53 protein-coding genes, 1 tRNA gene and 1 riboswitch (2 of these 55 running past the window's edge) are annotated in these 56,452 nt (G+C 56.4%); of the genes, 23 read left to right on the top strand and 31 right to left on the bottom strand.

From position 1 onward, the window contains the following. The 4 genes from pstA to phoB all read left to right on the top strand — a co-directional run. A protein-coding gene (gene pstA / locus FS804_RS07710) for a phosphate ABC transporter permease PstA (protein ID WP_144575979.1) crosses the window boundary here: on the top strand, positions 1–392 show its end. It extends 931 nt beyond the left edge of the window; only the last 392 of its 1,323 coding nucleotides appear in the window; its start codon lies beyond the left edge, outside the window; the stop codon is at positions 390–392. A 14-nt stretch (positions 393–406) separates the two neighbouring features. Further along, positions 407–1,222 (top strand): phosphate ABC transporter ATP-binding protein PstB, encoded by an 816-nt coding sequence (pstB, locus tag FS804_RS07705; protein ID WP_063949634.1) that lies wholly within the window; start codon positions 407–409, stop codon positions 1,220–1,222. A gap of 125 nt (positions 1,223–1,347) precedes the next feature. Continuing rightward, a complete protein-coding gene (phoU, locus tag FS804_RS07700) occupies positions 1,348–2,043 on the top strand; it encodes a phosphate signaling complex protein PhoU (protein WP_063949818.1) in 696 nt (231 codons plus the stop codon). A gap of 31 nt (positions 2,044–2,074) precedes the next feature. Next, positions 2,075–2,758, top strand: a complete 684-nt coding sequence (phoB, locus tag FS804_RS07695) for a phosphate regulon transcriptional regulator PhoB (protein ID WP_063949635.1) — start codon at positions 2,075–2,077, stop codon at positions 2,756–2,758. Between the two features lie 178 nt (positions 2,759–2,936). Here phoB and FS804_RS07690 read toward each other — a convergent pair whose 3' ends face one another. Beyond that, complete coding sequence (locus FS804_RS07690) at positions 2,937–3,470, bottom strand: GcrA family cell cycle regulator (protein ID WP_063949636.1); 534 nt, start codon at positions 3,468–3,470, stop codon at positions 2,937–2,939. A 431-nt stretch (positions 3,471–3,901) separates the two neighbouring features. Between FS804_RS07690 and FS804_RS07685 the strand changes: the two genes are divergently transcribed. From FS804_RS07685 to FS804_RS07675, 3 genes are all read left to right on the top strand, one after another. Beyond that, positions 3,902–5,101: an aspartate aminotransferase family protein gene (locus FS804_RS07685; protein ID WP_144575977.1), complete on the top strand. Its 1,200-nt coding sequence runs from the start codon at positions 3,902–3,904 to the stop codon at positions 5,099–5,101. 57 nt (positions 5,102–5,158) lie between these two features. Further along, positions 5,159–6,076 carry an ornithine carbamoyltransferase gene (argF, locus tag FS804_RS07680; RefSeq protein ID WP_144575975.1) on the top strand — a complete coding sequence of 306 codons (918 nt, stop codon included), beginning with the start codon at positions 5,159–5,161 and terminating at the stop codon, positions 6,074–6,076. Positions 6,077–6,312: 236 nt separating this feature from the next. After that, positions 6,313–7,302 (top strand): Hsp33 family molecular chaperone, encoded by a 990-nt coding sequence (locus tag FS804_RS07675; protein WP_063949638.1) that lies wholly within the window; start codon positions 6,313–6,315, stop codon positions 7,300–7,302. Positions 7,303–7,512: 210 nt separating this feature from the next. Here FS804_RS07675 and apaG read toward each other — a convergent pair whose 3' ends face one another. Both apaG and FS804_RS07665 read right to left on the bottom strand, forming a co-directional pair. Next, the gene (gene apaG, locus FS804_RS07670; RefSeq protein ID WP_063949639.1) at positions 7,513–7,905 is read right to left on the bottom strand and encodes a Co2+/Mg2+ efflux protein ApaG; all 393 of its coding nucleotides are present in this window, start codon (positions 7,903–7,905) and stop codon (positions 7,513–7,515) included. 225 nt (positions 7,906–8,130) lie between these two features. Further along, on the bottom strand, positions 8,131–9,315 hold the full coding sequence (locus FS804_RS07665; RefSeq protein ID WP_144575972.1) for an O-succinylhomoserine sulfhydrylase: 1,185 nt from the start codon (positions 9,313–9,315) through the stop codon (positions 8,131–8,133). A gap of 43 nt (positions 9,316–9,358) precedes the next feature. Next, positions 9,359–9,437: riboswitch (SAM riboswitch) on the bottom strand. 72 nt (positions 9,438–9,509) lie between these two features. On the opposite strand from FS804_RS07665, the gene FS804_RS07660 reads away from it, so the two are divergent. The 4 genes from FS804_RS07660 (at position 9,510) to FS804_RS07645 (ending at position 13,338) form a co-directional block, all read left to right on the top strand. Beyond that, positions 9,510–10,607 (top strand): 2'-deoxycytidine 5'-triphosphate deaminase, encoded by a 1,098-nt coding sequence (locus tag FS804_RS07660; protein WP_144575970.1) that lies wholly within the window; start codon positions 9,510–9,512, stop codon positions 10,605–10,607. Positions 10,608–10,661: 54 nt separating this feature from the next. Continuing rightward, positions 10,662–10,735, top strand: a tRNA-Gly gene (locus tag FS804_RS07655). 163 nt (positions 10,736–10,898) lie between these two features. Next, positions 10,899–12,113: an integrase arm-type DNA-binding domain-containing protein gene (locus tag FS804_RS07650; RefSeq protein WP_144575968.1), complete on the top strand. Its 1,215-nt coding sequence runs from the start codon at positions 10,899–10,901 to the stop codon at positions 12,111–12,113. A gap of 40 nt (positions 12,114–12,153) precedes the next feature. Then, positions 12,154–13,338: an MBL fold metallo-hydrolase gene (locus FS804_RS07645; RefSeq protein WP_144575966.1), complete on the top strand. Its 1,185-nt coding sequence runs from the start codon at positions 12,154–12,156 to the stop codon at positions 13,336–13,338. A gap of 24 nt (positions 13,339–13,362) precedes the next feature. Here the strand turns inward: FS804_RS07645 and FS804_RS07640 are convergent, their stop codons facing one another. The 13 genes from FS804_RS07640 to FS804_RS07580 form a co-directional block, all read right to left on the bottom strand. Beyond that, a complete protein-coding gene (locus FS804_RS07640; protein ID WP_144575964.1) occupies positions 13,363–13,947 on the bottom strand; it encodes a hypothetical protein in 585 nt (194 codons plus the stop codon). A 16-nt stretch (positions 13,948–13,963) separates the two neighbouring features. Beyond that, positions 13,964–15,013, bottom strand: coding sequence for a hypothetical protein (locus FS804_RS07635; RefSeq protein WP_144575962.1), 1,050 nt, complete (start codon positions 15,011–15,013; stop codon positions 13,964–13,966). Next, positions 15,010–15,756, bottom strand: a complete 747-nt coding sequence (locus FS804_RS07630; protein ID WP_144575960.1) for a hypothetical protein — start codon at positions 15,754–15,756, stop codon at positions 15,010–15,012. Before FS804_RS07630 ends, FS804_RS07635 begins: the two co-directional genes overlap by 4 nt. Beyond that, entirely contained in the window at positions 15,756–18,323 is a 2,568-nt protein-coding gene (locus FS804_RS07625) for an N-6 DNA methylase (RefSeq protein ID WP_144575958.1), read from the bottom strand. The genes FS804_RS07630 and FS804_RS07625 overlap by 1 nt, the downstream gene beginning before the upstream one ends. Positions 18,324–18,335: 12 nt before the next feature. Beyond that, positions 18,336–20,882: a DEAD/DEAH box helicase family protein gene (locus tag FS804_RS07620; RefSeq protein WP_144575956.1), complete on the bottom strand. Its 2,547-nt coding sequence runs from the start codon at positions 20,880–20,882 to the stop codon at positions 18,336–18,338. Between the two features lie 81 nt (positions 20,883–20,963). Further along, a complete protein-coding gene (locus FS804_RS07615) occupies positions 20,964–21,515 on the bottom strand; it encodes a recombinase family protein (RefSeq protein WP_144575954.1) in 552 nt (183 codons plus the stop codon). Between the two features lie 294 nt (positions 21,516–21,809). Further along, positions 21,810–23,450, bottom strand: a complete 1,641-nt coding sequence (locus tag FS804_RS07610) for a response regulator receiver domain (protein ID WP_144575952.1) — start codon at positions 23,448–23,450, stop codon at positions 21,810–21,812. Further along, the gene (locus tag FS804_RS07605) at positions 23,451–26,435 is read right to left on the bottom strand and encodes an ATP-binding protein (RefSeq protein ID WP_186376697.1); all 2,985 of its coding nucleotides are present in this window, start codon (positions 26,433–26,435) and stop codon (positions 23,451–23,453) included. Next, on the bottom strand, positions 26,422–26,862 hold the full coding sequence (locus tag FS804_RS07600) for a hypothetical protein (protein WP_144575948.1): 441 nt from the start codon (positions 26,860–26,862) through the stop codon (positions 26,422–26,424). The genes FS804_RS07605 and FS804_RS07600 overlap by 14 nt, the downstream gene beginning before the upstream one ends. Positions 26,863–26,864: 2 nt before the next feature. After that, complete coding sequence (locus FS804_RS07595; protein WP_144575946.1) at positions 26,865–27,899, bottom strand: DNA cytosine methyltransferase; 1,035 nt, start codon at positions 27,897–27,899, stop codon at positions 26,865–26,867. 296 nt (positions 27,900–28,195) lie between these two features. Then, positions 28,196–29,629: a hypothetical protein gene (locus FS804_RS07590; RefSeq protein ID WP_144575944.1), complete on the bottom strand. Its 1,434-nt coding sequence runs from the start codon at positions 29,627–29,629 to the stop codon at positions 28,196–28,198. Beyond that, positions 29,626–30,171: a DUF805 domain-containing protein gene (locus tag FS804_RS07585; protein ID WP_144575942.1), complete on the bottom strand. Its 546-nt coding sequence runs from the start codon at positions 30,169–30,171 to the stop codon at positions 29,626–29,628. The genes FS804_RS07590 and FS804_RS07585 overlap by 4 nt, the downstream gene beginning before the upstream one ends. A 47-nt stretch (positions 30,172–30,218) precedes the next feature. Further along, complete coding sequence (locus FS804_RS07580; RefSeq protein WP_144575940.1) at positions 30,219–30,569, bottom strand: hypothetical protein; 351 nt, start codon at positions 30,567–30,569, stop codon at positions 30,219–30,221. A gap of 103 nt (positions 30,570–30,672) precedes the next feature. Between FS804_RS07580 and FS804_RS07575 the strand changes: the two genes are divergently transcribed. Beyond that, on the top strand, positions 30,673–30,939 hold the full coding sequence (locus FS804_RS07575; protein ID WP_080810696.1) for a helix-turn-helix domain-containing protein: 267 nt from the start codon (positions 30,673–30,675) through the stop codon (positions 30,937–30,939). A gap of 24 nt (positions 30,940–30,963) precedes the next feature. On the opposite strand, the gene FS804_RS07570 is transcribed toward FS804_RS07575, so the two are convergent. From FS804_RS07570 to FS804_RS07555, 4 genes are all read right to left on the bottom strand, one after another. Continuing rightward, on the bottom strand, positions 30,964–31,329 hold the full coding sequence (locus FS804_RS07570) for a DUF3768 domain-containing protein (protein ID WP_144576365.1): 366 nt from the start codon (positions 31,327–31,329) through the stop codon (positions 30,964–30,966). Positions 31,330–31,334: 5 nt separating this feature from the next. Beyond that, positions 31,335–31,940 (bottom strand): hypothetical protein, encoded by a 606-nt coding sequence (locus FS804_RS07565; RefSeq protein ID WP_144575938.1) that lies wholly within the window; start codon positions 31,938–31,940, stop codon positions 31,335–31,337. Between the two features lie 168 nt (positions 31,941–32,108). Next, complete coding sequence (locus tag FS804_RS07560; protein WP_144575936.1) at positions 32,109–32,993, bottom strand: hypothetical protein; 885 nt, start codon at positions 32,991–32,993, stop codon at positions 32,109–32,111. Next, the gene (locus FS804_RS07555) at positions 32,984–33,892 is read right to left on the bottom strand and encodes a glycoside hydrolase family 75 protein (protein WP_144575935.1); all 909 of its coding nucleotides are present in this window, start codon (positions 33,890–33,892) and stop codon (positions 32,984–32,986) included. The genes FS804_RS07560 and FS804_RS07555 overlap by 10 nt, the downstream gene beginning before the upstream one ends. Positions 33,893–34,045: 153 nt before the next feature. Between FS804_RS07555 and FS804_RS07550 the strand changes: the two genes are divergently transcribed. Further along, positions 34,046–34,810, top strand: a complete 765-nt coding sequence (locus FS804_RS07550; protein ID WP_144575933.1) for a hypothetical protein — start codon at positions 34,046–34,048, stop codon at positions 34,808–34,810. Between the two features lie 182 nt (positions 34,811–34,992). Here FS804_RS07550 and FS804_RS07545 read toward each other — a convergent pair whose 3' ends face one another. From FS804_RS07545 to FS804_RS07530, 4 genes are all read right to left on the bottom strand, one after another. After that, the gene (locus FS804_RS07545; RefSeq protein WP_186376696.1) at positions 34,993–36,822 is read right to left on the bottom strand and encodes a DUF927 domain-containing protein; all 1,830 of its coding nucleotides are present in this window, start codon (positions 36,820–36,822) and stop codon (positions 34,993–34,995) included. Then, entirely contained in the window at positions 36,819–37,664 is an 846-nt protein-coding gene (locus FS804_RS24915) for a hypothetical protein (RefSeq protein WP_186376695.1), read from the bottom strand. The genes FS804_RS07545 and FS804_RS24915 overlap by 4 nt, the downstream gene beginning before the upstream one ends. A gap of 549 nt (positions 37,665–38,213) precedes the next feature. Next, entirely contained in the window at positions 38,214–39,209 is a 996-nt protein-coding gene (locus tag FS804_RS07535) for a hypothetical protein (RefSeq protein ID WP_144575927.1), read from the bottom strand. A gap of 272 nt (positions 39,210–39,481) precedes the next feature. Further along, the gene (locus FS804_RS07530) at positions 39,482–41,416 is read right to left on the bottom strand and encodes a glycosyltransferase (protein ID WP_144575925.1); all 1,935 of its coding nucleotides are present in this window, start codon (positions 41,414–41,416) and stop codon (positions 39,482–39,484) included. A gap of 169 nt (positions 41,417–41,585) precedes the next feature. On the opposite strand from FS804_RS07530, the gene FS804_RS07525 reads away from it, so the two are divergent. Continuing rightward, positions 41,586–42,347: a transporter substrate-binding domain-containing protein gene (locus tag FS804_RS07525; RefSeq protein WP_063949642.1), complete on the top strand. Its 762-nt coding sequence runs from the start codon at positions 41,586–41,588 to the stop codon at positions 42,345–42,347. Positions 42,348–42,380: 33 nt separating this feature from the next. Here FS804_RS07525 and uppX read toward each other — a convergent pair whose 3' ends face one another. Then, entirely contained in the window at positions 42,381–43,685 is a 1,305-nt protein-coding gene (uppX, locus tag FS804_RS07520) for a Wzx-type polysaccharide biosynthesis protein UppX (RefSeq protein ID WP_186376694.1), read from the bottom strand. 264 nt (positions 43,686–43,949) lie between these two features. On the opposite strand from uppX, the gene uppY reads away from it, so the two are divergent. Beyond that, positions 43,950–45,245, top strand: coding sequence for a Wzy-type polysaccharide biosynthesis protein UppY (uppY, locus tag FS804_RS07515; RefSeq protein WP_144575923.1), 1,296 nt, complete (start codon positions 43,950–43,952; stop codon positions 45,243–45,245). Positions 45,246–45,268: 23 nt separating this feature from the next. Beyond that, positions 45,269–46,021 carry a polysaccharide deacetylase family protein gene (locus tag FS804_RS07510; RefSeq protein ID WP_144575921.1) on the top strand — a complete coding sequence of 251 codons (753 nt, stop codon included), beginning with the start codon at positions 45,269–45,271 and terminating at the stop codon, positions 46,019–46,021. 67 nt (positions 46,022–46,088) lie between these two features. Here FS804_RS07510 and FS804_RS07505 read toward each other — a convergent pair whose 3' ends face one another. Further along, positions 46,089–46,739 carry a helix-turn-helix transcriptional regulator gene (locus FS804_RS07505; protein ID WP_063949821.1) on the bottom strand — a complete coding sequence of 217 codons (651 nt, stop codon included), beginning with the start codon at positions 46,737–46,739 and terminating at the stop codon, positions 46,089–46,091. A gap of 111 nt (positions 46,740–46,850) precedes the next feature. Next, the gene (locus tag FS804_RS07500) at positions 46,851–47,501 is read right to left on the bottom strand and encodes a response regulator transcription factor (RefSeq protein WP_144575919.1); all 651 of its coding nucleotides are present in this window, start codon (positions 47,499–47,501) and stop codon (positions 46,851–46,853) included. A gap of 254 nt (positions 47,502–47,755) precedes the next feature. Here FS804_RS07500 and FS804_RS07495 point away from each other — a divergent pair, with 254 nt between their 5' ends. After that, complete coding sequence (locus FS804_RS07495) at positions 47,756–48,109, top strand: DUF952 domain-containing protein (RefSeq protein WP_144575917.1); 354 nt, start codon at positions 47,756–47,758, stop codon at positions 48,107–48,109. Beyond that, a complete protein-coding gene (locus tag FS804_RS07490; RefSeq protein WP_144575915.1) occupies positions 48,109–49,200 on the top strand; it encodes a quinone-dependent dihydroorotate dehydrogenase in 1,092 nt (363 codons plus the stop codon). Before FS804_RS07495 ends, FS804_RS07490 begins: the two co-directional genes overlap by 1 nt. A gap of 22 nt (positions 49,201–49,222) precedes the next feature. Here the strand turns inward: FS804_RS07490 and FS804_RS07485 are convergent, their stop codons facing one another. Beyond that, positions 49,223–49,720: a CAP domain-containing protein gene (locus tag FS804_RS07485; protein WP_063949649.1), complete on the bottom strand. Its 498-nt coding sequence runs from the start codon at positions 49,718–49,720 to the stop codon at positions 49,223–49,225. Position 49,721: 1 nt separating this feature from the next. Further along, the gene (locus tag FS804_RS07480; protein ID WP_004439806.1) at positions 49,722–49,988 is read right to left on the bottom strand and encodes a DUF6460 domain-containing protein; all 267 of its coding nucleotides are present in this window, start codon (positions 49,986–49,988) and stop codon (positions 49,722–49,724) included. 168 nt (positions 49,989–50,156) lie between these two features. Between FS804_RS07480 and FS804_RS07475 the strand changes: the two genes are divergently transcribed. From FS804_RS07475 to FS804_RS07465, 3 genes are all read left to right on the top strand, one after another. Further along, positions 50,157–51,098 (top strand): class I SAM-dependent methyltransferase, encoded by a 942-nt coding sequence (locus FS804_RS07475; RefSeq protein ID WP_186376693.1) that lies wholly within the window; start codon positions 50,157–50,159, stop codon positions 51,096–51,098. Between the two features lie 134 nt (positions 51,099–51,232). Next, positions 51,233–51,844 (top strand): YitT family protein, encoded by a 612-nt coding sequence (locus FS804_RS07470; RefSeq protein WP_063949651.1) that lies wholly within the window; start codon positions 51,233–51,235, stop codon positions 51,842–51,844. Positions 51,845–51,914: 70 nt separating this feature from the next. Beyond that, positions 51,915–52,556 (top strand): YitT family protein, encoded by a 642-nt coding sequence (locus FS804_RS07465; protein WP_063949652.1) that lies wholly within the window; start codon positions 51,915–51,917, stop codon positions 52,554–52,556. 25 nt (positions 52,557–52,581) lie between these two features. Here FS804_RS07465 and FS804_RS07460 read toward each other — a convergent pair whose 3' ends face one another. Continuing rightward, positions 52,582–53,043, bottom strand: coding sequence for a carboxymuconolactone decarboxylase family protein (locus tag FS804_RS07460; protein WP_144575913.1), 462 nt, complete (start codon positions 53,041–53,043; stop codon positions 52,582–52,584). Positions 53,044–53,150: 107 nt separating this feature from the next. After that, the gene (locus FS804_RS07455) at positions 53,151–53,654 is read right to left on the bottom strand and encodes an Rrf2 family transcriptional regulator (RefSeq protein ID WP_063949654.1); all 504 of its coding nucleotides are present in this window, start codon (positions 53,652–53,654) and stop codon (positions 53,151–53,153) included. A 45-nt stretch (positions 53,655–53,699) separates the two neighbouring features. Here FS804_RS07455 and FS804_RS07450 point away from each other — a divergent pair, with 45 nt between their 5' ends. Then, on the top strand, positions 53,700–56,291 hold the full coding sequence (locus FS804_RS07450) for a ligase-associated DNA damage response DEXH box helicase (RefSeq protein WP_246665855.1): 2,592 nt from the start codon (positions 53,700–53,702) through the stop codon (positions 56,289–56,291). 46 nt (positions 56,292–56,337) lie between these two features. Then, positions 56,338–56,452, top strand: the 5' end (the start) of a protein-coding gene (pdeM, locus tag FS804_RS07445) for a ligase-associated DNA damage response endonuclease PdeM (RefSeq protein WP_144575909.1). The gene runs 614 nt beyond the window's last position; 115 of the gene's 729 nt are visible here — the first part of the coding sequence; the start codon lies at positions 56,338–56,340; its stop codon lies beyond the right edge, outside the window.

Genomic DNA, 56,452 nt, shown 5'->3' with positions numbered 1-56,452 from the left:
TCGCGACCCGCGCCGCCCTGAAAGCCGTGCCGCCCTCGATCCGTGCAGCGGCGCTCGGTCTCGGTGCCTCCAAGATGCAGACGATCTTCCACCACGTGCTGCCGCTTGCCATGCCCGGCATCCTGACCGGCACGATCATCGGCCTGGCGCATGCGCTGGGCGAAACGGCGCCGCTGCTCCTCATCGGCATGGTGGCATTCGTCGCGAACTATCCGACAACGCCGATGGATCCGTCCACGGCCCTGCCGGTGCAGATTTACATGTGGGCGAATGAGGCAGAGCGCGCCTTTGTCGAACGGACATCCGGCGCTATCATCATCCTGCTTTTGTTCCTCATCGTCATGAATGTGGGCGCAATCCTGTTGCGTCGCCGCTTCGAACGGCGCTGGTAAAGGGAGATTGAGCAATGAACATGTTGTCGGAAGCAGCAGTTGAAAAGGCGCTGGACAAGAAAATGAATGAAGTCTCATACAAGATGATCGGTAAGGACGTATCGGTTTATTACGGCGAAAAGCGCGCGCTTTACGATGTGAACCTCAACGTCCGGGAAAACACCGTGACCGCGCTGATCGGCCCCTCGGGCTGCGGCAAATCCACGTTCCTGCGCACCCTGAACCGTATGAACGACACGATCGACGGCTGCCGCGTCACCGGCAAGATCACGCTTGATACCGACGATATCTACGACCAGGCGATCGATGTGGTGGAACTGCGCGCCCGCGTCGGTATGGTGTTCCAGAAGCCGAACCCCTTCCCGAAGTCGATCTACGAAAACATTTCCTACGGCCCGCGGATCCACGGGCTCGCCCGCAACAAGGCGGATATGGACCAGATCGTTGAGCAGAGCCTCCAGCGAGCCGGTCTCTGGAACGAGGTGAAGGACCGTTTGCATGAGTCCGGCACGGGCCTTTCCGGCGGTCAGCAGCAGCGCCTTTGCATCGCCCGTGCGATCGCCGTCAGCCCGGAAGTGATCCTGATGGACGAGCCCTGCTCGGCGCTGGACCCGATTGCCACCGCGAAGGTCGAGGAACTGATCCACGAGCTGCGGACAAACTACACCATCGTCATCGTCACGCACTCCATGCAGCAGGCGGCGCGTGTTTCCCAGCGCACGGCCATGTTCCACCTTGGTCATCTTGTTGAGGAAAACGAAACCGACAAGATGTTCACCAATCCGGATGATCAGCGCACGCAGGATTACATCATGGGCCGCTTCGGCTGATACAGGCCGGCGCTTCAAAGAAACCGAACAAGACTGGTGCCGCTGCCGTGTCCCGCTCCGGGCACGGCCTGCAGGCCAAGCCGGAGGACTAGACCGTGAACCAGACAACGACCCATTCGCATATCATGTCCGCCTATGATGAGGAGTTGAAATTCCTCACACGCCGTATTTCGGAAATGGGTGGCCTTGCCGAACAGATGTGTGCCGACGCCGTGCGGGCGCTCGTGAACTCGGATGCCGCGCTGGCGCAGAAAGTCATTTCTGACGACACCATCCTCGATCACGCCGAGCGTGAGATCGGCGACAAGGCAATCGTCACCATCGCCAAGCGCCAGCCGATGGCGGCAGACCTTCGTGAAATCATCGGCACGCTGCGTATTGCAGCCGATCTCGAGCGTGTGGGCGATCTTGGCAAGAACACGGCCAAGCGCGTGATTGCGGTTGCCGGCACCGGCGTGCCGCGCAAGCTTGCCCGTGGTCTCGAACACCTGTCGGAACTGGCGCTGGTGCAGCTCAAGGAAGTCCTCGACGTCTATTCGACCCGCTCCGCCGAGAAGGCCAATGCCATCCGCGAGCGCGATGAGGAAATCGATGCCATGTACACCTCGCTCTTCCGCGAGCTTCTGACCTACATGATGGAAGACCCGCGCAATATAACGACCTGCACGCATCTTCTGTTCTGCGCCAAGAACATCGAGCGCATCGGCGACCATGCCACCAATATCGCCGAGACAATCTATTACATGACCACCGGCAGCCAGCCGGAGGGCGAGCGTCCGAAGGACGACAGTTCCAACACGCTCGGTTCGGTGACCGAGTAAGAGACAGGCAAAGCCTTGCGGAGTTCAGCATATGGTGCCCAAGATTGCAGTTGTGGAAGATGAGGAAGCGCTCAGCGTCCTTCTTCGTTACAATCTCGAGGCTGAGGGATACGATGTCGACACGATACCCCGTGGTGACGAGGCGGAAATCAGGCTTCAGGAACGTACCCCCGATCTTCTCATTCTAGACTGGATGCTGCCTGGTGTGTCCGGTATCGAGCTTTGCCGTCGGCTCAGAATGCGGCCGGAAACGGAACGCCTGCCCATCATCATGCTGACGGCTCGCGGCGAGGAAAGCGAACGTGTTCGTGGCCTCGCAACGGGTGCGGACGATTATGTCGTCAAGCCGTTCTCCACGCCGGAACTCATGGCCCGCGTCAAGGCCATGCTCCGCCGGGCCCGCCCCGAGGTTCTGTCTTCGGTGCTGAAATGCGGGGATATCGAACTGGATCGCGAGACGCATCGCGTTCACCGCAAAAGCCGTGAAGTGCGTCTCGGTCCGACGGAGTTTCGCCTTCTGGAATTCCTGATGACCTCTCCGGGCAGGGTGTTCTCCCGTTCGCAATTGCTCGATGGTGTCTGGGGCCATGATATCTACGTCGATGAGCGTACCGTCGACGTGCATGTCGGACGCCTGCGTAAGGCGCTTAATTTTTCGCACATGCAGGATGTCATCCGCACGGTGCGCGGCGCCGGCTATTCCATGGAAGCCTGAGCGGACGCCATCCGACTGGCGCGTTCCATCAAGGTAATTTTCCGCGAAAACAAAAGGCCCGAAACCGGATTGGTGTCGGGCCTTTTGTTGTGGTTGATCCCGATCCGCTCTGGTTTTGGCACAAAAAAACGGGCCCGAAGGCCCGTAGTTTTTGAGTGTCGAATGCGTGCCGCAACACTCAAGCCTTACGGCGCTCGCTTACCGGCTGATAGGCGAGTTTCGCATGGAACTTGCAATAGGGCGAAGATTCCAGCGCTTCACAGCCGCAGAAATGGAAATCGTCTTTCAAGGGGTCGCCGACCGGCCATTTGCAGGTGCGCTCGGTCAGTTCCGTCAGCGTCAGACGACGGGAGATTGGCGTGACGACGTTTCTGGAAGGAACGTAATCGAGAACTTCCGCGGTCTCGATGCCGACCTCTTCCTGAAGGGCGGTCGCGGCGTTGGAACGCGTCAGGATCCGTGCCGGTGCAGCGTTGACGCGGCCAGCAAAATTCGCCGCGCGAGGGGCAGGGGCAGCAGTCCGCTTGGGCGCTGTGCGCGCCGAAGTGACAGGACCGCCAGCCTTGACGCGACCCGGCAGGTTGAGACGGTGGACCTTGCCAATGACGGCGTTGCGGCTGACGCCGCCCAGCTGCGCTGCTATCTGGCTGGCGCTAAGTCCCTCGGACCACAATTTCTTGAGCTTTTCGACCCGTTCGTCTGTCCAGTTCATGCCGCTTCTCCGCTTTTCGCGTGTATTTTTGGCAGAATCCCTCTCCGTCTCGCGGGTGTGCCGCGAGTGTGGTTTCTGCCTGATTTTTGGTGACTAGTTCCGCCGCATTGCAGTCTAGTAATTAGCGATTAACCTAGTGCCACGCAGACTCCGTGGCAAGAGTCGCGGGAATCATCTCGAATCGATTTTGCGGTTTTCCCCAACTTGCTGGCGAGTTGAGTCAGAAAGGCAACACCTTGGGTCTGGCGCCCAGCCACCTACTAGGGCTTGAGAACCCTAGGGAATACGGACTTTTGTTGACATCGGCAAGCGAAGTGACAATAGTGCCCCTGCCGCCGCGAGGCGGCATTTTTGATTTTCAGGCAAGGGATAACCCTAAGAGCCTATTGACAACCGTCTTACAGCGCATTTGCGCAAGGAGTGATACAGCCATGGCCGAAGCCGCCGCGCCATTGTTCGATACATTTGCAAGAGCCCCCCTGCGTTTTGAGCGAGGCGAGGGCGTCTGGCTGTACACGGAAAGCGGCGAGCGATATCTCGATTTTGCGGCTGGCGTGGCTGTGAATTCGCTGGGCCATGCCCATCCGCACCTTGTGGAGGCGATCAAGACGCAGGCCGAAAAGGTCTGGCACGTCTCCAACCTCTATGAAGTGCCGGGCCAGGAAAAGCTTGCCAAGCGTCTGACGGAAGCAACCTTCGCCGACAAGGTTTTCTTCACCAATTCCGGCGCGGAAGCGCTGGAATGCGCGATCAAGACCGCACGCCGTTACCATTATTCCAAGGGCCATCCTGAGAAGTTTCGCATCATCACCTTTGAAGGCGCCTTCCATGGCCGGACGCTGGCGACCATTGCCGCTGGTGGCCAGCAGAAATATCTCGAAGGTTTCGGCCCCAAGGTTGAAGGTTTCGATCAGGTTCCCTTCGGTGACGTCGATGCGCTGAAGGCCGCCATCACGGCCGAAACAGCAGCGCTGCTGATCGAGCCGATTCAGGGCGAGGGCGGCATCCGCGCGCCGGCGAAGGAATTCCTGCAACTGCTGCGCTCGCTCTGTGACGAGCATGGCATGCTGCTGATCTTCGATGAGGTTCAGACCGGCGTCGGACGTACGGGTAAGCTTTTCGCCTATGAGCACACCGGCGTCGCGCCCGATATCATGGCGGTTGCCAAGGGTATCGGCGGCGGGTTCCCGCTTGGCGCCTGCCTCGCAACGGCCGAAGCTGCTTCCGGCATGACGGCGGGTGTGCACGGCACGACCTATGGCGGCAATCCGCTGGCGATGGCCGTCGGCAATGCGGTCCTTGATGTTGTTCTTGCTGACGGCTTTCTGGACAATGTTCGTGATGTCGCGCTTGTGTTCCGCCAGGGGCTTGCCTCATTGAAGGATCGTTACCCCGACGTGATCGAGGAAATTCGCGGCGAGGGCCTGCTTCTCGGCATCAAGGCGAGGATCCCCTCGGGTGAATTGCTCCAGGCCATGCGTGCGGAACATCTGCTTGGTGTACCGGCGGGTGACAATGTCATCCGTCTCCTGCCGCCGCTCGTCACCACGGCGGAAGAGGCCCGTGAGGGTCTGGCGCGCGTGGAAGCGGCCGCCGCATCCCTGACCGCAAAACAGGCGAAAATCGCCTGAGAAAACACTAAAGGGCGGGCCTCTTTGCCGGGGTTCGCGAGCATGGGACAGTTTGAAATGGCTTCACCTAAACATTTTCTCGACCTGTCGGCCGTCGGCTCGCAGGACCTGCGGGCGATTCTCGATGATGCCCGGGCACGCAAGGCGGCGACCAAGGCCGGCACAGCGGAAAAGCCGCTTGCCGGTAAGATGCTGGCGATGATCTTCGAAAAGCCGTCCACCCGCACCCGCGTCTCTTTCGATGTCGGCATGCGCCAGCTTGGCGGCGAAACGCTTTTCCTTTCTGGCACGGAGATGCAGCTCGGGCGGGCCGAAACGATCGGCGATACGGCCAAGGTCCTGTCGCGTTATGTCGACGCCATCATGATCCGTACAACGGATCATTCGCGTCTGCTTGAGCTTGCCGAACACGCAACCGTGCCTGTCATCAACGCCCTGACTGATGACACGCACCCCTGCCAGATCATGGCTGACATCATGACCTTCGAGGAACATCGTGGGCCGATAAAAGGCAAGACCGTTGCCTGGACGGGCGACGGCAACAATGTCCTGCATTCCTTCGTCGAAGGTTCGGCTCGGTTCGGGTATCGCATGACGATGGCGGTTCCCATGGGTTCCGAACCGCATGATAAGTTCCTGAACTGGGCCCGCAACAACGGCGGCGAGATCGCACTGTATCATGATGCGGAAAAGGCCGTCGCTGGCGCCGATTGCGTGGTGACCGACACCTGGGTTTCCATGAACCAGGAACACAAGGCGCGCGGCCACAACATCTTCCAGCCCTATCAGGTCAACGAAGCGCTGATGGCCAAGGCTGAAAAGGACGCCCTGTTCATGCATTGCCTTCCGGCCCATCGCGGTGAAGAGGTGACGGATGCGGTGATCGACGGCCCGCAATCGGTCGTCTTCGACGAGGCGGAAAACCGCCTCCACGCGCAGAAATCAATCATCGCCTGGTGCATGGGCGTCATCTGAAGATACCACCCGTTTGCTGAACGTCGGACGGGTGCTTGAAACTCTCGGCAGCGATTACCATCTGTTGGACTTCGAAGAGGCTCGTCGGTTTTCTGGCGGGCCTTCATCACGATTTGCACGTTTTTCCCCGGGAGCGGTTTCTCTTCGCGGGTCTCTGTGCGACAAGCAAAAAAGCACATTTTGAAAGCCGGACTTTTGGACGGTAGCGGCGCCGCGGCTGCGCCAAGGAGTATGACATGGCAGATGTAACGGTTGAACTGGACGATCTCGATTTTGCTGGCGACGACAAGGTTGTACCCTTTCAGGTCGAAGGTCTGGATGTGCGCGGCCGCGCGGTTCAGGTTGGGCCATTGCTGAACGCCATTCTCGAGCGGCATGACTATCCGGCCGCAGTCGCCCGGCTGCTCGCGGAAGCGACTGTTCTGACGGCGCTGATCGGCACCTCGCTTAAATTTTCCGGAAAGCTCACGCTTCAGACCAAGGGCGATGGTCCGGTCGACCTTCTAGTTGCTGATTTCACCGCGCCGGAAAGCATGCGCGCTTACGCCCGTTTCGATGAAGAGCGTCTCGCAGCGGCGATTGCCGAGGGCGCCACCTCGCCGGAGCAATTGCTCGGAACCGGTATTCTCGCTTTCACGATCGATCAGGGCGCGGGCATGCAGCCGTATCAGGGCATCGTGCCACTTGATGGCTCATCGCTGGAAGACATTGCCGGGGTATATTTCCGCCAGTCGGAACAGCTTCCCACTCGCGTCCGTCTCGGCGTCGCCGAGTTCTTCGACCGTGATGGCGCCGGCAAGCCGCGCCACGGCTGGCGTGCGGGCGGCGTTATCGCGCAGTTCCTGCCACAGGCGCCCGAGCGGCTACGCATGCGTGATCTGCATGGCGGCGATGGGGATGAAGGCGGCCATGAGGTGCAGGAGGATGATGCCTGGACGGAAGCGGTTACATTGCTGAACACGGTTGATACCGACGAACTGACCGATCCGCAGGTGCCGGTGGAACGCCTTCTTTTCCGGCTTTTCCATGAGAGCGGTGTACGCATCTATGACCCGCAGGCGGTTTTCGATCGTTGCAGTTGCTCGCGCGACAAGATCAAGGGCGTTCTGTCAGGCTTTACCGCCGAAGAAATCAAGGCGAGCGAGGAAGATGGGGCCATCGCCGTTACCTGCGAGTTCTGCTCCACGACCTACCGCTATGATGTCAGCGAATTTGAAAACGTCTGACGAGGATAGCCGTGCCCTCGCACACCCTGATCCCGGCCTCGAGCCGGGATTCAGCATGATTAAGGCTTTGATTGCGTAAGACTCTTTCACGGTGCAGACGGGCCGTGGCTGGCTGCCGCTCTAGTCCGGCATGACGAAGATAGATTTTTTATCTTACCGACACTCTGAACAACGCTTTTAACGCGCGGGTTTCGCGTTCCTGCGATTTCATCAATTCAAAACCCGCATCAGGCCCGGCGAATCCAGCGAGAAGGCTGGTATCGTGACATTGAACACCTCGCCGTTTTCCGTTTCCATTTCATAATGGCCGAACATCAGGCCCGAAGGCGTATCCAGCGGACAGCCGGAAGAATATTCATAGCTGTCGCCAGGTTTGAGATGTGGTTTCTCGCCCACGACTCCAGGACCATAGACCTCGTCCACCTGGCCGTTCTGATCGGTAATGTGCCAGTAACGATTGACGAGAGTGACCGGAATGTCGGAGTTGTTCGCAATCACGACCTTGTAGCCCCAGACATAACGATCGTCATCCGGGTCGGATTGGTCTTCGAGATAATACGGGTCAACCGTCACCTCGATGTCCCTTGTCAGAGCACGATACATACGCACCACACCTCGAAATTATGCCTGCCGCCGCATTCTACACTATAGGCTCTGGCTATCGTCAAGGAAATGAATGACTTGACGGGCAGGGGGCGTCTCCTGTTGCGCTGTTTTTTACATTAGGGATAACGGTAAAGGTAAATATTAGTTTCCCGGCGCGGCCTTCTCGGGCGTCAGAAGCCATGGCCGGACATCAGCCAGGCCATGGCTTAAGTTATTTCAGCTTCAGACCGAAACCGCCGCAAGACCCTTTGCCAGATCTTCCAGCAGATCGTCCGTGTCCTCGATACCGCAGGAAAGGCGCAATGTGCCGCCGGAGATGCCGAGTTCCGCCCGTGCCTCGTCTGTGAGGTTCTTGTGCGTCGTCGTGCCGGGGTGGGTAATGAGGCTCTTGGCGTCGCCCAGATTGTTGGAAATCTTCACGATCTCAAGCGCGTTCTGCAGCTTGAAGGCCGCCTCCTTGCCGCCCTTCAGCTCGAAAGCCACCAGCGTCGAACCGCCGGACATCTGGCGCGCAATGATATCCGCCTGTGGGTGGTCGGCGCGGCCGGGATAGATGACCCTGGCGACCTTGCCGCTGTCTGCCAGAAAATCCGCGATCTTCGAGGCATTGGCCGTCTGCTGCTTTACGCGCAGCGGCAGCGTTTCAATACCCTTCAGCAGCGTCCAGGCATTGAACGGCGACATGGCGGGACCCGTATGGCGGAAATAATCCTGCAGCTCTTCTTCGATCCATTTCTTGTCGGAAAGGATCACGCCGCCGAGGCAGCGTCCCTGGCCGTCAATATGTTTGGTGGCAGAATAAACAACGATATGAGCGCCGAGTTCGAGCGGTTTCTGGAAAAGCGGTGTGGCGAAGACATTGTCGACCACCACTTTCGCGTCAATCTGGTTGGCGAGCTTCGCCACGCCGGCAATATCCACCACTTCGAGCGTCGGATTGGTCGGGCTTTCGAGGAAAAACAGCTTCGTATTCGGCTGGATTGCCTTTTCCCAGTTGCCGAGATCACGGCCATCAATGAGCGTGCATTCGATGCCATATTTCGGCGCCAGCGTTTCAACCACCCAGCGGCAGGAACCGAAAAGCGCACGGGCAGCAACAATGTGGTCGCCGGCGCGCAGCTGGCACATGATCGCCGCGGTAACGGCGGCCATGCCTGAAGCCAGCGCACGGGCGTCTTCAGCACCTTCCAGCAGGCACATGCGCTTCTCGAACATGTCATTGGTGGGGCTGGCGTAACGGGCGTAGATAAATCCATCCGTCTCGCCCTTGAAGCGCGCTTCGGCGGCTTCGGAGTTTTCGTAGACGAAGCCCTGGGTCAGATAGATCGCTTCCGACGTTTCACCATAAGGGGAGCGTAGCGTACCACCGTGAACGAGCTGGGTTGCCGGGCGCCATTTATTGCTCATGTGATCACCTTCAAAACAAAAAAACCGGCCGCAAAAGCAGACCGGTTCCTAGCACCCGGTCTTTTTAGCCACTTGTTTAACGTGGCTGCAAGCCGACCGGCCAAATCACCACGGGATAACTTGCCTTACTGCCGTTACCGGCTTGCGTCAATGCCTTCCTTTTGGTTTTGTCGCCGTAAAAAGGAATGATGACCATGATGAGAACCACGGGCATTTTGGCGGATGGCGCAATACGCGCGCTGTTTGCGGGCGGCAAGCTGAAGAGTGAGGCCGATCTCGACGCGGATCAGGTGCAGCCCGCCAGCCTCGATCTCAGGCTCGGCTCGAAAGCTTACCGCGTGCGCGCCAGCTTCATGCCCGGCCCCGGTACCCGGGTCATCGACAAGCTCAATCGTCTGAGCCTGCACGAGGTCGATTTAAGCCAGGGCGCGGTGCTGGAAACCGGCTGTGTCTATATCGTGCCGCTGATGGAGAGCCTGGCGTTGCCGGCCGACATGTCCGCCTCTGCCAATCCCAAAAGCTCAACCGGCCGTCTCGATATCTTCACCCGCGTGATGACCGACAACGCGCAGGAATTCGACAAGATACCGGCGGGTTATGCCGGCCCGCTCTATCTCGAAATCAGCCCGCGCACGTTTCCGATCGTCGTGCGCCGCGGCTCACGCCTGTCACAGATCCGCTTCCGCATCGGCCATTCGCTGCTCAACGAAGCCGAATTGCTGACGCTGCACGAAACGGAAATGCTGGTCGCCAGCGACACGCCGAACGTGACCGGCGGCGGCATCGCACTTTCGATCGACCTCAAGGGTTTCGGCGACAACGGCCTGATCGGTTATCGCGGCAAACATCATACGGCGGTGGTGGATGTCGACATGAAGGCCCAGCACGATGTCCTCGATTTCTGGGAGCCACTTTACGCCCGTGGCCGCGCCGAGCTTATTCTCGATCCGGACGAATTCTATATTCTTGTCTCGCGCGAAGCTGTCCACGTTCCGCCGCTTTACGCCGCCGAAATGACGCCCTTCGACCCGCTGGTGGGCGAATTCCGCGTGCATTACGCCGGCTTCTTCGATCCCGGCTTTGGCCATGCGCAGGCAGGCGGCACCGGCAGCCGCGCTGTGCTTGAAGTGCGCAGCCATGAAGTGCCCTTCATTCTGGAGCATGGCCAGATCGTCGGACGCCTGGTCTACGAACACATGTTGGAAAAGCCTGATGGTCTCTACGGCACCGGCCTTGGCTCCAACTATCAGGCACAGGGCCTGAAGCTCTCGAAACATTTTCGCGCTGAGTGACCGAACCGGCGGGTGCTTGACACCTGCCGCGAACTATCCGATGTCTTAGGCGGTGCGGGTGTAGCTCAATGGTAGAGCAGCAGCTTCCCAAGCTGAATACGAGGGTTCGATTCCCTTCACCCGCTCCAGCGACTTTTCCAACAAGATCAATGACGTCCAAGAAGCGCTGATTTTTCGGCGTTTTTGCGTCGCGCGCGCGTAAGGTCGTGCAACGGTATGCAGTGACATCCAGCAATTTTGTCGGTAAAAATCACGGTATTCATCAACGTGGCGGGAAGCCGATACCGTAAAATGGCACTGACAGACATTCAGGTTAAGAACGCCAAAGCCGACAACAAGCCGCGCAAGCTATCAGATGAGAAGGGGCTTTATCTCTACCTATCGGTTGCCGGCGGCAAGTCTTGGCGCTTCGACTACGATTTTTTCGGAAAGCGGAAAACACTGACGATTGGGGCGTACCCGACAGTGGGGCTGGCGGACGCCCGTCGATTGCGCGATGAGGCGAAGAAGAAGCTCTCTGAGGGCCTGGACCCGTCGTTGGCCAAGAAGCGTGATCAGCTTTCTGCCAAGGCCGCTGCCGGAAACACCTTCGGCGTCATCGCGGATGAGTTCATTGAAAAGCTGAAACGTGACAAGCGTGCAGAGCCGACTATCACGAAAAACAAATGGATGTTGAAGGATCTCGCGGCAAAGCTTGGACCTTATCCGGTCACCCAGATTACCGCGCGTGATGTCCTTGCGGTGTTGACCACTATCGAAAAGAGCGGTCGTGTGGAGAGCGCACTGGCTACTCGCGCTGCCATCGGCCGCGTGTTTCGCTACGCCATCGCGACAGCGAGGGCCGAGAACGACCCGACGTCGGCACTACGCGGGGCTCTCCAGCGGCATGTACCTGTCAACCATGCGGCCTTGACGACGAAGGCTGAGATGGGTGGCCTGATGCGGGCGATTTACGGCTACGAGGGCTGGCCATCATTAGTGGCTGCATTGAAGATACAAGCCCTGTGTTTTGCTCGCCCCGGTGAGACGCGCTCGATGGAATGGACTGAACTCGATTTTGATAACGCCGTATGGACCATACCCGCGCAGAAAACCAAAATGCGCAGAGAGCATCATGTGCCGCTTTCGACACAAGCAGTAGAAGTCCTCTCGGAGATGAAGGAGCTGTTTGGCGATAAGCCCTATGTCTTTCCTTCAATGATGTCCGGCAAGAAGATTCTATCCGAGAATTCCATGAATTCAGCTCTGCGGCGAATGGGGGTGACTGAGGCCCAGCATACCGCGCATGGCTTTCGTTCTTCCGCCAGCAGCATATTGAATGAGTCTGGAGAGTTCAGCATCGATGCTATTGAAGCTCAGCTTGCGCATCTCGATACGCGGGCGGTCAGACGAATCTACAATCGGGCGACGTATTGGGATGAGCGAGTGAAAATGTTGCAGTGGTGGGCTGATACGCTTGATGAAATGCGGTTGAATGGACAAGCCAAATTGTCTTCAGTTCTCTAAGAGTTTTCGTTAGATAGGGCTTAACGATAGGAAGACGCGAATGAAGACCGTAGCAACTCTCGTACAGCATCCAGTAGGCCAAGGCGGCATGATGAGCGGGAGACTTAAGGTTCCAGGCGGCGTATATCGTTGGATTTACGATTGTGGATCCGATCAACGGACGTCTCTTGACCGAGAGATCGCTGTGGTTTCATCTCAGGGCCCTGTGGATTGCTTATTCATTTCGCATCTTGACAATGACCATGTCGAGGGTGTCGACCGGCTGTTATCTACAACTACTGTCGGCGAAGTCGTGATTCCCTATCTTGATAACGTTGATAAAATCGTTGCAGCAGCTCATGCGATGACAACGTCGTCGGCCACAGGAAACTACCTGACATTGCTTTCCGACGTAGAAGGATGGTTTAGGCAACGGGGCGTCGAACGTTTGATTGTGATCGGCTCAGGCGACGATAGCGCCGACCCCAGCGTGCCTGAGCCTCCTCTGGCTCCGGTAGACGACGGTATCCGCGAAGGACCGCTCGTAGGAAAATGGTTTTCACCGCATCAATCGATAACAAATAAAAGTTCCATGACCACACGTCATCTTAATGGAGCCAGCCAAGCCGTGTCGTCGAGAAACGGCTTACTCAACTGGATCTTCTCGCCGTATGCGCATCGCCCCTCGCCTATCCAGAAGGGGCTATTCAAAAAGGCGTTGTATGCAGAGTTCGGCTCGTCTTACCACTCATCCAAGTTCCTCCTTGGAGTGTTGGAAGATCGTTCTAGAAGGCACAAACTTCGTTCATGCTACGAGGAGATATGGTCCAATCACAATCTGGTCTCGATGTCGCTTTACGCGGGCCCGCTAACGAAACGTGCTTCGGAGCGATTTGATGTTCGGTCTCCTTATTCATTCTCGCGTCTGGAAGCAGCTGGGTGGTTATTGACCGGAGACATGCATCTGAACGTTAACCGAAGGCGGGAAAGATTTTTTTCATTTTACGAGTGGCTGGCACCGAACGTAGGTGTTTTCTCTCTTCCTCATCACGGATCGGACCTCAATTTTGATGCCTCGGTAATATCGAAATTTCCGAACGCTTATAAATATATTGCTGCATACGGTCGTAACTGTTACGGACATCCGGGACCAATTACGAAACGGATGGTCACTGGAGCTGGGCGGCATTTTGTTCCAGTGACAGAAAGCCCCCGAACGGAGTTGCGTTGGGAATACTCACTGTGAGGATGTCGGCTATTTCTGTTGCGTTCAATCGGCGTCGCGAACCACCCCCTTGGAATTTAGTAGGGCGTGTTTACCCAAAAACTTTATGAGGACGGTCTCGATCTTTAGGCATAGATCAGGATCTGCGACAGCCAGGAATGAGCCCCGAACCACGAGAGGCGGCTTGAACCAAAAGCGGGTCTGATGATCTTTAACACGAACGCGAACGTTTTTGCTCGATTTGCCGACGTACACTGGGCGATCGGTGATATCGTAAAAGACATATACTCCGCTTGCTTGTGGAACCGTTTCGAGGTCGTCGGGGGTGAAATCAGTCCACTCCAACCCGGGAATAGGCATAGCCTGGCTTGCGATTTCCGCCTCGACCGCTGGAGGAATTAATTCGTCGAGGGCTGCGGCTAGCTTATCTCGCGTCTCTTTTCGCGGGGAAACCGTATTTCCCTTCACGATATTCCAGATGCCCGCATATGTGATGCCTGTTTTCTCGGCTAGAACTCCGATAGAGAGCCCTTTCTTCTCGATCTCGGCCCGGAGCCACTCCCCGAAGGCTGAGTGTTCTGATTCCTGCACAAGGAGATCGGCGGGTGAATTATTCTCTATGTAGCTCATATCATTCGTCCAATACTTAATCGCTGCTGTTCTCTTTGAACTCAGAAACTAGAAAGTCTACAGTCGCCTGGTCGCGCAGCTTGCAGACGATATTCTGGTTGGCAAAAGCGCCTTTGAACCACTTAGCCTGTGATGGCTCGACCGTTTTGCGCCAATCGACGCCAACGGCATATTCCGCCCGCTCAGCTGATTCGCCGATCCGCTTCATTCGAGGTTCGGCGAGAGGCTGTTCGAAGAGCAGGCCATTTGGTGTCATAAACTCAGAGGCGAGCTGGGCTTCGCCGGTAACCGCCCCATAACCGATGTAGCCCTTGCCCTTGTCGTAAACGAATATCTCGTCGCCAACCGCGAGCTGCTCAAGGCGCTTGGTGTAGAATTCGCCACCGCCAGCACTCACGAAGCCGTAGCGCTTCATGTCTGTCCACGACCGGTGTTCTCCGAGACCGGCATTGACGAAGTAGTAGCCGGACCACGGTGGGCGCACTTTGCGCTCGTAACGCTCCTCCACCTCTTCCTGATCTAGCAGGAAATCCGTTGTCAGCCATTCCTGACCGTTTGCCTCGAAGACTTTGAAAAACACGGTGTTGATGGCAACGCCATGCTCTTCTGACAAATATTCGACGATCCGCCGGGACGCAGGGTCGAGTTCGCTGGCCACGATCAGCATGGAGTGGCTGCCGTTGAGCTGTTCGGGAATGGCTTCTCCGAATTTCTCTCGGAAGGCAGTCACCAGACGCGTCTGGAGATACCGTTCGGCTCGCTCGTATATCTGGGGCGTCGTCAGCGTGCGAACCCAGGAGGCGTAATCCAGCACCTGTGCCACGATTTCGCGCGGCGTGCGGTCCTTCTTCAGTTCGATGATGATTAGAGCCCCTGAGGCATCCAGCGCCAGCAGATCGATGAATTTGCCGTGGTCCGTCGGCACTTGCCGACCGATGACCATGGCGTTCAGGCCGAGCAGCGATGGATCTGCCGCGACCCAATCCTCAATGAGGCTTTCCTTCAGCAAGGCACGGCGCGTGGCAGGTTTCAATTTACCATCGACGATGGAGTAGAGCGAGCTCATGCGGCATCCTCCATGTCTTCTGGTGGAAAGAGTTCCAGCAATTTGGCGTGCGACGCCTGAATTTCGTCGAAGTGCGCCTCTCCAGCCAACGCTGAAACGTCAAAGCCGGAGCAAGTAGCAATATCAGCGGACGACATATAATTCGCATGAACCAGGTTCGCAGCAATCTCGTCTGCTGGATCCGTATACTCGCGCTCTTCTACATCGGAGCTTGATATCAAAAATCGCCGATAGAGCTCGAAAATAACCGGCTCCATATGCGTTTCAATGTTGCGGACTTCCCTCATCATGTCAGCGATTTCGGCGTCAATCGCCGCGCGATCGTTAAAGAACACAGTTCCTGTCGGGTGTGCGATCTTGTTCCGGCGTTTTACGAACTTAGCGAACTCTCCAACCTGCTGATTGGAGCAACCAATCAGCTTGAGAAACCGGAAAATCTGACTTTCCTTTAGGCGGTCGTAAAACTTGAATGGACTTTCGCAATCCATCAGACTGCCTTCCTCGTCCGAACGAAATCCAACCATAGCCATTGCGAATTGCTCCGGGCGGGCTAGCCTGATCTGCCAAATCGAGAAGCTTACAAAGCTCATGTAGAGCAAATGAAAGGCGAGACTCGCAAACTCGAAACGTTCAGTCTCGTAGTTCGTCTGAAAGGCGGACCATAGAAAATCGAGATATGACTGCTCACTGGCATTAGCGAATGATTGGGGCAAATAGCTCCCGAGTTCGAGCGCCTCATCCATCAGGTAATCCCCTCTGCCTTGGCCTCTCCCCATACACGAGCAATTGCAGCTTCGATCTTTTTCTCGAAGCGGGCGATTAGATCGCGGTTGCCATTGACGAGGGCCTGCTCGGCTTCCAGCTCAGACACGATAGCTTTCTGGACGTCTATCGGTGGGAGGGCTATCTTTGTGCCGAACAATTGGTCACGGTTTATTTTCGGTATGCTCGCGCGCTCATAGTATCCGCGAATTGAGTTCTGGAACTGCTCTCCCAGAAGCGTTTTTTCCATGAAAGAAATATCAGCAACTGCTTCTTTGACGGCGAGCGGATACATGTCAGAGCTGCAATAGGCGTCCGCCTCGATTACCGTCAGCTTATTGAGATAGGGCCGGATTTTGCTGTAAAGTAGCCGCTTTCCGTTGAACTCGTAGACCGGACCATTCACACGCTGCGCTTCCGCAGTCTCAATCTTCAAGAGACGCCCAGTGTTTGCCTCAAAGCTGTCTGCGCCAAAGTACGGTTTGGACAAATCTACCTCGCTAGTAATCTTCCCCCCCATGACGCATACGTCACCGATCGGCATCGTAGGCCACTCCGGATCAACAGCGATGTGAGGGCGGTAGTTGTGAAGGACAGCGCGTGCACCGTCGATGACGCGCTGATAGCCCTCCACCTCTGTCACAATCTCGCGCTGCATCTCAAGTGGCGGGAGGGGAATTTCCAATTCGCAAAACTTGCTCTTCGAGATTTCCGCAAATGTACCACCCGTTGCCCAACTTTGCATCGTCGGCACAAGCTTCGTGACGGCCAAAGCGAGATACTCTGGTAGTACCCGTGCTTCGTCCGCAATGACGATGTTTTTGAAGCCTTGGTTTGTAGCCAGCGGAACGCGGTTAATTGCAATTCGTCCGATGGTCGCGCGAGACGAGACCAGCACAGAGTTTACTGGTAGGATCTTGGCAGATGAGCCTTTCAGGCCTGCCTCACTAATGGTTCGGACGGTCCCCGTAATTTCAGTAATGAAATTTGAGGCGGGTAGGTCGACCAGCGTCGCCCATGGAATCCCCCCGTCCCAATACTCCGGAACGCCGGATTTGGGGGTGCCTCCACTTTCGACCTTGAAAAGGGCTCCATCGCCAAGCGGAACCATCGGGAAACCGGATTTTCCGACTTCTCGTGACAAATACCGCTCGGCGCTTAATGTGATTGATCCTTCTGCCAACAACTCTTTTCGCTCCACTGCAAAGCCAACGTTGCTTTCCAGCTCCTTACCACCACCTACTCGCGCAGCCATCAGCCAAGCCGCAAGCTCGGTCTTCACCTGCGCAAGTTGCGACCCCTTCACCGCCTTACGCTGCGCGCCCAGCGCAAAACCATCATTTTCGATCTTGAAGAACGCGACGTGCTGACTGGCCTTGGCCACCGCGCGGTCAAGCATCAGGATCGAGGTCTTCACGCCGGAATAGGGGTTGAAGACGCCTGCGGGCAGTGAGATGACAGCGGCAAGGTGATTCTCGACCAGCATCCTACGCAGGGCCACATAGGCGCTTTGGCTTTGGAAGATGATACCCTCGGGCACGACGACGGCGGCGCGGCCGTTCGGCGTCAGGTGTTCGGCGATATAATCGACAAACAATACTTCGCTGCGCTTGGATTGCACCTGGAAGCGGGTGTGCGGCTTAATCCCGCCTTTTGGCGACATAAAGGGCGGGTTAGCGAGAATGACGTCGGCCGTCTCTGTCCACTTGTCTTCGCTGGTGAGCGTATCATATTCCTCGACTTTCGGATCTGCAAAGCCATGCAGGTAGAGGTTTACCAGGGACAGGCGCACCATGTCTGGTGAGATATCGTAGCCGCGAATATTACGGGCAAGGCGGGCGCGATCATCGGGTTGCAATAGGTCGCCGGGATAGCGCATGGGGCTTTCGAGCGCCTGCTCGGCTGCGTCGCCTTCGGTGCTATTGCCATTCCCGCTCATCACGCCGGTCGAGTTCTGCTTCAGAATGTGCTTGTAAGCCGAAATCAGAAAACCCGCCGTGCCGCAGGCCGGGTCCATGATGACCTCGTTCTTTTGAGGGTTGATAATTTCGACCATGAAATCGATGATATGGCGGGGTGTGCGGAACTGGCCCGCGTCCCCCTGGCTGCCCAGAACGGACAATAGATATTCGAACGCATCACCCAGCTTTTCGCTATGGTCGTAGTTGAAGCTGTTGATCTCGCGTAGGAAGGCACGCAGCGTTTCAGGATCGCGATAGGGCAGATAGGCGTTGCGGAAAATGTCACGGAAGAGCTTTGGTAGCCCTTCGTTTTGCACCATGTTCGTCAGCGCTTCGGAATAGGTGTTGAGCATGTCTTGCCCCGACACGCCGGGGGCCACCAGTTTCGCCCAGCGATACCGCTCATAGTCCTTGGTGAAGAACCGCCGCTCCCCGCCCAACTCCTCTGCCTCAAGGTCCATGTCATCCATGAACTTGTAGATCAGTGCGATGGTGATCTGCTCCACCTGGCTTTTCGGATCGGGCACCTTGCCCACGAGAATGTCACGGCAAGTGTCAATTCGGCGTTTGGTATCAGGATCGAGCATTTCGGGCTTTCATCACATAAAGGGGTTCAGGGACACGTAGTCCTTGATGTATTCGGGGATGCGCTTGCGCCACGGGGCGGGCACTTCCTTGAGGTCACGGGTCGTGAAGGACGGGTTTACGTTGAGGTCTGCGAAATGACCAGCGTCGATCAGCGCCCGAACCTTGGCGTCGCGGATATAGGCTTCAAAGAAGTAGCGTATTTCGCGGATACGGTCGGCTTCATCAGGCTTCTGATCGATCAGGAATTTCTGAAACTCGTCGTCGATTAGTTCATCCTTGTTCTTGAGCTTCGAAATGAAGCCGAAGGCTTTTTCCACCAGTTCCCGGACCGATATACGGCGATCGACGCCTGCGGCGCGGCGCAGCTTCTCCAGACTGAAAAACTCGCTCGGCTTGTCGAATAGCTCTTCGACGACGTGGCGTGTGGCCGCATCCCAATCCCGCTGTTCGACCAGTTCGGCAAGTTTGGGATCAGAGCGTGCAGTTTCCTCGAATTTCTGGAACAGCTCACGGTCGATCCGCATGCCCTCCAAGCCGATCTGCTCTTCAACCTGGTAGACGACCTGATCGGGTTCCAAAAACTCGTAGATGGCAGATTTCGAGGTGATCGTTGAACGATCGTCGCCACCATTTGATAGCGGCATGGCGGCAGGCTTGGGCAAAGCCAACGCCTGGTCGTAGTCGAACTCTTCTTCGAAGAACTCGCAGTTGGCGAAGAAGTCGAACAGGCGGTAGGAAGCCTTTTGGACATCCCCCTGCGCCGCCTTTTGTGCGGGATCGAACAGCTCTTCCGAGAAGTTATGCTTTCGCGTTCCGCGCCCTTTCATCTGGACGAAGTCTGACGGAGAAAAAATTGGCCGCATGAGGGCAAGGTTCAGAATGTCGGGGCAGTCATAGCCTGTCGTCATCATGCCGACCGTGACGCAAACCCGTGCCTTGCTGGTGCGGTAATTTTCGACAAATCGGCTGCGCCCGCCGAGATTGTTGTTTGCGAAGTTGATGGTCATCTGCTGCGAGGCCGGCACGTCGCTTGTCACCTGCATCGCGAAATCAGACTGGTATCGCCCCGGCCACAACTGATCGGCCAGTTCGTTGAGTATTTCAGTGATCTTGAGAGCATGGTTCTGGCTGACAGCGAAGGCAATCGTCTTGCCGAACTCGCCGGAAATCGGGTCTCGCATGCCGTTTTCCAGAAGCGCTCGACAGAAGGCCCGGTTGGTCGCTTCGGCGAAGAAGCGCTTCTCAAAGTCGCGGCCGCCGAAGGCTTCCTTGATCTCGGTGCCATCCTCTGCAATCGTCTCGATTGTGAAGCCTTCATCAGACAAAAGCTTGGTTGTGACACCCGTTCGCGCGTCGATGACGTAGGGATTGATCAGAAACCCTTCCCGCACGCCGTCTAGGAGCGAATAGCGGAAGGTCGGATCGCCAGAGTCGCAGCCAAACGTGCGGTAGGTGTCGAGCATCATGCGGCGCTCGGCTTCTCGCGGATCACGTTCAGTCGGCTTGTCTTTCTTCGACTTTTTCAGATAGTCCTTGGGCGTGGCTGTCAGGCCGAGCTTGTAACCGATGAAATATTCGAACACCGCGCGTGCGTTGCCGCCAATCGAGCGGTGTGCTTCGTCCGAGATGACGAGATCGAAATCCGTCGGGGAGAATAGTCGGCGGTACTTGTCGTTAAACAGCAGGCTTTGCACTGTCGTAACGACAATATCGGCCTTCCGCCAGTCGTCGCGCTGTTCCTTGTAGATGATCGAGGTGAAGTCGTTCTTCAGATAGGCTTTGAACGCCTTGTCCGCCTGGGTTTCCAGCTCCAGTCGATCGACGAGAAACAGAACGCGTTTGGCGTTATGCGTTTTCAGGAAGAGCTTGATCACAGCGGCGGACGTGAGCGTCTTGCCGGTGCCGGTTGCCATCTCGAACAAAAACCGTGTCGCACCCTTCTTGGCGCTCTTCTGAATCTCTTGGATTGCGCGTTCTTGATATGGGCGAAGGAAGCGGAGCTTTTGCTTCTCGACGAACGAATCTCGCTCTGCCTCGTTTTTCCACGCCGCCTCGTTTGCATAACCCGGCATTTGGGTGAGAACGATAAAGTCGCGCTCGACCTTCTCGGCGAAGAGACGCTCGGCATTTGGCTCAAAGGCGTAGTGGTTCTTGATTTCGTCAGGGCCAGGGAAAGCGGAGATGACCGTTGGATTGCCTTGCTCAAGGTCCCACAGGTAATGGATGTTTCCGTTGCTGAGGATCACAAAGCGAGCATTTTGAGCCCGGGCGTATTTGCGCGCCTGCTCCTTGCCGATGCGAGGATCTTTGTCTTCCGATTTCGCCTCGAGGACGATGAGTGGCTTGCCGTCCTTGTCAAGCAACAGGAAGTCGATAAAGCCCTTCGCGCTCTTTTCGAAGTCCTCGCCAAGGCTTTCGATGTGCTCAGGTTTCAGCTTGACGTTCGGTTCCAGAACAACATTCGCGGGACCGTTCTTGTCATCGAAAAAGCGCCAGCCGGCCGCCTCCAGCAGTCGATTGATTTTAATCCTAGCTCTTGCTTCCTTACGTAACGGCAATTGAACCCCCGGTTGCCTGTAATTCTTGTCAGAGGGGTAGACGAAAACGATGAGTATGGAAAGCTAAGATGGTTGCCTGTTTTACGGACTGATATTTGCAAGAACTCGGTAAACCTGCATCCTGCTGCACTTTACTGTTTTGGCAATATCGCTCTTTGCCATTCCCTCAGCAAAGAGCTGACGTATCAACTCCCTATCGATACGGCGTTGGCCACCTTTGTAGGCATTTAAGAGCTTTGCTCGCTCAATTCCGTCCCGCTGCCTCTCTTTGATAAACCGGCGCTCCATCTGCGCAACCATTCCAAGAACCGTTAGAATGACTTTGCCCATTTCACCCTTGGTTGACACATGAGGTTCAAGCACGGTGACGAATGCGCCCCGTTGTTCGCATTCGTAGACAATGTTCAGAACGTCGCGTGTGTCACGGCCGAGGCGATCAAGCCGGGTGACGATCAGTTCATCACCTTCGCGCAAGAACTCGATGATTGTTGCCAATTCGGTCCGACCTTCGAGGCTTGCACCTGAAACTTTTTCACACCGGATGATTTGGCAACCTTCAGCTACGAGCCGCTGGTGCTGAATTTCTAAATCCTGATCAAGCGTGCTAACGCGCGCGTACCCAATTCGAGCCATGTGTCACCTCAAGCTTTAGGCTTGACGCTACCTTGTCACGAATAGCCGGTGTCAACCCAGATGTTACGTTAATGGCTGTAACCGCTGGCTTGTCACGTTGGGGTATACCCTGATGTAAACCGTGCCGTTGGCCTTGTGAACATTGGTGCTCGTCATCACAAGGCGCTTGGGGGCGCCTTGGCGTCTTTCGGTTAGGAGGCGATCGAACCGGTTTCACGCATACCTGACAATCGGCTATGGAACCAGGTATTGACTTCCATTGCGCACGAGAAGCAGCGGGGTCTGCCTGCCTCTCTACTTTTTCGCGGAACCGCCCAGACGCAACCACTCATACTCGTCGATGCCGACACGAGCGAGGGACCCGGAGACGTCCGTTGCAATCCGTTGTGCTTTCAGCGGATCGATGTCCCCAAGCCACCAGTAGACCTGGTCGTTCGAGCTGTTGAACAGGAACCTCCCGTCCTCGGACTCTGCACGTACCGTCTCGGAGAGGTCAGGCTTGAACTTATCGTAGAGCCGAGATCCGGCTGAGGTGCTGACACACACCACAACCTTCTTCTCTCCATCGCGTATGACCAAGTTTTCCGTAGACTTTGCTGCCTTCTTCGCGACTAATTCGATGAAAGGGAAATAGCGATTTTCCGTGATACGCACCGTGTCGCAGGCGGGTTGAACGCAAAGGAAATATCGGATCTTTCTGCCCACCAGCTTGACGACGCTACCCAATGTCAGTGTTGGTAACCAGCCGTCCGGCAGTGGGTTGAAACCGCCGGGTTCCCTGACGAAAGTAGCGAATCGAGCGAAGTTCTGGCTGAGTTCCTTTTCGATATCGCCTACTTTGTCGGGATCGCGTTTGCTTATCGGCAAGAACAGTGACTTGTGAAGACCATCGAGCTTGCTGGCGCCTTTGAGGACGCTTTCGCGGAGCTGGTCTTTGGTCGTGCCAGCAGCTTCCAAATGGGCGTCCGCCTCTGGATAACTGAATTGCTCGTCAAGCCAGGCCGATAACTCTTGGTCGCCAAGTGCCTCGCCCAAGTGCTTAGGCAACGACAGCACACCCTTCATTTGGAGAAGGAATAGGTTCATCGCAAAGCCACGCGCCTCAGTGGCGTGGCCAAGCAACATGCGGTGGCCCACGAAGGCGGTATCAAGGCCAATGTCGAGATTGGCGAGGATATGGTGCGTGGCATCCCGTAATGCTGCAATGCCGAGCAATGCGAAGTTCGCCAAAAGGCCATGGCTAAGCTTGGCAAACTCCTCGACCGCAAAGTCCGGCAGGTCCTCGACCGCGACGCCGACATTAATAGACCTTTTTCTCACGAACCGGACTCGGCAAGCTCCTATCGTCAGAAGGGTGTCATCGTCGGGATCTTCCACTGCATCGAACTTCGCTCTCTTGAGATGCTCGGCCAAAGCCTTGCGACGGTCCGCGAGTGGGTCAGCGCTGGTGTAGACGATCACCAGACGGAGCCGGCCGTTGAGTTCCCGATCTTCAGTCAGTATTTTTTCGAGAATCGATCTTGCGAGGTTATCCTGGTGGGGACGCAGGTACCAGTCGATGATCACGACGTCGGCGACGGATGCGGCACGAACTGCTCTGTCTACAACTTGGGTATCGGTGTCGGCCACCTCCGGCTTAAGGACGCCGCAAACGATCCGCTTATCCAGGAATGCGTCGGCCAGCGGCTTGATTTTCACTTCCGCATCGTTGCCCGGTGCCGGATGTGCGACGTCTGGCGCAGCATCACCGACGCGATTCTCTTTTGGTGCATTCACAAACAGAGGCGGTTCCGCCAGATCCCCATCCGGTGCCTGTGCAGGAGGTTCGGCGATGATTTCGTCATCGATCACTATGGCGGTCTTCAAAAATCGTTTCGTTGCCTTAAGGCCGTAATCCTTAAAGGCGGGCTTCGCCGGTGCGGCGTCCAAGCTCATTCAGTTTCCCCCTGCTCGTTGGATCATGTCATCGGGAACCGTGACCACGAAAGTCGGCGAAACGTCTCCGGCCGCCCGTTCCAGGATGATGTCCATTCGTTCTTTACGTAATCCATCTCGCGACAGATATAGGCCCATTCCTCTGCCCGCCGGCTTGTTGCTAATGCCGAATTCGAACATACCTTCCGCGTCGCGCGGATCGATGCCCGGGCCAGAATTGGAGATCGTCAGACCTACGGGCGAAACATCGAACTTGATGGTTTTAGGTCGGTCGCGCATTTCTCCCAACCAGTAAATCGCGTTGTCCACGACGTTTGCGAACACCGGTAGGAGCGTCGAAGGGAAAGTGGTAACCGTGGTGGCGCGGAAAGCGTCGGGCACATCCAACTCGATGCCATGCCGTTCGAAGCGAGGCCCGAAAACTGTCCGAATGAATTCTTCAACCTCGGTACCCGATACCGGAACGCGTCGCCGCTGCAGCCGTCGGTTCAAAGGCACGAATAGCTGCAAATAGGATTCGAGATGTTCGAAGCTAATCCGCAACCTGCCGTAAAGGTCGTCGAGCCCGCGGTTCCGACTTGCCCAAGGTTTGAGTGCATCGAGCCCTCTGTTGATGTTGCGGACTTGACCAGAGAACTCGTGTTGCACAAGGCCGAGGGCTAGGCCGATCTGCGCTAGGTCGGCATATTGGTCGACCCTCTCCTTCAATTCGTCATTCTCGCTTTCCAAGGCGGCCGCAACGTCCAACAAATCGTGTTGGTTTACCATGCCTTCCATCACCGAATGCAACTGCTCACCCAGAGCATCCATTAACTGCGTGGAACGTCCGGCAGACTCCCGAACTTGATCGATTAGACGATCGCGCCGATGTTCGATTTCCTGCGGTGTGAGCGTAGCCACCTCCGTTCGCGCCAAATCGGACTTGACCGCCTCGACTTGGTTGCTGAGGTCGGCCCAGCTCCTATTGATCGTGGCGCGAATCTCGCTGTCGAGCCTTTCGAGCGTCGTGCTGACCTTCTTGCGGGCATCGCCGGCGCTGGACAGCGCTACCTCAGATTCCCGCTTGACGGGTTCATCCAACCGACGACGGGGGTCCACTTCCGTTGTGCCGTCGGTAAGCAGCCTGTGGATGTGCTCGGTGATTTCAGCCACCATCGGCTCATAGTGCCCAGTCAAAAGTCTCTCGCGTTCACGCAGGTAGGCCTGAAAGTCCTGTTGCTGCCGTTTGTTCATTCCGAATTGTCGAGGCCGCGGAATGGATATGCGATCCCGTAGGGCTTTGTTTGCGATCTCGAATTCGGCCTCTATCGTCAGAAGACGGTCACCAGCAGCGACAGGATTGGTGAAAGCGGCCAAGCTGTTCAGTCGAGCGGCGAAACTCGATCGCACCTCTCCACATGCCAACTCGAACTTCCCGCTTCTGGCGCTCTCGAAGAAGCCTGAGAGGGCATCATTAAAGGTGTCCTTGGCTGTCTTGACGCTTTTCGCACGCTTCTGGAGGATCTCGTAGTCACGCTGTTTGTTCTTGCGGATGGCATCGAAGTCGGTGGAGACACGCGCCTTTTCGCGAAAAAAGTCGAATGCCAGTCGCTCGAAGAGGCGTTCTAGTAGCGAGACCATTTGTCGATAGGCCTTGTTTTGCCTGAAGCCTTCTCGGCCAGCCTTTTCGACGAGATTGGCATTGTGTTCATTCGTCAGCCGGACATCCCCTATGAGGCGCCGATACGAGAAAAACCAGTCATTTGCCGACAGCGTGCGCCGCCGCTCGATGTTTAGCCAATCCACGTCCGAATTCCCGTACGGAAGAATTCGAATACCGTCACGATAGACATAGAGGCCGCCAATGTTGTCGAGCTTGTCCCCTAGCATCTTCCACTCGTCGAGCGGCATGCGTGTGTCCTTCGCTTGTCCTTGCACGTAGGCGAAACTGATATCAAAGGGGCCGCATTCCACTTGGCCGGAAAGGTCGTCTGGGGGCGCCAAAGTGTAGTCGTGTTCGACCTGATCGTAGATTCTGATTGTGCCTTGGAATGTTCCGTATGCATCGAAGCTGCCGCGAATATGATGGTCGGCTGAAGCAAATTCCTCGGGAGTGAAGAAAGCCATCGGCCCAATGAGATCCTCGCTGGAGCCATCTATTCGATTCTCGACGAACTCGGCGACGATTGGCGGCGACATCTCTTTGCCGTGCATTGTGTTGCCGAAGCCAAGTAGGTAACGCTGGAGCGCGGAGGCTCCTCTGCCGCCCAAATGGGTCAATGCGAGATCCAGTCCCAGTTCGACCGACGTTGGCTTGATCAGGAAATGGGTACCATATTCCTTGCCCAACATGGGGTCGCCCAGTGCGGAGTATACTTTTTCTGGGTCGAACGGAAATTGTTCTAGTTCACGAGTGATTCTATTTCGCGCGAGCGGATCAATTGCATCCCCAATTGCCTGGAGATTCGCGAGGCTCGCGTCGATCAACGATCGGATATGCTTCAGGGTGGGGAGGGTGAACTCGTCGAGCTCGATGACTGGCACGTCGATTTGATCGAGATCGAGCCCAGGCTGTTCGAATAGGGACCAGTTCACGAAAGCGCAGACTGGATGATGGAGGCCCTCCGGCCTGACGGCACGGGAAAAGACCAGCACCTGTGGACCGATCACTGCAATCGCTAGGCGGCCGATGCCCTTTTCACCCAACGATGCTCTCCGTGGTAGGTGATTGGGACCTGTCCAAATTGACGCGTCGGGGTTATTCTGCCCAACCTTGCTTTCCGTTCCAAGGGTAAGCCACTTGCCCTCCAGATCGGCGCGGGTCATGCCCAGGCCATTATCTCTGAGCATGAAAAGGTCGAAAGCCTGGATGTAGTCGACGCGAACGCGGTCGGCGTAAGCGTCATGAGCATTCTTAAACAGTTCGTGGATCGCGGTGGGAATTCCGGCTATCTGCTGGCGTCCCAGCATGTCCACTGCGCGGGCGCGGACCTTAATCCTGGCCATTGGCGCACTCCTCGTTCGTCTTCTTGAGTTTCTGGGCAATCGCTGCCACAACTGCGTCTTGCACCTCATGCTCCCGAAACCGCGTTACGCGCCACCTTCCGCCGTACAGGTCGGCCGTGGCATAGTTATCGCAACGCCATTTTTCTTCGAGCTTCACCGCCCACCATCGATCGTTCGCCTTCAGCATTGATATGTTCTCAGAACAACCATGCCAGATGCACCCGTCGATGAATATAGGAACGCCAACGAGGAGAAAGTCGATGTCGATCGACCGAAGGAGATACGCTGGGCCGGGGTAGTGCTTACGAAACGGCATGCCGATAGCGAATATCGGACGGCTCCCTCGCCGTCCAGGCTCCGATTTGGCCCGGCGTTGACGGCTCACGCGTGCGGCGATACCGGTATTGCTTGCAACCAGCTTATCCATCTTCAATCGGCGCCAAAGGCGAGCGCGGCCTCGAAGGCTGGAACAAAGGCTTCGATCATAGCGGGAGGCACGGCATTGCCAATCTGCCGGGAAATCTGCGCAGGTTGTCCGACAAACCGGTAGTCGTCTGGAAAAGTCTGTAGTCTGGCCGCTTCACGCATGGTGATAGCGCGGTTCTGATCCGGATGCCCGAAGCGCCCACGCGTAAGATCCGTGCAGCCGGTGGTCAGGGTTGGCGCGACCGAATCCCATGCCATCCTTCCATAGACATCGGAAAATGACGTCGACTTACCCTTATGGCATTTAAGTACCAGATGGTCCGGCAAGCTGCTACGGCTACCGCCGTTATGGGGAATATGTTTGAGGCGCTCCAATGCTATCGGTTGATGGGTCCGTGAGCGATGAAGCGGATCGTTTTCGCTAGCTTCGCCGGATGCCAGTACGGGCAGATCGGCAATAGCTGAGTACACTGTTCGAGGATCCCTGCGCACATCGGTACTAGAAAAGGCAGCAACGGCGCCTTCGCATCTGGCCGCCAGCATTATGCACCTTCGTCGACGTTGGGGAACACCGAAATCTGCAGCGTCGCGGACTATCGGTTCGGACACGGCATAGCCTAGCCCTTTAAGTCCAGCATGGACCGTGGTGACTATCTCCCGATATGCCGGTGACACCAGTCCAGGGACATTTTCAAAGAAGACTAGGGCCGGGCGCAATTTTGCCACCACAGCCAAGGCGCGCACGATCAGTTGTTCGCGTTCGTCGTTTCCTCGATGTCGGTTTTGACTGCTGAAGGGTTGGCAAGGTGCGCAGATCACCACTAAGTCGGTCATTCCGCCAACCGCCGCAGTTATAGAGCCGATCGTGCAATTTAGTTTAATGTCGCCTTCGACCAGCCTTACCTCAGGGTGATTGGCCCGGTATGTATTCGCGGCTGCGGGATCATTGTCGCATGCAGCGAGGACCCTCCAGCCAGCCGACTTTAAGCCTTGGCTCACCCCTCCCGAGCCGCAAAACAGATCCACCGCAGTATGCATTATAGTATTACTTGTTTGAGATACGACGTCATGCACATTAAACCGATCTGGTTAATAAGAATAGATGCCCAAGTTGAATTTTACTGCCCCAGCGCGAAAACTTGCAGCGATATTTTGAACTCGGCTCAACAACGACTAGCTCGTCGATCGAGCCAGTTTTCGATCGCGGCCTCCGAGTGCCAAGCCGCGCTGTTTTCCTGCCGACCGGCTTTTCGCGGCCATTCGCTCGAAAGCTGACCCTGGACTGACGGTCGCTTTGGTATAAGTTACTACATCTCTGCAGAGTTAACGTGCACTCATTTTGCGCCGGCACATACTCGTACGCTTTTGCTCGTCCAGCATTTCCCATCACGCTTCATTTCGCCCAGTCGCGTGTGGGCGTGCGTTGATCCCGGCGTTTCATTCCACCAGCCATCGGCGTCGTCGTTGTCGATCTCGACGATAGCGAAGTAGCCGTTTGCCTCCATGACGAAGCTGCCGTCCATGTTACCATATGGCCCCCAATAGCATGCATCATCTATCGCTTTGGTCCCGCCGACTTCCAGAACGCAGCCTTGCCGATTTGGAGGCGTTTGCTTCGCCGCAGGATAGTTGCTCGCCGTTTCCGTCTTTGGAGCAGCTTTGTTGAAACATGCCTGAAACTGAGAGAAAGGCGCTGCGGCATCGGCGAGGCTTACGGTAATCGTTTTGCCATCAAGGTCGGCGATTTCTAGTTTTTTGCCTTTCTTGCCGTCATCGAGGATTTGCGGTGAGATTTCGTAGAAGCCGTGCCAGCCAAAATAGTCTTCTGGATGGCCGTTGGACATTTGAACCGTCTTATCATCGACCTGCCAAGACGCGTGAACGATACCGTCAAAGTTTCCATTCTCGACAAATGCAACGAAATCCTTGCCCGGTGCGCCCATAAAGCCGACCGTTACGTCGCCCTGTTTCGCTTCCACAAAGCACGTATCGCCCCAATCCTCCTCGCGTTGTTCGAAGGTCCACGGTGACGTTGCGGCGGCGGTGGCTGCGGCTGACTTCGGTGGCGGGTTTTGAAGCATTACACTGCGGTTTGCAGGTGCTTGCGAGGCTGTTCCGCCACCTTCGCCTGATGGCTGGGCAAATGGCGACGTGGACGAAGCCTGAGGGGCGTTGAACAGTGATGGGCCAAGCCCGGTTAAAGTGGATATGCAGGTATCGAAGCCAGTTCCGAGCGCTATCGCTTCCGTATAGGTCATCACCGGCACAAACCACGGCGGTTCATTCCCTTGAAAGGTGATCGCGAGTGGGGCCGGCTTGTTTGTCGAGATCGCTGTGCCCAGAATAGTGGTAACCTTGAAGCCACCGCCATCTTCCGCAAAGTCCTCGGGGATTTCGCCATAGAGCTCATCGTCGTTGACCACTTTTGAGACGAACTGAATGTTACCCGCCCATTCGGTTCCGATGCTGACGTTGGTCGTCTGGCCAGCCGGAAGATTCCAGTTTTGCTTGGTGATGCGCAGCCTCGGAACGATTTTGTCGATGCCGATGAGCGTGTATTCGATCACGACCGACTTCCCCGACCACGCCGTGCTGCGGAAACCACAAAATGCTTTGTCGCCAAAAGGGTCCGGTGTTTTCAGTATGACCTGCCAGCTATTACCCTTGTGGTAGGAGTGTTCTCCGGCCACGGCGGGTGTTGAGATTGAACCCGCAACAGCAGCGCTCAGGCTAATCGCCGCAAGAAATATTCCAGCATTTTTGGTCATAATGGTTTTTCCATGTGGGATGGGGCAGTTCGGGGCTCTCCCGCAAACTGGCCGTGGCCGAGGATGCCCGCCTTCATGGTTTCAAATTCCTCGGCGGTAATCGCACCTGAAGAGCGTAGCGCCGCGAGTTTTTCGATGCGATCAATCTGTTGATCCGAGCCAGAAGGGGGCGAAGGTGGGGCAGGGCGCTGATCGCTGCTCTCGGGAAAGTCCGTTGCCCCATGCTTTGACGGGGTGCTGCCGATCACGATGAACGCAACGATCCCGACAAGCGGTATGAGGCAGGTCAGCACAAGCCAGCCGCTTTTCCCAAGGTCATGCAGACGCCTGACGATGACGGCAAGCGACGGAATATAGTGGCCCATGACGATCAATGCCGAAACGAGGGGCTGTGGCTCGCGTGGCCCGGCAATAGCCACGTCGATGATCAATCCGCCGATGGCTAAGCCCAGCAACACAAGGTGGTAGTACCAAAATTCCTTTCGTGTGGATCGGCCCGAAAAGGTGGCGTAGCGACGCATGGCATCAAGGTAGGCGCTCATGAATATCCCCGAGGATCCCTAATTGTTGTCCGAGTGCGCGCAGCTTTTCACGCCACGGGCTGGTTTTTCTTCCGCTTGGCCGAGCGCCACGTGAAGAAGCCCATGACAGCGAGCAGGAGAGCGATGACGCCCCATACCGACATATCCCCGAAGGTGCCCTGCGACGACGCGATGAAGGCCATCAGCGCTGATACGAAGAAGATGATGGCACCGACCAGCGGTAGACCGAAGGAGAACGCGCCACCGATCACCAGCAGCACGCCTGTCAGCATGCCGACCGCGCCGGCACTGCCTGTGGCTTGATCGTTCAATAGGCCGCTGCCTGCCGTGACCGCGCAGGATTGCAGCAGCACCAATAGGCCGAGGAAGAGCCCGATAATTCCAACTGCGATTTTCATAGTACCCCCTTAAGTGAAGTGATCGAGTCAATGCTCGTGTAAGATTTAATATGGGACTGTTGGTCCGTCGATTGTCAAGCCGTGAATATGGCTTTCTTCGCGTATGGATGTTCGCAAAACAATCGGCTGGAACTTACGACGCCTGCGCGTCGACAAAGGCCTCTCGCAAGAACGGCTGGCTTTAGAAGCCGGTATTGACAGGTCGTATGTTGGGCGAGTCGAACGCGGTATGGAAAACGTCACTGTTTCCACGCTTGAAGCGATATCGCTCACACTTGACGTCCACGTATCTGAGCTCTTTGCGGTTGTTGATGACAAGTTGGCTTCGCCCAAGCCATTGAGGGCGGGGCGAAAGCCGAAGGCTGGGTGACTTCCTAAAGGTGAAGCCGCCATTTCAATACTCATCTGCCCGCATGACGGTGAGCACCCGGCAGGTCACATCGTCATCTGCCGGATCGGATGATCCGAATTGCAGGTCGAGGTCGTAATAATCGATCTTCCAGAAGAACACGGCGTCTTCGAGCGTGACCGCACCAAAATCATGCTCGCCGTATGGATCGTTATCTGGCAAGAAATCATCGAACGCCTGTATCGCTGATATGACCGCTTGCTGATGGTCGGCGATGAGGTTGGTGACCCCCGGCGTCAGCAGCACTCGTCCGCCGGAGAAGCTTTTCCGAAAAGCGTCGTTTTTATCGCGGATGGCTGCGGCCCGAGCGGCCGCATCCTCGCTGATGTTCTGTTTCAAAGCGCAGCCCATGGCGATCACTTCTCGACATAAGCGGGGTGAATGAGGGCCACCTGATCGACGCGGCGGGTGAAAGGCAGCATGTCGAGATAATCGCGCCACTTGAGGCGAAGCCCTGTGTCGCCCTCAATCTTGATGATGGTGGCTTCGTACCACCCCTCCAGCGGACCTTCGGTCGCCAACACGAGGCTACCCACGGTCAGCCGGTCCCAGCTTTCGGGCATATTCTTGGGCGGAACAGGGTAGCTGGTTTCCGGGGTGGGTTCTTCCGGCACCACACGCGGTTGCTCCAGCCGTTCGCGCTCCTCATCGGATAGGTGGGCGGCGATGGCCTGATAGAGCTCCTGCTTCACAAACGGCACGAAGGCTTTGCCGCTGTCGAACAGCTTGCCCTGCGGCAACCGACCGAGAAACGCCCTGAGTTCGTCACCTTCCACCTTAAGCGCCACCATGCCCATCAGTTCGGCAGCCTTCTCAGCTGCGCGGGTATCGGTGGCAGGGAAGAATGAGGCGTGGGGCCTGCCGTTGTCGTCACGGCCGAGAATGATGACTGGGCAGGGCAGGGTGACGGCAGAGGTGGCGGGTAAGGCGGTGGTAGTGGATGCGGCGGTTGAAACGTTCATGATTGTAGCTCTCCAAAACAAGAAGAGGGGCCGAACGGCCCCTCGTACCGGCAGCAGCGCCGGCGTGTTATGGTATAGCATTACAACTAAAGATTGTCAATATGCGAGCGCAACCCAAGGGTCGCTAGTTACCGAGCCCAGAACTGCATAGCGGATTTCAAACCGAAATTACTGTCGGATAGAACCTAGCAGCCGTCCCAATGCAGCGTCGAAATTGTCCAAGCGAAAGTTTTGCGGGTCGTCGTGCCCGTCACTCAACCCCTCATCTATCGCCGCATGAAACGCAGGAATCAAGCCGACGCCCGCACGGGCGCTCGCTACGAGATATAGGAGTGCGAGACGTTCATATTGGACTTGAGAGAAGCCGGGTGTCGGCGCATTTCCATCGGCTTGGTTGGGATGGCTCCGGCGTGGCTGGACATTTTCCACGTGAAGAAACATGCCGCGAGATAAGGTGCCAATCTTGAGTTCCAGCTTGGTTGCACGCCAAGGCACCTTGAAATCATGGCCGACGTAAATTTCGCCTCTACGGTTTATAAAGATATGGGCCTTCGCATCGGACTGGCTGACAAAGCCGTCCAGCCGATTAACTTGATTGCTGCGATCAATGTCTTCAGGAAAATTGGCACTTCCGAAGTTGGGCCAACTTGTGTCGTGAATCACAAAGTAACGTGCTGTCGGTGCATGCGAGCTGTTTGAATTTCCGCGAGAGAGGGGCGTGTCGAGACTACCGCCTAGCCCTTCTTCCGTTAGGCCAAGGCGCCCGATAGCGCCTCTTATCTGTGCCTTGGAGATGGTTAGTGGTTGCCCGATAAAACCGGCAAGATTCGGCGGTACATCAGCGGGAGTAGCCTCTACATTTCCAAGGATTCTTACTTTGCGGAGTAGGCAAGACGCCTGCTCCATGGGATTACCGGCAAAGACCATGGTTTCGGTGTCGAATTTGCATTTCCCAAAAGTCGCAGCAATGGTTTGAGCCGGCGTGATGGCGATTATAATAATACTCAGTGAAGCAAGGTAACGGACCGCGAAACTGTCTGAGATTATGGGCATGTTCTGCCCCCAGTCAGTTTGAGCTTTTCCTTAGCGAAAGCGCACAGTTTTGAAATGGCATTTTGCGGGTTGATATCTGCGCTTCTACTGCCCGGATATGCTATGAAAATTACATCTCCGCCAAGTCCGTGGTTCTTGTAGGGATAAACGTTGCCGGAACCAACACACGTTTGCCCGTCATTACTCCACTTCTTGCAACGGCTTTCGCCAATCGCCTCGAAAACCCTGCTTGAACCTTCCCCTAGCCTCATGAAAGGACCGCCATCCCCAATTAACACAGGGGTCCATTGATCCTTGTAAACAACGACGCCCATGTCACCTAAACTCAAACCCGTTTTATCTGCGAACATGCGACCCATCTCACTGCTCCTGCTGCCAGTAATTTTGGAGAGGCCAGCAGTAGGTATCACGATGTAAGGAATCCGATCAGGGTTGATCTGAGCCGATCGCGCGGAAGGATCGCCTGAGCCCGGCCACTTGTATGCTGTTTCCTTTAAGTCTGTAGCGCCCGGCAAACCATTCCACGCTGCCCAAGAGCCGTCCACGTCGAGTGCCATTTTACTTCGCCAGTAGACTGCCCCGTCTCCAAGACGCAATAAGGCCCGTACATTGCTGGGATCACGACTGCACAAATAGTATTGTTTGGCATCAGGAACATTGGGAAGCTTCAAGTCAAACCCTAGGAAGTGGTCTTTCTGTCTGCGCTCAGCCGTTGTTCCATCGCATTTTTGGAAGGCCAATCTGTAGTTTTCATCAAGCGGTACGCCCAATGAGAAATCAATAGCATTTAGCAGTCCTGCAGATTGTGTTGGTGGCTCAGCAGCATTGGCTTGAATAGCTAGTAGAACGCCCAACAGAGAGGCGAACATATGCATTCTCACGGGCATAAATGACGACATTGCCAGTCTCCATCGTCTGCCTTTGAAGAACTGTCTCCCCCAAACGGCGTTCTTTTAATTTCACTTAGATTGTGCAATCTTGCCGATAATAGCAATAGACGTGTCTCTTCAGGTTGAGCAAAAATTCACGATAATTTCCGGTGGAGAGCAGAGATGGAGAAAACTATTCTCGATGAAATCAAAAAAACTGCGCTTGTTGTTATCTTTATCGCATCCAGCTTGTATCAAGTTCACGCTGCAGAAAGTAATATTAACTCTCAAATAGATGAAACAAAGCGCCGGTTTGAGGATCGCCTAGCCAGTGGACAGTATATGAAGTCTTCATGCGAGCCGATTAGAGATAAAGACTGGACCGGCGTTGATCTTTTACGTTGTACCTATCAGGAATTAGGTGCTGAGGCGACGGTAACGCTTGCTCTACCGACAGCAACGCAGCTCGCACGTTGGACTATTTATGCTTGCTTAGACGCCGGCGCTAAGAACATTAAGGCCTGCTCCCGGCATATCGAAAAGCGTATTTGGCAGGCATCGAACGGTCAGTTTCCCGTCAACGGCTATGTGATTGAGCCGCATTCGGTAATCGGCGGCGCCTCGAACAAACCTTACTGCTTTCTTTTTCGTGACGGGGTAACAGTAAGGACGGGGAAGGTAACCTCACGCCCACCACAGAATGGCAAATGTGCTCCGCAGGCCGCGGAAAACGACGAGATCACAAGGGCTTTCACGTACGCACGGGTAGCCTCAACTACTCGAGCAGAGTTTGCTCTTGCCACCGGAGCTCCGCCCGTGACTGAGTTAACTGGGACAGCTTTTCCCGACGCGGTACGGAGGGAAATGGTGGCCGCATGGGGATCTAACCGCAATCGACTGATTTCTGGTGCGGCAGTCAGCGACAGGATTAAAGGGATGTTTGACTGAAATCATTTCTGTGCGGATAAAGATTGCGTCGTACCGCAAGAAACATGCGTCCTAATTTCGCCGGCGAGGCTACAGTGAATTTGGCCAAAAAGACGCGCCAATAGCGACGGGATAGACATGTGGACGATACGAGGGGCTGAGATGACCCCTCGTGCCGACAACAACTTCCACTGGTGATCCCCCTATGCTCCCTTCTTTTCTTCGTGGAAGCAAATCACCTTCGGAACTTCCGAAATTTTAAAGACATAGAAGACGTCGCGCTGATCTTTATTTCCGTCGTGTCGCAGAGCCAGCTTTGTCTGAAGGTTATTCTCTCCGCAACGGAGCACGCCCTCTTTCTTTAGCAATTTGAGGCCAGCAGTAGAGATACCCGTGCTGGCAAGGCGAGCTTTAGGAACTGCTAGAAGCAATGCCTTATCTCTTCCGGTGTGGATAAACCCTGCTATTTTCTTAAATTTCTTCTCCTTGAGTAGCGGCTTTTTTCCGCGCGCGTCAGCGAAACAGTTAGAAGTGTCGCTCATGTAGGCAACTAGACGAGGATCGCTGCCATTTGGTTTGGAAACATTGCCGTATTGCCGCCAGGCACGGACGATGCCCCGTTTGACGTGGCCCCATTTTTTCTTTTCGAGCGTCCCTAGGTGAAAGGCCAGAGACGCTGTTGCATAGGAGAGTGCGAAGGATTGAGACCGACGATACAAAACTGCATCCGCTCCGGCGCTTTCTAAACAAATCTTTTTTAGAAATGTTTCAAGTGCGCCACGAAGTACAGTTCTTACCTTCTCCGAGTCCTGGCTCAAGGCCTGCAAGATATCTTGTATGTAGGCACGGGCCAGCAATCCGTAATTATTTTCTGTGATTTTAAAGATATGGCTCATCGCGTCGTCGACTGTTTCGAAGCCTACTGGTGTGGTCTCGAAAAAGCTCGAGGACGCCGTGGGTAATTGGAACGAAATCAGGCGGACTTCCAATGCACGCTTAACGTCATCACTGGCTGGGAGAATCAGGTGCATCGGCTGGTTTGAGGTGGAAAGCATAGCTACAGAGTGATCACGATGCTCCACTCCAGATCGAGCTCGACCTTGGCCGGATGATAGACGATGCACCGTATTGAGAATCTTGTCAGCGCGCGTTTTCTCATTGGAATGGGCCAGAGTCGCTTCGTCGAGAATGAGCAAATGGTCATTAAAATCTAAAAAAAGCTCCTCGATTTTTTGTTCCGACATATTCCAGTCCCGGGCATACCCATTACTGGAATGCCCTTTGCCCCAAGCTGATGCAGCGAGCGTGCAAGTAAGTGCGGACTTATATGTGCTTGTCCGCCCAACCAGCTCAAACATCATATTTTCAGCTTTGTACCCGCTGCCCATAGCAAATGGTTTCACTAGCGGAGTTAAGCCGTAGAAAAACAGCGTGATGGGCACGGACTGGTCGCGTATGATTTTGGCTATTCCTGCTTCGTATGCTTTCAAATCTCCGGCCTTGGCAATTCGATCCTGATGCTCAACCGTAGAAAACACGCGGAGCTTGGCTTCAGAATTAATCACTGTGCCGTCACCGTAGACAAAGTAGCGAGGTATGGAACGACGCTCATAACCGACTCGGGTAGCGACGATGCCGTCGTCGTCGATCTTGGCAACTTCGATACACTCGGTGACCTTTTTTTTGTCGATGGCTGAGACTGCCAGAATACCAATGCGCCCGAGATCACCCAAAACCTGCTGCCTTTTTTCGACAACCAGTTTACTTGGCCGGATCAGCTGTCGACCACGAGCTTCAAATAAATAGTACAGGTTTTCGTCGTCTCCGTTGAGGATTGAAACACTCAGTTCTGCTGGCGAGGATATGGTCGCCGAAAGTGTAGAATCTGTGCTCAGGCCCATTTTTTCATGATTGGGGGCGGGGTGGGCTGTGTTAGCAGGTGCAGTTGTCAACCCCTCAACGCCAAACCGCTTTTTGTGAGCCTCTTTGAGCTTGGCGGAAGCCTCAAGAAGGGGTTTCTTGGTATCTTTCATTTGAGTGCCCTCACGATGGTTGCCATTTCGGCGTTGATAAAAAGTGCCGTGACTGAAGTGGCGAAACCGCCAAACTGGATCGCATGAGTGATTGGCAATGTGGCCATACATCGCAGCCACAGATTGGCCTCCACGCTGCGCATGCGGTTGGAGGCGCGATTGGTTCGCCCGTTTGATCCAAGATATTCAACCCTGTCCTGGGCTTTCATTTTGGTGAGGTAACCTAGGAGGTTTCCGAGCTCGGAATTTTGGATGAATGACACTCTGACGGGTTTGTCGCGCCCCCGTGCTCCACGTGGTAACCGGACTTGAAATGCGGCTTTCAAGGCTTCGACTGGCGCGCCGCCCACGATCAAATGGACGTGGGGTTCAAAAACGTAGGGCTCTTCCAGGCTGTGATTTCCGGACATCTCGTATGCAGCCAAGAATATCGGCTTGTATCCATCGCTCCGAAGCTTTTCGATTGCTGACCGAACCTTTCGGCGCGGTGGATCAAAACTCTTATGGGTTGCTGAGGGCGGTGAAACGCGCCACCTCTTGTCGGCGACGATGACGTGATAAAAATCTAGTTTGGATCGCGTCAGGAGCGGATGGATTACTCCAGCCATAAAAAGCTGAAGTCGGGCCCGTTCAAAAAGACAGGCAGCGCTTAGACGCGAGGTATCCAAACTTTTCCAAGTCGGATGAAGTGTCGGCGTGCGATCGCCCAAAGAGCTAAACCGAGTGATCTGCTTGCGAGGTATAGCAGCAGAGTTGAATTCGGATTTTGGCAGTCGCGCTTTGACCGCTTTTGCAAGAGATCGATGTTTCTTTTTTTTCCAAAGGTCTATTGGTTTAACCAAGGGTGCCTCCATAGGCGCACAGGTTCGCATTCGGAGAAGCAGAGGCTCTCCGATGGTTTGGCGTTGAGGGGTTGAGGGGAATCCAGAATTAAGGTGAGGAAGCCTCAGCTAGATTTCGCTGTGGCCTCGCACGAGGGAACTTCTTAAAAGCAGTAGTGGTAATTACCTGCTAGTTTTCTCGATTGTGGCGATAAGAGAGCGGATATCTTCCGCGCGCCAAACTGTCACCCTCGCTGATATTTTACGGGGCTGTGGATACCTGCCACTTTTTACTCCAGCCCAAAAACTCGATTTACTTATGGGCAATGGACCGTAGGGCCCAAGTATTTGGTTCAGGCGCACATATCCGCTCACTGGAAATTCTTTAATATAGACAGTCGCTTGCTCAGTGGTGGCTTTGTCATCTCGACCTTGGGTCATCTTCGCTCTCCGTAGTTTGTGTTGAACACGGCTAGAAGATGAGCAAAAATCCGTTTGTTTACTATTCTCCACCCGTCCATAAACAATACCAGTTTTTTTGGATATAAAAAAACATTTAAAAACAGATATTTAATTCATTTTTTGCCTGAATCTTTTTCTGAATTGAGAAATCAACCTTGTTTCTTCAAGAGGAGATAATGCCGCAGCTTTGAAGGGGCGTGCTTCCACTCCGTCCAGTAACCGTATCGTGGTCTGGTAGAGGTCATTGTTCTCCATTTTCTGAAAAATATGCTCAGCGACAAAACGACCACGCCCGACCCATTCGTCCAGGTATTGCTTGTGCGATTTGTACGAAAAGCCCCCTTCCAGCATCACAGTTAGGAGCGACTTTCTTTTGACGCGGATTGTTGATGCTGCGTAGAGTAGCGCCAATGTTTGTTTCGAACTACTCCATCTGTTGTGGAGCAATGATCGGGCCACATATTGAGTGCGGTAGGCTTCTGCTCCGTGGGACTTTTTTATCTCTGCAAGTATTTTAGTCGCGCGGTTTAGGCTGGGAGCAAAATCGAACTCGGGCTCCTGATAGCGATCAGCGCCATGGTGCAAGTATAGCAGTGCTCGAACAACCGTCTTGATGGACTTGTCTTCCGAGTTGGCATGCATGGAAAGGCTGTCCATGCTGAAAATTCGAGCGAATGCTTGATACCCCCCAAGGGGATCATAGATGTCTGATAAAAAATCAACGCCAGTCAGAACGTAGCGAGAGACCATATCGCGGTGTAAATCGAGTGGATGGTCAATCAAGCCAACGGACAGATCGTGATCATCCATGTGATCGAGTACAGCATGCGTCATCAAGGCGTGACGTACTGGTTGGGCATCAGGAAATAACGCCCAACCAACAAAGCCAGATGAAAGAACCTCTCTAAATCCCGGATAGGCGTGTTCGCTGCTCAAAATCACATTTAGTGCGTCTCTGGCTCTAAACTCCCGGCCCAGCACGATTTCTTTAAACGTTTTCTGAGTGGGGCTTTTCCTGGGTATCTGATGTTTTTCCAGCAGAATCTCGACTGCCTTAACGGCTGCACTTAGTTCTTCAGAATCAAGAATTTCGACTACGTCCATTCCGATAGCTCCTGTTGCTTCGGAACGACGATATTCGAGGTTGAAACTGCTTTCGACGCTGGGCGAGATATTTTTTTATGTAACGGGGAAGATATTCATCTCAAGAAATCTGCACAGATCCAATTGCCGTTCCGGTATAATGAACGGTATTTTATGAAAAAATTTTTAAATTACGTTATTTAATCAAGTAATTAATTGATTATTTCGATTCCCTTCACCCGCTCCAGTCTCCCCCAGCTCTCTGGTCTTAGATGCCTCGATTATAGCGTGCATCAGTCCTGGTTTTTGACGACCGGGGTGTGCGGTGTCTTGTTCCAGACGAAGGGTTTGGTTTTCAGTTCCCAGACGGCTCGCCAGGCAGCGACCGAAATCAGCAGCCAATAAAGCGGCACCGATAACCAGCGTCGACCAACGGCGCGTCGCTCATAAGGTATCATCCTGTTCCTGCCCATGAGCACGAAGATCACGTAGCTACCGGCGATGTTGAGGCCATCTGTAAAAAAGAGCGTGCCGCGCCAGGACCACAGGAGGTCACCCCCGCTTTCGGCGAGCGCAGCAGCCATGAACGCAATCGAGATGAAGAGGAGCGGGTGCGCCAAGGAAGACAGCAGCATGCCGCCGATCAGCAGCTGAAACACTGTATAGGACACCCATCCCATGTCGCGCGCGGTTTTGAGCGGCGCTCTCGTCATCACCAGCCAGCTCTGTAGCCAGCCCTTGTACCACCGTGCCCGCTGGCTGAGCCAGACGGGCAGCGACGTCGGCGCATCTTCTAGTGTCTGCCTGCGCAGGACTGTTGAGTGATATCCGAGTCTGTGAAGGCGAAGGCCCACATCCGCGTCTTCGGTGACGTTATACGGATCCCACGCGCCGATGCGCCGTAACACAGCGGTGCGGAAATGATTGGATGTGCCGCCAAGCGGCAATGGCAGCTGACGGGCAGCGAGGACCGGCAACAGGGAACGGAAGAGGCCCGCATATTCCAGCGCGAAGCAGCTGCTTATCCAGTTGGCCCGCGCATTGCTGATAATAAGGGGCGCCTGCAGGCAGGCCACACGGTCGGGCTGGCTTTGGAAAGCGGCATAGGCCTCGCGCAGTTGCTGGGGGTGCGGCCTGTCCTCCGCATCGTAAACTGCAACGAGCGCGCCGCGCGCACCCGTAAGCGCGTAGGTCAGTGCCTTCGGTTTCGTGCGCGGTGTGGAGGGTGGAACACGGATGACTTCGATATGCGGACCGGGGTTGTGAGCCTTGATAGCGTCGATGGTCGCTTCGTCGTCCGCTTCGCAGACAAGTTTGATGTCAAGCCGGGCTTTGGGCCAATCCAGCCGATTGAGCGCGTCCAAAAGCTGGCCCACGACCGCCTCTTCGCGATAGAGCGCCACAAGAACCGTGTAGGTCGGCAGCGTTGCGTCCTCTGGTATAGGAGCGGGTTTTGCATCGCCTTGAGAAGGGGCTTCAAGGAGCACGAACAATCTGAAAAGCAGGGTGAGCAAATAAAGCAGCGTGAGCGTCACGTGAATGATGGCCAGCGCCTCGGCGGTATAAAATGCCAGTGAAAGCGCAATCAGTGTAAGGGCGACGCCGCCTAGAAATCCCTGTTCACCCTGGAGCGTGATGCGGGCGGAGTGGTGTGGCGCCGTGTTGAAGAGACGTTGCTGGGTTTCTGCCACCCGCCGCATCGCACCGGCATTCCAGATGGCGATACGCATGGCCTGCGGTGTCGTCACAACGAGCTCATCGTAGAGAAATGGCCGCTCCTCAAGGGCGGTCTTCAGCAGTTCAATCCGGTCAAGTTCCGGCACGATCAGCAGCGCGTTCTGACCACCCGTCGGCATCAGCCTGAGAAACCTGCTATCGACGAGTTGACTGTCGGTCGTTGCAAGGTTTGCCACTCTTTGCGGATCGATATCCGCAGTAAAGGGTAACCGCAGAAATCGGGCGAATGCGCCGAAATAAGCATTCGGTGTGACGAGGCCGCTTGCCAGCAATTCTTCTTCGAGGGTCGAGCCGTTTTGCAGCGCTTGCTGTTCGAGTGCCGCGATATAGGGCTTGCCGAACCCCAACGACGAGAGAAAGCGCGCCTGGCCAGCCCTGTCGTTTACGGCGGCGGCCGTAGGCGGAACCTCAATGGTGTTGGAAATTGCGATTTTTCGTGCCGCTGACGTCGTAGAACCCGAATCTCGTGTATATTGCCCAGAATAATCCATGCATCGCCGCCGCCGTCAGGTGCCGCCAAACTTCCTGTTACGGATAGTATAGATGAAAAATAGCAATGTAACGCGAAATATAGCTTCGGCATTTACTTTAGTTTTCGCTTTACAAACGTTTGGCTTTGTTGGTTTCAGCCACGCCGAGGGTCTGTCGGATGGAAATCGAATGCCGGTGCTGTTTGATGCGCAGGAGAGATTTCCGGGAGGCGACCTTTCTTCGGTCCCCCGCATCCGGTTTCTGATGTCGGTTGATTTCCCGCCGTTCAATTTCACCGATCAGGAAGGCCGGCTGGCGGGTTTCCATGTCGACCTGGTGCGGGAAATCTGTGCCCAGCTGAAGGTCGAAAGCAAATGCCAGGTCCAGGCTTTGCCGTTCGACGAATTGGAGGCGGCGCTAGAAATGGGGGAGGGCGAGGCGGTCATTTCCGGGTTGGCCACCACTGCCGACCTGCGCAAAAGTTTCTCCTTCTCGCGGCCCTACTTGTTGATGCCTGCCCGCCTTGCCGTGAACAAGGCCGCCAAATTGTCGGGGGCCGGCGCGGAGGCGCTTGCCGGAAAGAAGGTGGGCGTCGTCGGCAATTCACGGCACGAACAGATGCTGAAAGCGTTTATTCCGAAAGCCCGGGTCGAAGCTTTCGACGGATATGATCCCATGTATGAGGCGTTAAAGGCAGGCAGGGTCGACGCTATCTTTGCCGACGGGCTGCGTTTGCCCTTCTGGGTTTCCGGCAGCGCGTCAGAAGGTTGCTGCGCACTGTTCGGCGGGCCCTATATGTCGGACAGGTTTCTTGGAGAGGGTCTGTCCATCATGACTGTCGATCCCGACAATGTGCTGGTACCGGCTTTCGATCAGGCGCTGGCGGCCCTTTCCCGCAATGGCCGTCTGGAAGAAATCTACCGGCGATACTTCCCTTACGGGCTTTATTGAGCACGCACACCTCAATCGGTATTGGCGGCGGTCTCATTTGGCCGGCGCTAAAACAACATCGCTGCGCCGAAGGCGCAGCAGTGCGATCCAGACTGCCGCGGCAATTGCGCTTTCGACCAGAAAATAGCTGCCGATCGTCCCCCAGATACTGAACGACCAGGTGAAGAGCGCCACGACGACGGAGCCGATGAGATTGCCGCTGTTCCAGATCTTGGCGCGAATGTCCTGCCGGCCGGAGGCGCCGAGTGCTTCAAGGGCTGTCGCAGCAACAGCCATCGGCAGAACCACCCAGCAGAGGATGCGGGTGATGACTGGCAGCGAAACATATTCATCGCCGAACAGCAGCGGCAGGAAGGGCGCAATGATGAAAATGGCAAGCGCACTGCCGAATGCGATGACAAGCGCTGCTTTCAGCACATTATAGGCACGCTCGATGGTTTTGCCGATGCCCTGCAGGGCGGCAGACGCCGACCCCGGATAGATGAGCCGGTTAAGGGCCTCCACGGAGAGGTAGGAACTGTCGAGAATGCGCCGGGCAATGGAATAGCTGCCCAGCACCTCGGCGCTGGCGATCGCACTCAGCACGAGAATATCGGCGTTGCCGCGCACGGCCTTGAACAGGAACTGGGTGGAGAACAGGACGCCGATGCGGATCTCCTCGCGCACGATGCGAAAGACCGGGCTGCCGAGCCTCCTTATCGCCTTCACTGAAATCGCGGCTGTGATGGTGTGTGCGGCGAGGTTCCACAGCGCCCAGGCCTCCACGGTTTCCACCTTGAAGATGAGGCAGGCGAGGACTGCGGCAATAGTGCGGGCGACCGCAAACATCACTTCCAGCTTGTTGGCAGAGGCAAAATTGGAATGGGCAATGAAGCTCTGCGTGGACAGCGAGATGATCTTGAGCAGGACAAGGTTGGTGAACAGGATCAGGAAGGTCGTGATCAGCGTGTCGAGCAGGTTTTCGGACGTCGGGAAAAATACCGGGATCGTCACCATGCCGACGAGCGTCAGGACGAGGCCGGTGGCGGCGCTCAGAAGGTAACTGTGGCCCAGCATGACGGGAAACATGCTGCGATCCTGCGCCACGCGGCGGATCAGCGATTCCTGCGAGCCGATGCCGCAAATCTGCACGCCAAGATTGGTGACCGCCGTAATAGAAGCGTAAAGCGCAAATTGTTCGACCCCGAGATGGCGGGCAAGCAGCGCGAAGGTCAGAAGCTGGGCGGCGCTGGACATGAGAAGCGCCCCGCCGGATGCCATATAGGTCAATCCAAGTCTGACGAGATGGCCGAACCGCGGCGTTTTGAAAGACACCTCATTCTCCGTATTTGCTGGCATCGCCGGACATGTTCGACAGGGACGAGGTTGCTGTTCTGAAACCCGTGGAAAGCCGTAAATCGCCCAGCAACGCAAAGTCCGCAATGCCGCCTTTTGGCAGTTTTACCCTGTCTTATCCTTCTTGGGGTAAGAGAGAGTTAAAGCAAATGTATAAGAATGATAATGAATATTGAATTTACTCGGACATGCCCGTCTCAGAAGGGCTTGTTGTTCATCATAAGGCAGGCCCCATGATCCGATCATCCATCTCCGGTGCAGGCGACGATGCCGCGTTTGGCTGACACACAGCCTATCGCCGAGCAGGGCGGCGGCCTATCTCTTGCCGGCGGCCGGCGTGACGCGATCGTTTTCGTCGTCACCATGCTTTATATCTGGATTTCGGTCGCGCCCTTTGAAAATCTCGCAGCGCCGCCGGTGCCGCATGCCGCCGCAAACCAGCTGACCGGCCTCGTCATTGCCGTCATCCTCGGTGTCTTTGCTTTGCGCCATCGGTTGACCGGGCTCCTGCTGCGGCCGCGATTGCCCATCCTGCTGCTGTTCTTCTGGCTGGCGATATGCTCCGTGCTTGGAACACAGCCCGGCACGTCGCTGCAACGTCTCATCTTCACGGCGCTGCTCTGCTTCATCACCAGCGTCCTTGTCGTCATGCCGCGGGACCGGCGGCAGTTTGACCGGATGATGGCGATCTTCGCCATCATTCTCCTGGCGCTTTGTTATCTAGGCGTGATTTTCCTCAGTTCGCGCTCGATCCATCAGCCCTATGATCTTGATGAAAAGGCGCTGGCGGGCGATTGGCGCGGCATATTCAACCACAAGAACGCTGCCGCTCCGGCCATGATCATCCTGTTCATGATCGGGCTTTATCTGCGCAACGCCTGGTCGATGCTGGGCGGCATCGCCATCACGCTGCTGGCAGGGTTCTTTCTCTGGAAGACCAATGGCAAGACGGCGGCCATGCTGCTGCCTGTCACCGTGGCACTGGTGTGGGTCATGGAACGGCATGCCCATCGCACCCTGCTGATGATCGGCGGGCTCCTTGCCTTCATCAATATATCCGCGGTCGGCTCCACCTATTTTCCAAGCATTCAGAATTTCGTCGAAAGCCTCGGCATCGACTCCACCTTCACCGGTCGGACGGACATATGGCGGCTGTCCTTCGATACCTTCGCGCAGTCGCCGATCTTCGGTCAGGGATTTCAGGCTTTCTGGACGAGCGACCGGCTGCTGGCCCAGGCCGATATTGCCGGCACCTGGGCGGTCACGGCCTTCCACGCGCATAATGGCTATATTGAAAGTCTGCTGAATGGCGGCCTGCCAGCCTTCATTCTGACCGTCGTGTGGCTGGTCGTCATACCCGCGAATGATTTCCGTGTTGCGGTGGACAAGGGGACTGATCCCGGCCTGACGCGACTTTTTGCACGAATTTGGGTGTACGCACTACTTTCTTCATGTCTTGAAAGTAATTTCTTTACCGGGACAGGACCTATTTGGTCTTCTCTTCTTATCGCAATTTATTGTTTGAGGCATCAGGCGTACGATATACTCGAGCAAGGGCAGTAATTCAGGCGGGCCGGGGGGCTTTGATGACGCAGAAAATCGGAACTTTCGCCGACCGGGTCAACAACCGGCTGGTGCGCTATTTTCCGGGACCGGCAGCGCGGATCGAAACGTCTCAATCGATTGTGTCCTTCACCTTTGACGATGTACCGGAAACCGCCTGGACGGCGGGCGCCCGCATTCTCGAAAACGAGGGTGTCTGCGGGACATTTTACATCGCCGGCGTTTTTATTGACGCTTATGATGGCGCGCAGCAGATGATTTCCGCCAAAGGCTGTTCGCAACTGGCGGCTGCCGGTCATGAGCTTGCCTGCCACACATTTTCCCATCGTAAGCTTTCAAGCTTTTCCCGGGAAGGCCTCAAGGCAGATCTCGATCGGAATGATAGCGTCCTTGGCTCCTTCGACGGAAATCGCCATGCGCGAAACTTCTCGGTTCCGTTCGGCATGGCGTCACCCGTCATGCAGCCTCTGTTGAGGCGCAAGTTCAGGACGACAAGGGGCATCATGCCCGGCATAAATCGCGGCAAGGTCGACCCGCATAATCTTGCTGCGGTCGAGTTGCGGTCGGACCAGAACTACCTCGACGCTGCCGACCTTTGGCTGGAGGATGTTTTGCAAAACGGCGGCTGGCTCATCATCTTCACCCATGATGTTTCGCGCATTCCAAGCTTTTACGGTTGTCCCGAAGAGAGGTTTCAGGGCTTTGTGCGCAGAGCTTTATCCGGTGGCGCGAAGATCATGACCGTCGATGCCGCCGCGACGGCCCTCGGCCTGTAAGCCGTGAATTTCTGCGGATTGGCCGTGTGCGCGACTGAAACGAAAATCCCTTGCCTGCAATTCCAGCCTATTGGCTGGCCCAGATGATGCGGGCGATCCACTCAACGTCGGCCATGTCGAAGCTGCGGTTGGGATGTTCCGGATTGAGCGACAGAAGCTCGATGTTTTTGGGGCTTTGCCGCGCCAGCACCTTGGCCATCACCTCGCCATCGCGGCTTTTCAACACCACGCGGTCACCACGCCGCACCTGGGCTCCCGGCTCCACGATGAGAATGTCGCCATCACGGTAGAGCGGCATCATGCTTTCGCCCTGTACCTCCAGCGCGTAGACGCCTTGCTTGCGCTCTGGAGAAGAAGGGAATTCCACCACATCCCAGCCCTGACCCGCCGGAAAACCGCCATCATCGAAAAAACCGCCGGAGCCCGCCTGCGCGAAACCCAACAGCGGAATGGCGTTATCGGCGCGGGAGGGCTGCGTCGTCTGCGCCCTGCCGAAAGCATAACCGAAAAATTGATCGACGCTCGCGCCGGTCGCCTCCAGAACCTTGGAAACCGACTCCGTTGAAGGCCAGCGTTTGCGGCCATCCGGCCCGAAACGTTTTGATTTATTGAACGAGGTGGGATCAAGCCCGGCACGCTTCGCCAGCGCCGAAGGCGTCAGCTGGTGACGCTCGGCAAGCGTATCTATGGCGCTCCAGATCGTCTCGTGTGAAAGCATGATGAAAGCCCGCATGTGGAGCCGATAGCGGAAAGCTCCTGTCGTTTACTGGCAGGAATCTAGACCAAATCCCGCCAGGAGTAAAGCTTGGAAAGGAATAAAATCCTTGAGCTACGCCACCATTGCCGAGGTGTTTATCTTGGCGAGCTGGATCACCGCCTGGGTGCGACTGTCGACCTTGAGCTTCAGCAGGATGGCAGACACATGCGCCTTGATGGTGGCTTCCGATACGTTGAGCTCATAGGCGATCTGCTTGTTGAGCAACCCTTCAGCGAGCATGCCAAGAACCCGGCTCTGCTGTGGTGTCAGTGTTCTGAGCCGACCGATGAGATCGGCAACATCAGGGTCATGTTCTCTGTCGCCATGATGGCCGGCCGGTATCCAGACATCGCCTTCCAGGACCGCGCGGATGCCGTCCCTGATATCGTCGATGCCTGACGACTTGGAAATGAAACCGGAAGCACCGAGTTCGATCGACCGGCGCACAGTCGCTGCGTCGTCCGTGGCCGAGACGATGACGATTGGCAGGCTCGAAAATTCTGCCCGCAACGCCATCAGTCCTGAAAATCCGCTGACCCCCGGCATGGCGAGATCGAGCAGCAGCAGATCGGCATCGCCATGTGCCGCAGCCGCTTGCCGTGCCGCCTCGAAATCCCCGGCCTCAATAATGGTTTGATGTCCGTCGAGGCCGGAAACGGCCTGCTTCAGGGCGCCGCGAAAAAGCGGGTGGTCATCTGCGATGATAAAGACAAGTTCCGACATTCTGGCCCCCTCCCAAGGGCGTTATGCGGTTCTTTTTCAGTAATCTGCTCACTCCCGTTTGCCGGCGGTCTAAACACGCCCGGCTCCTCAACCGCAAGGTTGCGCCATTCGATCGGGCATTACAAGAAAAAGCTGCTGGACAGGTGGTCTTTCCGGGCGCGACGGATAAAAATCCGGTGGAAACAGTGGACATCCGGCCCGCTTTGCGGCAAACCGCCCGCACAGGACAGCGCTGGAAAGCCTTGGAGAGCCCGATGCAGGAACCCCCCACGATCATCTATAAAATCGTGCCGGAGACGTTGTGGCACGAAGCCAGGGCCAAAGGCTTCTTTGAAGGCGCACCCATCGATCTAAGCGACGGCTTCATTCATTTTTCGACGGCAAAACAGGTGGCGGAAACCGCAGCCCGGCATTTTACCGGTCAGGTGGACCTGCTTCTGGTTGCGGTTGACGCCGCGGTGCTCGGCGACAAGCTGGTCTATGAACCATCGAGAGGCGGCGATCTCTTCCCGCATCTTTATGGTTCGCTTCCCTTCACCGCCGTTCTCTGGGAAACGCCGCTCTCTCTCGATCATGATGGCCAGCACCAGTTTCCGGAGATTTTGTAATGGGCGGATTATTTTCCTCACTTGGCCGCAAAGGCCTGTTTCTTGTCGATCCTGAAAAAGCGCATGGGCTCTCCATCGCGGCGCTGAAAAGCGGCTTCCTGCCCACCTGCATGGTGCCGCACGATCCGCGCCTGCAGCAAACCGTGGCAGGCCTTGTTTTCCCAAATCCGCTGGGCATGGCGGCGGGTTACGACAAGAATGCGGAAGTCCCCGGACCGCTTCTCAAGCTCGGTTTTGGCTTCACCGAAATCGGCACCGTCACGCCGAAAGCGCAAGCTGGAAATCCGAAACCGCGCATCTTTCGTTTGGTTGAGGATGAAGGCGTCATCAATCGACTCGGTTTCAACAATGAGGGTCACGCCGCTGCGCTGGAGCGGCTGAAACAGGCGCGTCTGCGCGGCATCGTCGGCGTCAATATCGGCGCCAACAAGGATAGCGAAGACCGTATTGCCGATTACGTACAGGGCATCGAGACGTTTTATTCCGTCGCATCCTATTTCACCGTCAATATTTCCTCCCCCAACACGCCCGGTCTGCGCGACCTTCAGGCCCGCGAAAGCCTCGCAGCACTTCTTGCCGCCGTATTGGAACGCCGCAAGGCGGAAACCGAGCGTTTGGGCAAGCGCATCCCCGTCTTTCTCAAGATTGCACCTGACCTGACCGAAGAAGGGCTGGATGACGTTGCCGAAGAGGCGCTTGCCCACGATCTCGACGGACTTATCGTTTCCAACACCACCCTCTCCCGCGATGGCCTGCGGGCCAGTCCGCACAAGGGCGAGGCTGGCGGCCTCTCCGGCAAGCCGCTATTCGAGCTCTCCACGACGGTTCTGGCAAAGATGCGGCGCCGTGTGGGCGCCGCGCTGCCGATCATCGGCGTCGGCGGCGTGTCATCTGCTGAAACGGCACTGGAGAAGGTGAGGGCAGGGGCTGATCTGGTGCAGCTCTATTCCTGCATGGTCTATGAAGGTCCCGGCCTGCCCTCGACGATCGTCAAGGGCCTGTCGGACCTGGTCTCGCGCGACGGTGTGGCGTCGATCCGCGACCTGCGCGACAGCGCTGTGAACCGCTGGGCAGACCGTAAACTGGGCTGATCGGCAGGTCTCTATCGAAACGTCAGGCGCACAGCACCATGGCCCAATAGGGCCGGTTGCGGCTGGCGGCGTCATAGGCGACTGCAACGCCAAGGCCATTATAGGGCCCGAGCATGTTTTCGAGGTGGTGTTTCGAGCCGATCCAGGCTTTCACCACCCGTTCCACGCTATCCTGCCCGGCAGCAACGTTTTCTGCGGCGGGAAGCGGCACACTGCCTTCCTTCATGCGGATAAGGAAACTGTCGGTAAGGCCGATCAGGTGCGCCATCTTCTGTGCTTTGACCATGCGGCCGGCCTGGTAGGCAGCAGCCGCGCTTGCTGCGCTGTTGATGGCGAGAGGCGAAAGGCCTTTCGAACGGCGCAGGTCATTGACCATCGGAAGCGCCGCCGCCGTTTCGTCGCGCGTGCCCGCCGGCAGGCCTTTGTTTGTGGGTACGGAAACACAGGCGGAAAGAACGGAGCCTGCGGAAAGCAGCACAAATCCGCGCCGTGAAAGTGTCTGAATGGATGCGTCGGTCATGTTAGCGGCGATAGCTCAGAAGTCGCAGGATGATGAAAACCGGAATGACGATCGTTGCGCCAAGGATCAGATAGTCGCCGATTGCACCGAGCGCATGGAAACCGCTGCGCCAGAGGTCTACCACGAAATCGCGCGCGCCATAGATGATGTTCCAGGGCGTCAATCCGAAGATCGCCATCAGGAAGCCGACGAGCAATGAAACGACGAGCAGCTTCACCACGGTGCGGGCCACCGTGTCACCCAGCAATTTGTTGACCTCACCGGCCATCCGCAAGTCTCCTGTTTTGTCCTGACATATGGCGCAAACCGCTTCGATGCAAGTTTTTGAGGTGCACACCGCGCCGTATCCGTCGATTCCACGCAGGGCCATGAAATAGGACTTGAGTTTTTTTATGGCTTGATAAATGACAGCCGGCATCTTCTCAGGAAATCATTGATGGCCCCAAACCAGTTTTCTTCCGGTGACGTCATTGCCGACCGCCGGGCCGATTATGCCCGCATGTTGGCGGAAGGCGGTGATTATCCCGCCGCCGCCGAACTTATGGAACAGGCGCTGGAACTTGCGCCACGGTGGACGGCGGGCTGGTTTCGCTTCGGAGAATATCTCGAAAAGGCGGGGGAGACCGCAAAGGCGGTGGCGGCTTACGAGAAGGTCGCCGAAATGGATGGAGAAGGGCTGTTTGCAGCCGAACTGAAGCTGGCGGTTCTCGGCGCCGCCGAAACACCCGAACAGCCGCCGAGCCGCTATGTGGAAGGGCTGTTCGACGATTACGCCGACCGGTTCGAAACCTCGCTTGTCGAGAAGCTCGATTACAGCGTGCCGCAAAAGCTGGCGGAGCTGATTGCTAAAGCGGCAGATGGCAGCGTCTTCGATACGGTTGTCGATATTGGCTGCGGCACCGGCCTGCTCGGCATCGAAATTCGCTCCATGGCAAAGCGGCTCGAGGGCTTTGATATCTCTCAGAACATGCTGGCAAAGGCCGAGGAGAAAGGCCTTTACGATCATCTCGCCCAAGCCGATCTCTCACTGGAGATGGAGACTTCAGGGCTTTTTACACCTCTATTGAGGGAGCATCGCGCCGATCTCGTCGCGGCTGCCGATGTGATGATGTATCTCGGCAGCCTCGAAACGGTCATGCCGCTTGTTTCGGCCCTCCTGAAGCCAGCAGGTTTTTTTGCCTTCTCGGTGGAGGATGCGGGAGATGAGCAAGGTTTCGTTCTGCGGGAATCCCTCCGTTACGCGCACTCCAAGAGCTATGTAGTCGATCTCCTCGAGCGGTCGAGCTTCTCCCCAATCGAAATCCGCAAAACCACCATTCGCAAGGATGCCGGAAAACCCCTTTCCGGCATTCTCTTTCTTGCCCGCGCCAAAGCTTGAACATTCCGTTTGTTGCCTTTTTCGCGATAGGTCAGCCTTACTTACGTAACTATCTTGATCCTGCGTTTATTGCAGTGCAAAATACCCGCGAAAACCGAGGGTAAAGCGTGGGCACGACAAGAAGCGTTTACGGCATGTGGAGTTCCGATCCGGCCAAACATGCGCCGGTGGAAGACGTGCAGGGCATCGTCACCGGCGCCATCGTTTCGGCGCTCGGCTTTTATCTCCTGAACAAGGTAGGGCTTCTGACGGGCGGGACCGCGGGCGTCGCCTTTCTTATTCATTACGCCTTCGGCATCAGCTTCGGACTGCTGTTCTTCCTCGTCAACCTGCCGTTCTATTACCTGTCATTCCGCCGCCTCGGTCTTGCCTTTTCGCTCAAGACCTTCATCGCCATCGGCCTTGTGTCGGTGCTGACGGAAGTGGAGGCGCGATGGATGGTGATCGACAGCATCAACCCAATCTGGGCGGCGCTGCTCGGTGGCCTGCTTTTGGGCTATGGTCTTCTTGCGCTTTATCGCCACCGCGCCAGCCTCGGCGGCATCGGCATTCTCGCCATCTATATTCAGGACCGCTTTGGCATCCGCGCCGGTCTGATCCAGCTTGCTTTTGACGCCATGGTCATGCTCTGCGCCTTCCTAGTCATCGATTCCGCAACCGTGGTTTATTCGATCGTCGGCGCCTTCGTTCTCAACATGTTTCTGGCCATCAACCACCGCTCTGACAGATACATCGTGGTGCGCTGAGGCGACGCTTGAAAAAATTGCGCGGCGAGCGCAAAGCTCATTGGGGCATCCGGCAAAAGGGGAAATGGCAATGAGCGATATCACCGCACGCAAGCGTTTGAACCTGTGGGCGTCTGCGCCGGAGCGTCATTCATTGCTGGAAGATGTGCAGGGTGTTCTGGCGGGCAGCATGCTGGTCTCGCTTGGCGTCACTCTGTTCTCGGCGGCGGGTCTGTTGACCGGCGGCACGGTCGGACTGGCGTTTCTCGTGCATTACGCTTCCGACCTGAGCTTCGGTACTGTCTTCTTCCTCGTCAATCTGCCGTTTTATTATCTGGCCTTCCGCCGTCTCGGCCTTGCCTTCACGGTCAAGACCTTCTGTGCCATCGCGATGACCGCGCTGCTTTCCGAATATATGCCCGGCTTTTTTGCCTTCGAGAGCATCAACCCGATTGCCGCGGCGCTGTTCGGCGGGCTGACGGTGGCGGCCGGCATGCTGGCGCTGTTTCGACACCGCACCAGCCTCGGCGGCTTCGGCATCCTGGCGCTCTATCTTCAGGATCGTTTCGGCTGGCGCGCCGGCCTCGTGCAACTCGCCTTTGACGGCATGGTGCTCGCCTGCTCCTTCTTCGTCGCGACGCCTTTCGTTATCCTTTGCTCCATTCTCGGCGCGCTGGTCATGAACCTCACGCTCGCCGTCAATCACAGAAACGACCGCTACATCGCCATGTAGCGGTCGTTCGATGGGCCAAGGTGGCTCAGGCCGCCTTCGCCGCCGCGTCGATCGGATGCTGCGAGCGGAAGCTGACCGCAATGCGGTTCCAGGTGTTGATCGCGCCAATCGCAACGGTGATCTTTACGATGTCCTCATCGGAAAAATGTGCCTTCAGCGTCTCGAAGGCCTCATCCGGGGCGCCGGTTTCGGCAATCTTCGTCACCGCATCCACCCAGCCAAGCAGCGCCCGTTCCTGCTCGGTGTAAACTGGCGATTCGCGCCAGACGCTCATCAGGTTGATCCACTGTTCGGACAGCCCGTCATGGCGGCTTTCCTTCACATGCATGTCCACGCAGAAGGCGCAGCCATTAATGATCGAGGCACGTAGCTTGATGAGGTGGATAAAGCGGCGGTCGAGACCGCTGGCTTGAACGTAATTCTCAAAAGCCATCATGGCCTTGAACGCTTCGGGGGATGCCTTTGCATAGTTGACGCGGGTTTTCATGTGTCTCTCCATTGGTTGTGTGGGTTGAAGGCAAGTGTCATCGGTCCGGAAAGCGGCAAAGCTGTCCGGCAACGTGATTGGCGATTATTTCGAGTCTGTTGTTCGGGTCAGCGCGTCGTCGTCTTGCGCTCGTTCATGTCGAGAAAGGCGCAGCCGCGCGCGGCAATCCCGCCGTCGTCATTGGCAGCAAGATCGCCCAGAATATCGGCAATGGTGGTTTTGGCGAGTTCCGCCCGGTAGACCTTTTCGGCTTTTAACATCGCGGCGTTGATGCCACAGGGTTTGGTGAAATAACGGCCGGGCAGCGGGTTCGGCCCGCGCTGGCGGATCTCCGCGCAACGAAACGCTGGCTGCGGTCCTTCGACAGCCAGAACGATATCAAGCAGGGTGATCTTGTCGGTCGGTCGCGCCAAACGATATCCGCCCTTCGGCCCCGGCACCGTCGCAACAATGCCCGCGCTGGACAGCGATTGCAGGTGCTTCAGAAGATAGCTCGTGGAAACGCCATGGAATTCCGCCAGCGCTGCAGCGGACAATACGCCGCCTTGGGAAAGGCCGGCCAGCATGCCCACACTGTGAATGGCCTGTTCAACGCCGTCGCCGAGTTTCATTGGTTTCTCACATCCTGTTGTATGTATCATGGATATTATTTATCCATGATTCTGTTTTCCTGTCAAGCGGCCTCTTTGCACTCTTCTTTTTCTCAAGTTTTTCACTACCTTGAAGAGGTGAAGCACACCGAGTCCCCCACACCCGGCACGCATGTCGGCTCCTTGCCCCTTCCATTCCAGAAATGGTTTGCCGAAAAAGGGTGGTCTCCGCGCGCCCATCAGCTGGAGCTGATGGCCCGGGCGAGGGGCGGGGAAAACATGCTTCTGATCGCGCCAACGGGCGCGGGCAAAACGCTTGGCGGCTTCCTGGCCTCGCTCACCGATCTGGCGGAGCGCGGCAAGGTGCCGCCCGGCTCCGGTTTTGTAGGCGTGCACACGCTCTACATCTCGCCGCTGAAGGCGCTCGCAGTCGACATCGAGCGCAATCTCACCAAACCCGTTTCTGAAATGGGCCTGCCGATTGTGATCGAAACCCGCACCGGCGATACGCCCCAGGCGAAACGCCAGCGCCAGAAGGTGCGCCCGCCCGACATCCTGCTGACGACACCCGAGCAAGTCTCGCTGCTGCTGGCTAACAAAGAAGCAGAGCGCTTTTTCCGCGATCTGAAATATGTGGTTCTTGATGAGTTGCACTCGCTGGTCACGTCCAAACGCGGCCACCTGCTGTCGCTGGCGCTTGCGCGGGTGCGTCGCCACGCGCCGGATGTGCGTTTCATCGGGCTTTCGGCCACGGTGGCGGAACCGATGGATTTGCGCCGTTACCTTGCGCCGCAGGGGCAGGGCGAGCCGCCGGCCGGTCTCATCACGGTTGAAGGCGGCGCAAAGCCGGATATCTCCATTCTGCAAACGGAAGAACGCATCCCGTGGTCCGGTCACTCTGCGCGTTATGCCGGCAAGGATTTGTACGAAGCGCTGAAGCGGCATCAGACGACGCTGGTCTTTGTGAACACACGCTCCCAGGCGGAAAGGGTCTTCCAGGAGCTCTGGACCGTCAACGATGACAATCTGCCGATTGCATTGCATCACGGCTCGCTGGATGCCGGCCAGCGCCGCCGGGTGGAGGCGGCGATGGCAGAGAACAAGTTGCGCGCCGTCGTCGCCACGTCGACGCTCGATCTCGGCATAGACTGGGGTGATGTCGACCTCGTCGTGCATGTCGGTGCGCCCAAGGGGGCAAGCCGTCTAGCCCAGCGTATCGGCCGTGCCAACCACCGCATGGACGAGCCGTCAAAGGCGATCCTCGTTCCCGCCAACCGTTTCGAGGTGATGGAGTGCCGGGCGGCGCTCGATGCCAATTACATCGGTGCGCAGGATACACCGCCGATTGCTGAAGGCGCGCTCGATGTGCTTGCCCAGCATGTGCTCGGCATGGCGTGTGCCGAACCCTTCGACGCGGATGAACTCTATCGTGAAGTCACGACAGCCTCGCCCTATGCCGATCTGCCGCGCGCCACCTTCGATCGGGTGGTGGATTTTACGGCGACAGGCGGTTATGCGCTGCGCACTTATGAACGCTATGCCCGCATCCGCCAGATGAAGGATGGCCGCTGGCGTGTCTCCAATCCTGCGGTCGCCCAGCAATATCGCCTCAACCTCGGTACCATCGTCGAGGCAGCGGAACTCAATGTGCGCATGGTCAAGCGCAATGCCAAGGGCACGGTCGGGCGCGGCGGCATGTCGCTCGGCAAGGTCGAGGAATATTTCCTCGAACAGCTGGTGCAGGGCGACACATTCCTCTTTGCCGGCAAGGTGCTGCGGTTCGAGGGTATCCGGGAGAATGAATGCCTGGTCTCGCAGGCTTTCTCTCTCGATCCGAAGATACCTTCTTATGCCGGTGGCAAGTTTCCGCTCTCGACCTATCTGGCGGATCAGGTGCGGTCTATGCTTGCCGATCCGGCCCGCTGGCAGGCTCTGCCGGATCAGGTGCGTGACTGGCTGGAAATCCAGAAGGAAAAGTCGATCATCCCGAAGCGCGACGAGTTGCTGGTGGAGACCTTTCCCTTCCGCAAACGCTTCTTCATGGTCATGTATCCCTTCGAAGGACGGCTGGCGCATCAGACGCTCGGCATGTTGCTCACGCGCCGGCTGGAACGCGCGGGCGCAAAGCCGATGGGTTTCGTCGCCACCGATTATTCGCTCGCCATCTGGGCCATGCAGGATATGGGCATGCGGCTGAAATCCCACCGGCTGTCGCTGGCAGAGCTGCTCGACGAAGACATGCTGGGCGACGATCTGGAGGCATGGCTGGACGAATCCTTCATGCTGAAGCGCACCTTCCGCAACTGTGCCATCATTTCGGGCCTCATCGAACGCCGTCATCCCGGCAAGGAAAAAACCGGCAGGCAGGTGACCGTGTCGGCCGATCTTATTTATGACGTTCTTCGCAGCCATGAGCCCGATCATATCCTGCTGGAAGCCACGCGACGCGATGCCGCAGCAGGACTTTTGGATATTGGCCGTCTTGGAGATATGCTGAAGCGAATCAAGGGACACACCACGCATCGCGCGCTGGAGCACGTCTCGCCCCTTGCCGTTCCGGTCATGCTGGAAATCGGCCGGGAGACGGTGGCGGGCGAAGCGATGGACGATGTGCTGGCCGAAGCCGCCGATGAGCTGATCGCCGAGGCCATGTCCTGACACAGGCCCATGTCCTGAAAGACGCATTGAAGGAACGACGACAACATTGCTGAGCCGGCTGACATTGAGCGACAGATTTTCCAATGGCTTCGAATGCCTTGGCAGCGAGACCGTTATCAATGGCGTTGCCGCCTGGTGCGACCCGCTGGGCGGGCTCTACC

The organism is Agrobacterium sp. DE0009 (assembly GCF_007680755.1).
In the GTDB taxonomy this organism is placed as follows: Bacteria; Pseudomonadota; Alphaproteobacteria; order Rhizobiales; family Rhizobiaceae; genus Agrobacterium; species Agrobacterium tumefaciens_B.
This window is presented reverse-complemented; position numbering and strand designations above follow the sequence as displayed.

Bases quoted from the DNA above. Each gene is read 5' to 3' on its own strand.
- pstB (WP_063949634.1), top strand. From the start codon at position 407: ATGAACATGTTGTCGGAAGCAGCAGTTGAAAAGGCGCTGGACAAGAAA.
- phoU (WP_063949818.1), top strand. From the start codon at position 1,348: ATGTCCGCCTATGATGAGGAGTTGAAATTCCTCACACGCCGTATTTCG.
- phoB (WP_063949635.1), top strand. From the start codon at position 2,075: ATGGTGCCCAAGATTGCAGTTGTGGAAGATGAGGAAGCGCTCAGCGTC.
- FS804_RS07690 (WP_063949636.1), bottom strand. From the start codon at position 3,470: ATGAACTGGACAGACGAACGGGTCGAAAAGCTCAAGAAATTGTGGTCC.
- FS804_RS07685 (WP_144575977.1), top strand. From the start codon at position 3,902: ATGGCCGAAGCCGCCGCGCCATTGTTCGATACATTTGCAAGAGCCCCC.
- argF (WP_144575975.1), top strand. From the start codon at position 5,159: ATGGCTTCACCTAAACATTTTCTCGACCTGTCGGCCGTCGGCTCGCAG.
- FS804_RS07675 (WP_063949638.1), top strand. From the start codon at position 6,313: ATGGCAGATGTAACGGTTGAACTGGACGATCTCGATTTTGCTGGCGAC.
- apaG (WP_063949639.1), bottom strand. From the start codon at position 7,905: ATGTATCGTGCTCTGACAAGGGACATCGAGGTGACGGTTGACCCGTAT.
- FS804_RS07665 (WP_144575972.1), bottom strand. From the start codon at position 9,315: ATGAGCAATAAATGGCGCCCGGCAACCCAGCTCGTTCACGGTGGTACG.
- FS804_RS07660 (WP_144575970.1), top strand. From the start codon at position 9,510: ATGATGAGAACCACGGGCATTTTGGCGGATGGCGCAATACGCGCGCTG.
- FS804_RS07650 (WP_144575968.1), top strand. From the start codon at position 10,899: ATGGCACTGACAGACATTCAGGTTAAGAACGCCAAAGCCGACAACAAG.
- FS804_RS07645 (WP_144575966.1), top strand. From the start codon at position 12,154: ATGAAGACCGTAGCAACTCTCGTACAGCATCCAGTAGGCCAAGGCGGC.
- FS804_RS07640 (WP_144575964.1), bottom strand. From the start codon at position 13,947: ATGAGCTACATAGAGAATAATTCACCCGCCGATCTCCTTGTGCAGGAA.
- FS804_RS07635 (WP_144575962.1), bottom strand. From the start codon at position 15,013: ATGAGCTCGCTCTACTCCATCGTCGATGGTAAATTGAAACCTGCCACG.
- FS804_RS07630 (WP_144575960.1), bottom strand. From the start codon at position 15,756: ATGGATGAGGCGCTCGAACTCGGGAGCTATTTGCCCCAATCATTCGCT.
- FS804_RS07625 (WP_144575958.1), bottom strand. From the start codon at position 18,323: ATGCTCGATCCTGATACCAAACGCCGAATTGACACTTGCCGTGACATT.
- FS804_RS07615 (WP_144575954.1), bottom strand. From the start codon at position 21,515: ATGGCTCGAATTGGGTACGCGCGCGTTAGCACGCTTGATCAGGATTTA.
- FS804_RS07610 (WP_144575952.1), bottom strand. From the start codon at position 23,450: ATGAGCTTGGACGCCGCACCGGCGAAGCCCGCCTTTAAGGATTACGGC.
- FS804_RS07605 (WP_186376697.1), bottom strand. From the start codon at position 26,435: ATGGCCAGGATTAAGGTCCGCGCCCGCGCAGTGGACATGCTGGGACGC.
- FS804_RS07600 (WP_144575948.1), bottom strand. From the start codon at position 26,862: ATGGATAAGCTGGTTGCAAGCAATACCGGTATCGCCGCACGCGTGAGC.
- FS804_RS07595 (WP_144575946.1), bottom strand. From the start codon at position 27,899: ATGCATACTGCGGTGGATCTGTTTTGCGGCTCGGGAGGGGTGAGCCAA.
- FS804_RS07590 (WP_144575944.1), bottom strand. From the start codon at position 29,629: ATGACCAAAAATGCTGGAATATTTCTTGCGGCGATTAGCCTGAGCGCT.
- FS804_RS07585 (WP_144575942.1), bottom strand. From the start codon at position 30,171: ATGAGCGCCTACCTTGATGCCATGCGTCGCTACGCCACCTTTTCGGGC.
- FS804_RS07580 (WP_144575940.1), bottom strand. From the start codon at position 30,569: ATGAAAATCGCAGTTGGAATTATCGGGCTCTTCCTCGGCCTATTGGTG.
- FS804_RS07575 (WP_080810696.1), top strand. From the start codon at position 30,673: ATGGATGTTCGCAAAACAATCGGCTGGAACTTACGACGCCTGCGCGTC.
- FS804_RS07570 (WP_144576365.1), bottom strand. From the start codon at position 31,329: ATGGGCTGCGCTTTGAAACAGAACATCAGCGAGGATGCGGCCGCTCGG.
- FS804_RS07565 (WP_144575938.1), bottom strand. From the start codon at position 31,940: ATGAACGTTTCAACCGCCGCATCCACTACCACCGCCTTACCCGCCACC.
- FS804_RS07560 (WP_144575936.1), bottom strand. From the start codon at position 32,993: ATGCCCATAATCTCAGACAGTTTCGCGGTCCGTTACCTTGCTTCACTG.
- FS804_RS07555 (WP_144575935.1), bottom strand. From the start codon at position 33,892: ATGTCGTCATTTATGCCCGTGAGAATGCATATGTTCGCCTCTCTGTTG.
- FS804_RS07550 (WP_144575933.1), top strand. From the start codon at position 34,046: ATGGAGAAAACTATTCTCGATGAAATCAAAAAAACTGCGCTTGTTGTT.
- FS804_RS07545 (WP_186376696.1), bottom strand. From the start codon at position 36,822: ATGAAAGATACCAAGAAACCCCTTCTTGAGGCTTCCGCCAAGCTCAAA.
- FS804_RS07535 (WP_144575927.1), bottom strand. From the start codon at position 39,209: ATGGACGTAGTCGAAATTCTTGATTCTGAAGAACTAAGTGCAGCCGTT.
- FS804_RS07530 (WP_144575925.1), bottom strand. From the start codon at position 41,416: ATGGATTATTCTGGGCAATATACACGAGATTCGGGTTCTACGACGTCA.
- FS804_RS07525 (WP_063949642.1), top strand. From the start codon at position 41,586: ATGCCGGTGCTGTTTGATGCGCAGGAGAGATTTCCGGGAGGCGACCTT.
- uppX (WP_186376694.1), bottom strand. From the start codon at position 43,685: ATGCCAGCAAATACGGAGAATGAGGTGTCTTTCAAAACGCCGCGGTTC.
- uppY (WP_144575923.1), top strand. From the start codon at position 43,950: ATGCCGCGTTTGGCTGACACACAGCCTATCGCCGAGCAGGGCGGCGGC.
- FS804_RS07510 (WP_144575921.1), top strand. From the start codon at position 45,269: ATGACGCAGAAAATCGGAACTTTCGCCGACCGGGTCAACAACCGGCTG.
- FS804_RS07505 (WP_063949821.1), bottom strand. From the start codon at position 46,739: ATGCTTTCACACGAGACGATCTGGAGCGCCATAGATACGCTTGCCGAG.
- FS804_RS07500 (WP_144575919.1), bottom strand. From the start codon at position 47,501: ATGTCGGAACTTGTCTTTATCATCGCAGATGACCACCCGCTTTTTCGC.
- FS804_RS07495 (WP_144575917.1), top strand. From the start codon at position 47,756: ATGCAGGAACCCCCCACGATCATCTATAAAATCGTGCCGGAGACGTTG.
- FS804_RS07490 (WP_144575915.1), top strand. From the start codon at position 48,109: ATGGGCGGATTATTTTCCTCACTTGGCCGCAAAGGCCTGTTTCTTGTC.
- FS804_RS07485 (WP_063949649.1), bottom strand. From the start codon at position 49,720: ATGACCGACGCATCCATTCAGACACTTTCACGGCGCGGATTTGTGCTG.
- FS804_RS07480 (WP_004439806.1), bottom strand. From the start codon at position 49,988: ATGGCCGGTGAGGTCAACAAATTGCTGGGTGACACGGTGGCCCGCACC.
- FS804_RS07475 (WP_186376693.1), top strand. From the start codon at position 50,157: ATGGCCCCAAACCAGTTTTCTTCCGGTGACGTCATTGCCGACCGCCGG.
- FS804_RS07470 (WP_063949651.1), top strand. From the start codon at position 51,233: ATGTGGAGTTCCGATCCGGCCAAACATGCGCCGGTGGAAGACGTGCAG.
- FS804_RS07465 (WP_063949652.1), top strand. From the start codon at position 51,915: ATGAGCGATATCACCGCACGCAAGCGTTTGAACCTGTGGGCGTCTGCG.
- FS804_RS07460 (WP_144575913.1), bottom strand. From the start codon at position 53,043: ATGAAAACCCGCGTCAACTATGCAAAGGCATCCCCCGAAGCGTTCAAG.
- FS804_RS07455 (WP_063949654.1), bottom strand. From the start codon at position 53,654: ATGAAACTCGGCGACGGCGTTGAACAGGCCATTCACAGTGTGGGCATG.
- FS804_RS07450 (WP_246665855.1), top strand. From the start codon at position 53,700: ATGATTCTGTTTTCCTGTCAAGCGGCCTCTTTGCACTCTTCTTTTTCT.